Raw genomic sequence first — 57,671 nt, 5'->3', positions numbered from 1 at the left:
TCGCAAGTTTAAGCAATGTCTCCTCAGGAATATCTTCCCCATTATACTGAAACCGATTAGTGAATTTCGTAATGTAAGGAGATGTAAAGGTACCTACAGAATAACCACTCTGTAAAAGAACCTCTGTCAAAAAAGCACACGTCGATCCTTTGCCATTCGTTCCTGCCACATGAATGAATTTCAGTCTTCTTTCAGGATTGCCAAGTTGCTCAAGCATTCCTTCGATGCGCTCCAAACCTGGCCGTATGCCAAATGGAATCAGCCCGTTAATCCACTCAACCGCTTCATCGTAGCTTTGTAGAGGGGCCAGCTCGACAGCAGCCCCATGTTGGTTCCCCATGCTTCTCACCTTCAGGTCAATATTTAGTTACCGTTCCCCTTAGCTTCTTAACTCTTCAATCCGAGCGATTACTTTATTCCGCTTCTCGGAGTAATCTGCCTGTTTCGCACGCTCTTCCTCAATTACTTTTGCCGGCGCTTTGGAAACGAAGCCTTGATTGCTCAACTTCTTCTCCACACGTTCTACCTCGCTGGTTAAGTGCTGAACTTCTTTTTCTAGACGAGCAATCTCTTGTTCAATATCGATCAGACCAGCCAGTGGGAGATAAAGTTCAACTCCTGTAACGATAGCTGTCATTGCTTTTTCAGGCGCCTCAAGGCTAAGACCTGCTTGGTACTCTGAAGTGTTACAGAAACGACGGATATAATCTGCATTACGTTCAATTATACCCAGCACACTTGCATCCGCTGCACTGAGCATCAGCTCTATCTTTTTACTCATCGGCACATTCACTTCAGCACGAATATTACGAACGGCACGAATAACGTCCATCAGCAGATCCATCTCTGCGACAGCTTCTTTGTTTTCCAAGGAAGCGTCATATGTCGGCCAAGAGGAGAGCATAACCGTATCACCTTCATGCGGCAAATGCTGCCATATTTCTTCCGAAATAAATGGCATGAACGGATGAATAAGACGCATCGTACGGTCGAGAACATAGGCAAGTACAGACTGAGTCTTTTTCTTTGCAGCTTGATCTTCGCCATAAAGTGACAGTTTTGCAAACTCAATGTACCAATCACACAAGTCATCCCAGATGAAATTATAGAGCAGTCGACCTGTTTCGCCAAATTCATAGGCATCAATTAGACGCGTAATATCTCGTGAAGTTTCGTTCAATCGGTGAAGTATCCAGCGATCTGCTGTTCCAAGATCTCCACTAATGTCGATATCGCTATGTTTAAAGCCTTCCAGATTCATCAAAGCAAAGCGAGAAGCGTTCCAAATTTTGTTAGCGAAATTCCGTGCTTGCTCCACTCGTTCCCAGCGGAAACGAAGGTCTTGCCCCGGTGTACTGCTTGTCGAAATCATATAACGCATTGCATCGGTACCGTATTTCTCGATAACATCGAGCGGGTCCACCCCGTTGCCAAGTGACTTCGACATCTTTTTACCATCCGCATCACGAACCAGTCCGTGCATAAGAACATCTTTAAAAGGCTTCTCATCCGTAAACTCAAGTGCCGTAAAGATCATACGAGCAACCCAGAAATAGATGATGTCATATCCAGTAACCAGAACATTTGTCGGATAATAACGCTTCAGATCCTCAGTATTTTCCGGCCAGCCCAAAGTCGAGAACGGCCAAAGCGCAGAACTGAACCAAGTATCAAGTACGTCCTCATCCTGTTTCATATTTGTACTTCCGCATTTCGCGCAGGCTGCAACTTCCTCATGAGCAACATGTAGTTCTCCGCACTCCTCGCAATACCATGCTGGGATTCGGTGTCCCCACCACAGCTGACGAGAAATACACCAATCACGTACATTCTCAATCCAGTGGAGGTACGTCTTCTCAAAGCGCTCAGGTACAAAATTAACGCCTTCACCGGATTTTTGAGCTTCGATTGCTCTTTCAGCAAGCGGCTGCATCTTAACAAACCACTGTGTTGACAAATATGGTTCTACAACCGCACCGCTACGCTCACTATGGCCTACTTGATGAACGTGATCTTCGATTTTAATGAGTACACCGGACTCTTTCAGATCAGCTACAATCTGCTTCCGGCACTCACTGCGGTCTAAGCCTTCATATTTTCCTGCGTTACTGTTCATCGTACCGGATTCATCCATTACCGTAATTTGCGGCAAGTCATGACGAAGACCCATCTCAAAGTCATTAGGATCATGAGCAGGTGTGATTTTTACAGCACCACTACCAAATTCCTTCTCAACATATTCATCCGCAATAACCGGAATTTCACGTCCGATAATCGGCAGAATCAATGTTTTACCGATCATATCCTTGTATCTTTCATCCTCAGGATGAACCGCTACGGCCGTATCACCAAGCATCGTTTCTGGACGGGTAGTAGCAACCGTAATGCTGCCGCTGCCATCTTTGAGCGGATAAGTCAGATGATACAAATGTCCCTGAACTTCCTTATATTCAACCTCGATATCAGACAACGCTGTGCGTGCTGCAGGATCCCAGTTAATAATTCGCTTACCGCGGTAGATGAGCCCTTTCTCGTAGAACTTCACAAACACTTCGCGGACAGCCTTGGACAAGCCTTCATCCAGTGTGAAACGTTCTCTAGAGTAGTCGAGAGAAAGCCCCATCTTAGCCCATTGATCACGAATCGTATTCGCATATTGTTCTTTCCAATCCCATACTTGTTCAAGGAATTTCTCACGGCCCAGATCATAGCGGCTAATACCTTGCTCGCGCAGCTTTTGCTCAACCTTTGTTTGTGTAGCAATCCCCGCATGGTCAGAGCCTGGGAGCCATAATGCATCATAACCCTGCATACGCTTAACACGTATCAGGATATCCTGCAATGTGAAATCCAGCGCATGACCAATATGAAGCATACCGGTAACATTGGGTGGCGGGATTACAATGGTAAAAGGCTCTGCGTCTGGACGCTTACCAGCATTGAAATAACCGCCTTCCTTCCAATATTGATACCATTTTTGTTCTGCTGCCTTTGGATCGTAAGTGGTCGGCATTTGTGCCGAGGTTTGATTTTCATTTTGTTCCATAATCTCGTACCTCCGTTACTTAGTCAGCATTGCCTTACATCATAATTTTAGCCATTTGCACTACTAGGAACTTTTCATTAGAAACAAAAAAAGCCCTTCGTCCTCAAAGGACGAAAGACTGTTGTTCTCTCGCGGTACCACCTTTGTTTCGCAGCGTTGGTTATAGACTGCCATAATATGGCAATTCCAAGCGTTGCGACACTTTACACAGGTAACGGCTGCAGCCGGCATGCTCTAACTTTCGCTATGAATAACAAGCGTAAGTTCAAGCAAGCAACTCCGGGGCGACTTTCGCAAGTTGGTTCCTGCGGAATCTCTCAGCGCTGCAATTCCGCTCTCTGAAGGCCATTTCTTCCTACTATTCCCGTTCACAGTTGTTTGTAATTTGCAAATGCTATATACAGTATTTCCATATTGTATTCCAATATGTCTGAGTTGACTATAGACAACTATAACTTAGCTTGTGGTGTATAGTCAATATTTCACGCTACTGAAGCTGAAAAGTGATCTGATATCCATGAAACTAGAAAGGCCGCCGGAGGATTCATCCTCCGGCGGCCTTTCTTAGCTATTACTGAAAGTTATCCTAGGGGATATACAAAACCTGGCCTTCCTCTACACTTTGCTCTGACAGACGATTGTAAAGCAGCAGCTCTCGAGGGCTTAATTGATATCTTTCTGCAATCGCTTCGATAGTCTCCTCACGCTGAACGATACATAATCGAACCTTTCGGAAAGGAGTCTCTTCCTGCCGGCTCCCAAGGAACAATGATTTCCACTGAACATCTTCTGCGGCAAGCTGCTCAGCCTCATCCTGAACAGGTTCTTCTGGTTCGCGCGCTATAACTTCCTGTTCTTGTAACGTACGGCTTGATTGCAACAGAGAAGATAAACCGACTCCGGCTTTGTTATCAACCGTACTATTCTTCGTACTAAATGCAACTTTCAGCTCCGGCTTTGAAGGTGGTTCCTCATGAACTGAAGAATCATCTGAATTTAGTGAAGTCTCTTGAGCAGCTGTAATATCCTCCTGCTCTTCAGTTGAGGCTTCCACCTCATCATAAGCTGTCTGTAGTTCAGAAATCGCGTTTTCCTGTCTCTCTTGCAAAAGACCAGGATATCCAGCAGAAGGATTTTCAGCACTACTTTGGGCTTTTTCAACACGTTCAAAGTTCCATACATTCGGGTTTGTCTCCGCTACTCTTTGCACCTCTTGTAATATTTCAGGATTGGGAGCAGGTTGTTCAGTAGTTTGAACTAAAGCAGATTCCGGTGTTGCCTGCTCTCTATGTAACTCCTGTTCTAGGGCACCTTGAACAAAACTGGCGGGTCCACCATTGCCATCGTATCCAGATGGATCATCGGAGGCAAAGCTATTTTGAGTTTGGAGAAATGGATCCGCTGGGGCGGTTGAGGCCGAATAGCCCGCCTGCTGCTGGCGCACCAATTCATCATAACCATAAGCTTGCTCAGGAGTTGCCTCAGGAGCATGTACTACCATAATTTCTTCATCGTTCCAAGCCCCGGCATTCGGTCCCTGAACGGCAGCCTGAATTCCTTTCAGTGAGAGAACCCCGGTAATGTTAAGACTGCGAGAAGACAATACGTCCACATCGAAATTCTCAATCTCTACCGCGATTTCTTCAAGTGAAGACACTCTGTTCAAAGGAACGGTAATTTCTACTGGAATCCAATGTTCCAACGGTTCGGACTCTCCCGCTTCGTTATCACCTTTGTACAGCCCTGCTAAAAGCAAATGGCCGCGAAGTGTTGCCTGCTCCTCCTGACTGATTACCTGAATATGAGGAATTAACTCAACCTCTTCAAGATCTCCAATTCCCGGCAGATCTTCCGATAAAATAATGCGTTCGTAAATATCAAACCGCAATCCGTAGGACTGGTCGAACACGGGAATGTCCTCCTTTCGGCATATACTATCCGCGGTCTATACGCGGCATGAGCCCATTTTTGTTACTCAACTTATCTATATGCCGAAAATGGGGGAGCATGACTTTTTTACGGTTACCTGACTTAAATCCTTGATGAGAAGTTTTAGCTAAAGAAAAAAGACCGTTAAAAACGGCCTTTATCTACGAAAAGGTTTACTCGATTTTTCTTCCTTCAACTGTAGAAGATCTTCTGGCCATGGAGCATCAACCTCTATCTCTTCTCCAGTGAAAGGGTGAGCAAAGATCAGCTTGGCCCCATGCAGTGCCTGACGACCAAAGCTTACCGAATACCCTCCATACAGCGAATCTCCCAGTATAGCATGTCCCATATGGCTTAAATGAACACGAATCTGATGCGTTCTTCCGGTCTCCAAACTCAAGTACAGCAGACTGGCTTCTCTATATACCTCTGCTTCTAACACATGTGTAATGGCCGTTTGACCAGTTAAAGATACTCTACGGCGCTGTGCATGGTGACGGTCTTTGCCTATTGGCAGATCAATTACCTTTAGATCAGGAGAGACACGACCTTGCACAATCGCCGCATATATTCGGACGATTTTCTTCTGCCTCATCGCTTCATCAAGCTTGAGCTGAGCATACTCATTTTTGGCGTATAACACAGGTCCTGTTGTATCCTTATCGAGTCGATGGATATGTCTTACAGCGGTTTCCACTCCTGAAGCTTCGAAATAAGCTGCAACCGCATGGTTAAGCGTGACGTCGGTGCCACGGTCATCCGGATGAACAGCCATTCCCGCAGGCTTGTTCACGACCAAGCAGAAATCATCCTCATAAAGGACTTCAAGTTCACTCCATATCGCCTCAATCCCGGCCTCTCTTACCGGAAATAAAGCAAGACGTAACCGATCCCCCCGCCATTGTATGCCATTACTATGCTGCAACTTCCGCAAAAGCTTCTCTGGCATCTCAACCGTTTCAAGTAGCCACTTAGCCGTAGCTTCTTCACGATCTGCTTGACTTGTTAAAACCTTACCTGGCGTCAACTCAAGCCATTCGCCACGACGTACCCAGTTACCTTGATAGCTCATAGATTTTTGAAGGCATTGTAATTAGCTTCAATTGTCATATCAATGTCTTCCTCCGTATGTGCAGCCGATATGAACATTCCTTCGAATTGGGATGGAGGAACGCTTACGCCCTCTTGAACCATCGCCGCAAAATAACGACGGAATAACTCCAAATCACTCGACTTCGCTGTTTCAAAATTGATTACTTTCTGGTCTGTAAAGAATGGACAAACCATCGATCCAACCCGGTTTATAGAGAGTGGAATACCGAATTCACGTGCATTCCGTTCTAAGCCCGCTTGAAGCTGAGCTCCCCTCTGTTCTAATTGATCATATACAGCAGGTGTCAACAGCTTAAGCGTTGTATAACCAGCTGCCATGGCGAGTGGATTACCGCTCAGTGTACCTGCTTGATAAATAGGGCCCGCTGGTGCAATCTGATTCATAATCTCACGTTTTCCGCCATAAGCACCGACTGGTAAACCACCACCGATGACTTTTCCTAGACAAGTTAAATCCGGTGTAACGCCAAAACGTCCTTGCGCCGAATGAATATCCACGCGGAAACCTGTCATGACTTCATCAAAAATAAGCAAGCTCCCAAAATCCTCCGTTACTTTACGTAAACCTTCCAGAAATCCTTCACGCGGAGGCACTACCCCCATATTTCCAGCTACAGGTTCAACGATAACGGCTGCAATTTCGTTGCCGAAACGTTCAAATGCAAGTTGCACAGACTCCAAATCATTGTATGGAACTGCAATTGTATTCGTCGCTACAGCTTCAGGAACGCCCGGACTATCTGGCAGACCTAGAGTAGCAATACCGGATCCTGCTTTAATAAGCAAGCTATCGGCATGACCATGGTAAGATCCTTCGAATTTAATAATTTTACTCCGTCCGGTATAACCACGCGCTAGACGAATTGCACTCATCGTCGCTTCCGTTCCGGAGTTCACCATCCGAACAATTTCGATGGATGGAACGCGTTCACATACCAGCTTCGCCATCTCTGTCTCGAGTAGTGTGGGTGCTCCAAAACTTGTTCCTTTGGTAGCTGTTTCACGTAGTGCTTCAACTACTTCAGGATGTGCATGACCCATAATAAGCGGTCCCCATGATCCGACATAATCGATGAAGCTATTGCCGTCAATATCATACACACGGCTTCCTTCTCCGCGCTCCATATAAATCGGTGTTAACCCCACCGATTTGAATGCCCGTACCGGACTATTGACACCACCAGGAATATATTGTTTTGCCTCTTCAAAGGCGACACGTGACGCTTCTTCTTTTCTTAAACCTTGGCTCATTGTTGACACTCCAATCTGTCCCGAAGACAAAACTATTTTTTAACGGTTCCGAATCCAGCGAGCGGAATCTTTGGAGAAATAGGTAATGATAATATCGGCGCCAGCTCGCTTCATGCTGGTAAGCATCTCCATCACGATAGCCTGTTCATTAATCCAACCTTGTTGAGCTGCTGCTTTTACCATCGAGTATTCTCCGCTTACGTTATACGCTACCAGGGGCAGATCAAATTGATCCCGAAGCAATCTCACGATGTCTAAATAAGCGAGCGCTGGTTTGACCATAAGCATATCAGCACCTTCAAGCACATCACTTTCGGCTTCGCGCAGCGCTTCCCGCACATTGGCAGGGTCCATCTGATAAGTCTTGCGGTCTCCAAATTGAGGAGCGGAATCTGCCGCTTCACGAAATGGGCCATAAAATGCAGAGGCATACTTAACTGAATAAGACATGATCGGGATATGCTGGAATCCAGCTTCGTCCAGTGCTGAACGGATCGCTTGTACAAAACCATCCATCATGTTAGAAGGAGCGATAATATCTGCACCTGCTTTAGCCTGAGAAACCGCAGTGCGTGCAAGCAGTTCCAACGATTCATCATTCATTACGTCCCCATGTATATGTCCATCACGCTCGTAGGTATGCACCATACCGCAATGTCCATGATCTGTAAATTCACAAAGACAAGTATCCGCGATAACCAGAAGATCAGGATACCATTCCTTAATAAGCCGTGTTGCTTCCTGAACGATTCCATTATCCGCAAATCCAGAGGAACCCACACTATCCTTCGTTTCCGGAATACCGAAAAGAAGTACCGCTGGTATTCCAAGCGCAGCAATCTCGTCCACTTCCACTTTTAATGTATCTAATGAAAAATGATACACACCGGGCATAGATGAAATTTCATTTTTCACACCGGTACCATAAGCTACAAATATCGGTTGTACCAGATCTTCAACATTTAGTACGGTCTCCCTTACCATGCTGCGAATACCAGCACTCTGCCGTAAACGACGGTGACGTACAATAGGAAAACTCATGTTAATCCCTCCAGGTAAACAATATCTAGTTAGAATTGCTATATCACTAAATCAACTATTATCTGTGTCGACGCGGTTCATCTTTATTCCATTCGCATAAAGCCTCTACCAAACTTTCTATCGTCGCTTCCTCAGCCATTAACGATACGTTCAGTCCAGCTTCTCTTGCCGTTTCTGCCGTTAACGGACCGATACAAGCAATCGTACAATTACGAAGCATTTCAAGCGGTGTACCTCCGCCCATCTTCTCAAGCGCACGGATCAGATTCGTAACTGTCGAAGAGCTGGTAAACGTAACAGCATGGATACCGCCTTCTTCAAACAATTTAAGCAACTCATCGTCTTCCTCGTTGCATAGAATAGTCTCATACGTCTTGATATCCGTAACATGAAGCCCCATCCGGGTCAGTTCCTCCGGCAGCCAGTTCCGCCCCAAATCTCCACGTGGAAGTAATACTTGTTGACCCGATATCAGTTCTGAGCCGAACGTTTCTACGAGACCTTCTGCTTGATAACGTTCCTTCAGCACTTCAGAAGCAATACCCCGCTCACGCAAAGCATTTGCTGTTGCCGGTCCAACCGCTGCAATTCTGGCTCCAGCTAATCCCCTTATATCTTTGCCAGATTCCTTCAAATGTCTGAAGAAAAATTCGACACCATTAACGCTCGTGAAAAATACCCAATCAAACTGATGCAGTTTCTCAAGCGCTTGATGAATCTCCGTTATCGCCTGTTCAGAGGTTGGCATAATCGTCTCAATGACCGGATATTCATAAGGCTCACCACCTAAATCTTCAATCCGAGTGACTAAGTCACTTGCTTGGCTCCTTGCGCGTGTAACCAAGATCCTCTTTCCGAATAACGGAAGTTGTTCAGCCCATTTAAGATGCTCACGCTGCAAGACAACTTCGCCAACAACAATGACCGCAGGAGGCTTAAAATTAGCTGCCTTTACGATTTCTTCAATATCGGCAAGCGTCCCGGTAATGGTATCCTGCTCAGCACGCGTTCCCCAGCGTACAAGAGCCACTGGCGTTTCTGGCGGCCTCCCATGCAAAATTAACTGACGGCTTATGTACCCTATTTTTGCTACACCCATCATAAAGATCAAAGTACCCGTTGCATTCGTAACCTTATCCCACTGAATCATATGGTCCAGCTTATCTGGACTTTCATGTCCTGTAATGATCGATAACGAAGAGGCAAGATCTCGATGCGTTACGGGGATACCCGCATAAGCAGGAACACTGATAGACGAAGTTATCCCTGGCACAATTTCAAATGCAATACCATTCCGATACAAAAGCTCAGCTTCTTCCCCTACTCTTCCAAAAATCGTAGGGTCTCCACCCTTCAATCTAACAACCGTCTTTCCCTCTAAAGCCAGATCAACAAGCAGTTGATTGATTTCTTCCTGCTTCATGGTGTGCCTGTCCGGAAGCTTACCGACATACACTTTCCCGGCCCCCGGCTTCATCCATCTAAGTAAACGAGGAGATGCAAGACGGTCGTACACGACGACGTCCGCCTTTTCAATGCATTCCTTCCCCTTAATCGTAATTAGCCTCGCATCTCCAGGTCCCGCTCCAACTAAATAAACTTTGCCTGCCATCCGTTCATCCCCTAACTTGTGCCAGAATTTGCTCCGCTCCCATGGCTTTCAGCTTATCGGAAACCTCTACGCCCAAAGCCTCGGGATCTGTTCCTTGAGCACTTTCTTTCAATACAATTTCTCCTTCTGGTGACCCGACCATACCAGTTAATTGTATAATGCGCTTGTCCTTCTGGGAATGATTATCAGCACTCTCTTGAATCACTGCGTACGCACCAATAGGAACCTGGCAGCCACCATTCAGTTCATTGAGATATTTTCGTTCAGCAGCTACTGTGATGGCCGTTTCTTCATCATTATAAAGAGATAGCAGTTTTAAGAGTTCCGCATCATCTTCACGGCATTCTATGCCTAGAGCCCCCTGTCCAACCGCAGGCAAACAAGTTTCGATCGATAAATAGGATGTTATCCGGTCCTCCCAGCCCATTCGCTGAAGCCCTGCAGCTGCCAAAATGATCGCCTGATACTCACCATTCTCGAGTTTACGGAGTCTCGAATCTATATTTCCACGAATCCACTCAAGCTGTAAATCCGGGCGATATGCCTTCAATTGGCTTGAACGACGCAAACTGCTTGTTCCGACTTTAGCTCCATGAGGAAGTTGGTCCAAACTGTCAGCTTCTAATGAAATAAGACAGTCCCTTGGATCTTTTCTTCTAGGTACAGCTCCCGTCGTTAATCCCTCAGGCAAAACAGACGGCATATCCTTCATGCTATGAACCGCCATATCAATTTCACCGTCGATCATCGCTTGCTCTATTTCCTTGACGAACAATCCCTTACCGCCAACCTTGGACAACGTTACATCCAAAATTCGATCGCCCTTGGTTACAATCTTTTTAACCTCAAAATCAAACTCCATACCATGTTCACGAGCAAGGCGTTTCAAATCATCTATAACCTGGCCAGTCTGGGTAAGCGCAAGTGCACTCTGTCTGCTGCCAACCACAATTGTACGCATATTCATTCCTCCTGATTGTGAATAATCCAATGTTCGATCTGTTCCGGGCTCCAGGGGATATAGCTTCCCCGCTGTATGTCCTGTAGTATATCGATTTCATGTATTTTTCGCAAAATCTTCCGCCTCATAGAAGGAGACTCAATTTGTTCCTTTACAGCACTTCGCATCCTATATAAAAACTCAAGGTAAGTCTCAACCTCTTCGCCGAGTTGCTCTTCCAGGCGGCCGCATATCTCTTTAGCGGCAAGAGGGCCGGCCCCAGACGTGGAAACGGCAAGCGTCAGCCTTCCTCGTCTGATCACAGCTGGATTAATAAATGATCCGGACTCGCCTCTGCTTGCCACATTAACCATCACTCCAAGCCTATCGGCTTCCAGAGCTATCGCTTCATTCACTTGTACGTCATTCGTAGCTGCATGAACCAGAAATGCATCCTTCAAATCGCCATCAGCGTATTCTCTACGGGTCCATCGGATACGCTCTGACTCAGCTAGCTGAAGAAGTCTTTCAGTTAGAATTGGACTTATAATATGTAGGGAAGCACCGGCAGCAAGAAGCGACTCCACCTTGCGCTCTGCTACCTGGCCTCCGCCAATAATTAAACAGTTCCTTCCCTCACAGTTGAGCATCACTGGAACATAATAAGCCATATTTAGCAATCACACTCCTGACCAGCTGTGGAACTCAGACCAAGCGTTAAGTAAGAAGTTTACAATAATAAACACAAAGCCGATCAAAGCCCATACTGCTGTTTCCAAACCGGATCGATGTTGGATTCTACGCCGAACAAAATAATAAACATAAACACCGAGCGCTAATGTCGTGGATAGTACCTTCAGATCAGCTAAAAGTGTAAACCGTCCTTCGGAGGCAATAGATATCACAGCAACGACCAATGATAGAATCAGCACAGGTGTACCTATTAACAAAGCCATATAAGAGTATTTATCCAGTATTTCTAAGCTCGGAAGTCTGCGAATGATATCGTTCCATTTCTTATGTTTCAGCTTTCGATGCAGAAACATATACATACCTGCAAACACCGCTCCAATCGTTAATGCTGTAAAGCTGATACTAGCGAGGGTGATGTGAAGAATGAGCATACCATGAACGGTCTGCCAGCTTTCCAATGTATTGTATCCGGTACTAACCCAGAATCGATTGAGAAACATGACGCAAAAACCTATGATGTTCATAAGCAATGGAGCAAATTCTGCACGCTTCATAATAACGACTGCAATAGATGTTACCGTAACACCTAGTGAACTTAGCAATAAAAAGTCAAACGAACTAAACACGGGAATCGTACCTGTTTCCACTACTCGCATTCCAATGGCAGTCGCTTGGAGCAATGCGACAACAACAAGAAGCCCTGTGCCTATCCGCTTCGCTGCCCGATTGCGGGAAACGCAATCCGAGATAAAAAACAGTAGGCTCAGGGCATAGATACAAATGCCAATATCATAAATTAGGTTTAACGACATGAAATAACTTCACCCACCTTAAAGAACTGCAGGGGCCAGTGAGATCCGGGCCTGTTTTTGCTCGTCAGGTTGATCCTTCAGTTTGCCCAAAGACTCAACCATGGCTGGGTTTTCGTTATTCAGAGCTTTACGGTCAGCTCTTAGCTCGTTCTCTTCTATCAAACTTTCTAATGCGAAGATTTGTGTGAAATAATCAAGCGCTTCTGCGCCGTGCTTTCCACCTGTCATTTCTTTAATCCGATTAATTGGATCATGCATCATCTGATTCACAATACTCTTGGTCAGACGACGAATAACTTTGCGCTGGTGTTCATCCAATTCAGGGAGCTTGTTAAATAAGCTTTCTAACGTATCCTCATGAATCATATTGGATTTATCCTGCAATGCTTTGATAGCAGGTCTGACACCTAACGTCTTCAACCACTTATAGAAAGCAGCGATTTCTTCATCAATCATCACTTCGATTTTGGCTGCTTCCGCACGCCGCATTTCCATATTGCTCTCCACAATGCCTTCTAAATCATCAATATCATAGAGGAACACATTGGATACATCCCCTACAGCAGGATCAATGTCCCGCGGCACAGCAATATCAATCATAAACAATGGACGAGAAGGGCGTTTCTTCATGCTTTCCTTTACCTGTACCGGATTCAGCACGTATTCATTCGCACCTGTGGAACTGATTATAATATCCACCTCATGCAAGCGTTCTAGCGCCTCCAACATACCACTTGGTATTCCTTTGAACTTACGGGCAAGCTCTTCGGCACGAGAAATTGTTCGGTTAGCAACAATAACCTCAGCTGCACCATTCGCATAAAGATGCTTGACGGTGAGTTCACTCATTTTTCCGGCTCCGAGGATTAAAACTCTTTTATCACTAAATGTTCCGAATATTCGTTTCCCTAGCTCAACAGCTGCATAACTGACAGAAACCGCACTTTCTCCGATTGATGTCTCAGAATGCGCTCGCTTACCAAGTGTAACGGCTTGCTTAAACAACATATTAAACCAAGTACCTGTCGCTTTTTCCTTTTGAGACTCTAAAAAAGCATCTCGCATCTGTCCTAAGATTTGTGTCTCCCCAATTACCATGGAGTCTAGTCCGCAGGTGACTTTAAACAAATGAGAAATTGCCTGCTCATCTTCATATATATATAGATGCTGAGTAAATTCTTCACGGTTGATGTTAAACCACTGCTCCATAAAACTACGAATGAAATAGCCACACATATGGAGTCGATCGACAACAACATAGATCTCAGTACGGTTGCAGGTAGCGACAATGACGCCTTCCAATACGCTCTTGGTCGATTTCAGCAGTTTCAACGCTTCTGGTAAGTCTTTTTCCGCAAATGTAAAACGTTCTCTGACCTCCACAGGCGCCGTGCGATAATTCAATCCAACAACGACGATGTGCATTGCATATTCACCTGCCTAATGGTTTTAAAAGCTATATAGATCATTGTTTTATTACAATGCAAACGACAATTTCGACAATGATAATTATATCACACTATGTCGAAAACCCTTGTCTATTTTATGAAATGTTTATGAAATCAACATGTTCCTTATCAACATGATCTTTACTATTGTGTTAAGTTTCAGCTAGAGATATACGGTATACTTCTACTTGTTATTCCAGTCTATAAAATAAATAACCATGGAAGAATCCATGGTTATCAGTATACAAATTTGGGAGGGCTTATTACACCAATTCCGCCTGTTTCATATCGGGCGTTTCGACGCTCATTTCGCCCAAACCGCGCACTAGCTTTTTCGCATAACATTTTTCAGGTTTTAGTACGGACACCAGGTAATCAATAGCCAGTTGTGGATCTACCGTTTCTCCGCAGGTATAACAGTCTATCGCAGCAAATCCTCTCTCAGGATAAGTATGAATTGAGAGGTGGCTTTCCGACAGCAGTACAAGTACCGTTGCCCCTTGTGGTTCAAATTGCTTGGACTGGACGGACATTACCGTTGCTCCACAGGCTTCAGCGGCTTCCACCAACTGAGCTTGCAAGTATTCAGCACTGTTCAGTAGTTCAAAATCGACTCCCCAAGTATCAACAGCAACGTGTCTTCCGAAAGTTGAGTATTCCATCTTCCGGTTTCCCCCTTCCTAGGAATAAAATGTTTGAAAAATTTCATCCGCTAGGACCTACGTCATTCACTTCCCGAGGGAATAATCTCTCGCAACATTACATGTCCTGAGTGAATCCTGGTTCCTATATTCTTTTCAACGAGATTAAAAATAACATCTATACGGCGTAATTGCAATACTTTTTGACAAAATGATTTTATTTATTTTACAGATCAGCATATGAAGGCAAATATGGCTTTGTTCATCGTACTCGAGTTTTATTTTTTGGTTGTTTAGTGATTTTCATTAACTTAGAATTCAACAAAAAAAGCCCCCGATTTAAAATCGGGTAGCTTTGGTATTCAGTATGATTTCTTAAGCCTCAAGCACAAATAGTCGTTGGTTGTACTGACGAAGTTGTTCATCAATACGCTCAATAATCGAAGGCGTAACCGCTGCTATACGTTGATCCAGAAGATCGTTAATATTGCGTTGAATTGATTCGATCTCCCTCTCTGTTTCATTGCTGTTAAACAGCCGCTGCAGTTCTCCCATCGTATTCTTATATTCATATACGAGACTGCAAGCGTCCTCCGCCAATTGTACGATACGCTTGACTGTTCCTTCATGATAATCGTAGCTCATAACGAATCCACGATAAATTCGATTTACCTTACCCGAGCCTTTAAAAGCCGAAAACAGCTTACGTACAGCATTGGTCAGTTTCGGGTTTACCAATCGGCAGGACAGCTCACAGACATAAAAGCCATCTTCGCGTTCAAAGGGCAAATGAACTTCTTCCCCGCTTTCGTCTTCGAGCACAATCTCTTGCCCTCCGCCGTCCGTCACTTTAACCCGAAAATTAATCTGGGAAATTACGGTACTCTGCAGAAATTGATTCATTTGAACGTCCGTCATTTGCATGGTGGCATTAACATATTCTGTGGCTAACCTATGAGCCATAAAAATCTCCTCAATTCTTTTAACAATCCTTATATCCATTATACAGCAGTCCATAAGGATTTTTCTTGTCAACGAATTGAGATTATTCAGCAAATATCATAAAAAAACGGATTAAGACCGAATTTACCCAACAATTTCAACGGGATTCTCACTTTCACACAGAGAATACACCGTATCTCTATGATATATGATGAAAAGTGAATATCACACAAACAAGACGGCAAGTACTTAATCCTACTCTTGATCTCCTAGTAAGGACTCACTTTCTTCTCCAGCATAAGTCTCATTCGCTTCTGATCCAAGATCAGTATAGGACTCAATAATACCCCACAATTCATCTTTACCCATTCCTGTTTCGGATGAAAACATAACCATGGAATGATGCTGCTTAAAGCCTAGTGTTTCCTTTACCACCTTGATATGTTTAGGCCAGCGGCTGCGAGGAATTTTGTCTGCTTTAGTAGCTACTACACAGACATTACGGTTGTAGTATTGCAACCATTCATACATGCTAATATCGTCTTTTGAAGGTGGATGACGCAGATCCACGACGAGAAGAACAAGCTTAAGCTCATCTCGGCTCAAGAGATACCTTTCAATCATTTCACCAAATGCAGCACGCTGTGTCTTGGAAACTTTAGCGTAACCGTATCCGGGAAAATCCACTAAATATAAATCATCATTCGCCCGGTAATAGTTAAGTTGCTGTGTTTTACCTGGGGTCGCGCTTGTCCGAGCCAAGTTCTTACGAGCTAGCATCCTGTTGATGAGCGAAGATTTACCCACATTGGAACGCCCTGCCAGAGCAACTTCTGGCAAGGCGTCCACAGGATATTGATCGGGGTGTACAGCGCTGATGACAAATTCTGATTTTGTAACTTTCATTTCTAGTAATTCCTCTCTAGTGCACTCCCGCTTGCTCCACCAGTGCGTGTTCCAGCACCTGATCCATATGAGAAACAGGAACAAATTCAACATCGTTCTTTACGCTGTCTGGTATATCGCGCAAATCCCGTTCGTTGTCTTTCGGGAGTAGAATTTTTTTGTATCCCGCTCGGTGGGCAGCAAGGGATTTCTCCTTCAACCCACCGATCGGCAGTACCCGTCCGCGCAAAGTAATTTCACCTGTCATCGCCACATCACGTGCTACGTGACGTTTCGTCAATGATGATATGAGCGCAGTAGCAATTGTAATCCCTGCTGAAGGCCCGTCTTTTGGAATTGCTCCCTCAGGAATATGGATGTGTACATCCAGTTTCTCGTGGAAATCCGGCTCAATCCCGAGTTCAATCGCTTTGGACCGCGTGTAACTAAATGCAGCTTGAGCAGACTCTTTCATGACATCGCCAAGCTTTCCTGTAAGGGTCAATTTTCCGGATCCCGGAACGACTGTAACTTCGATAGTCAACGTCTCGCCCCCAACTTCTGTCCAGGCTAGACCCGTAACACTTCCTACTTGGTCTTCTAACTCAGCCATACCATAGCGGAATTTTGGTGCTCCAAGATAATCCTTAATATCTTCCTCACTGATAATGACTTCTTCGGAATCGTCGGTTACAATTCTTTTTGCTGTCTTACGGCACAATGCCGCAATTTGCTGTTCCAGATTACGTACACCCGACTCACGTGTATACTCCCGGATCACTTTCAGCAGTGCATCTTCATTCAACTGTAAATGCTCAGCTTCCAATCCGTGTTCACTCTTCTGCTTCGGAAGCAGATAGCGGGAAGCAATCTGTTGCTTCTCGAGTTCTGTGTATCCTGGAATGTTCAGAATCTCCATACGATCCAATAATGGACGAGGAATGTTATGCAGTGTATTTGCTGTCGTCACAAACATAACCTGAGACAGATCAAACGGAATTTCAATAAAATGATCGCTGAAAGTATTGTTCTGCTCTGGATCAAGCACCTCAAGCAAAGCAGATGAAGGGTCTCCTCGGAAATCAGAAGCCATCTTATCAATTTCATCAAGCAAGAATACAGGGTTCTTCGAACCAGCAGTTTTCATGCCTTGGATAATTCGACCTGGCATGGCACCGACATAGGTTCGGCGGTGGCCGCGAATCTCCGCTTCATCTCGAACGCCGCCGAGTGATATGCGGACAAATTTGCGTTCAAGAGAACGTGCAATAGATCTGGCCAAGGAAGTTTTACCTACCCCAGGTGGGCCAACAAGACAAAGAATTGGACCTTTCAGCTTCTTCACGAGTTTTTGAACCGCAAGGTACTCAAGAACACGTTCTTTCGGCTTCTCCAGACCGTAGTGGTCTTCATCCAAGATCTGTTCTGCCTTCACAATATCCAGGTCATCTTCCGTCTGTGTTGTCCAAGGCAGCGCAAGGAGCCAATCCACGTAGTTCCGGATGACCCCGCCTTCCGCTGAGCTGGATGGCATTCTTTCAAGACGATCAATTTCTTTCTCAACCTTCTCGTGTACACGTTCCGGGAGTTCAAGCTCTTTCAATTGGTTACGAAGTTCTTCAACTTCTCCCATTCGTCCTTCTTTTTCGCCTAGTTCTTTCTGGATCGCTTTCATTTGCTCACGCAGATAGTATTCTTTCTGTGTCTTCTCCATCTGCTTCTTAACACGCTGATTGATCTTGCGCTCAAGCTCGAGCACTTCACGCTCATTGTTCAAGATATCAAGCAGCTTTTCCAGACGCTTCTGAACATCGATCGTCTCTAAAATCTCTTGCTTATCCTTAATCTTCAGGGACAAATGACTCGTAATCACGTCCGCAAGGCGGCCCGGCTCTTCGATATCGGATACCGCAGCCAGTGTCTCGGGCGTTACTTTTTTGGACAGATTAATATAATTCTCGAATTGCCCTAGAACCGTTCTCATCAGAGCCGCTACTTCGGAATCGCTATTCTCCTCTTCAGGAAGTTCACGCGCGAGAACTTCATAATAGTCCTCGTTATCCGTATATTGAATAATTTCCGCCCGTTCCATACCTTCCACAAGCACACGTATGGTACCGTTCGGAAGTTTAAGCATTTGCCTCACATTCGCTACTGTACCAATTCGAAAAATATCCTCTTGCGTCGGTTCTTCAATGTTCACTTCCGATTGAGAACATAGGAGAATCAAATTGTCTTCAACCATCGCCTTTTCTAATGCCTTAACCGATTTTTCCCGCCCGACGTCCAGATGCAGTACCATACTAGGATAGACGAGAAGTCCTCTTAAAGGCAGCAAAGGAAAACGACGACCTTTCGATTTATTGGGTCCCATCGCTTTCACACCTCCAATGGCTCTCAATGTTGACACTGTTCCTATTTTATCAAATCTTCATATAAAAACCAACAAAGTGGGTGTTAACAGCTGCCGGCATCCGTAATATTCCCATTACGGGGCGGAGTAGCTTGTAACAAAGATGTAGAAGCAGCAGGGAATGTCTCTGTTTGAGGCATTTGCACCACTCCCGGAGTAACAGCTCCCCCGTACACATGAGCAAATACTTCTTCAACGGATTCAACCGGAATCACTCGTAGACCATTCAGATCTTGGAACAAACTCTGCCAGTTATCCTTGGGGATGATAACCGTTGTCGCACCAGCTTGGAATGCGGCTTCTACCTTAGCTATAACACCACCAATCGGCTTCACTTTACCGTGAATGCTAATCTCTCCGGTCATAGCAATCTTGTTGTCTACTTTTACGCCACTAATAGCTGAAACAATAGCTGTTGCCATCGCAATACCCGCAGAAGGCCCATCAATCGGTGTACCGCCTGGAAAATTAATGTGCAGATCAAAGTCTTTGGGTTTGAATCCCATTGCTCCTAACACAGTAAGTACATTTTCAATTGAACCTTTGGCCATACTTTTCCGCCGAAGCTTCCTTGAACCGCCACCTAGCTCTTCTTCATCCACTACGCCTGTAATATTGTATGTTCCTTTTCCTTTTTCCACAGGAACACCAGACACCTCAATCTCCAGCAGTGCACCCATATTGGGTCCGTAAACCGCTAAGCCGTTCACGAGCCCCACTTGAGGTTTCTCTGGTATCTTGCGGTCTGGTCTTGGCTGTAGTTGACTGCTGCTCGCCACCCATTCAACATCGGCCGCCCGAAGTGTATCACGCTTCTCTGTAAGCGCAAGGCCCGCTGCGAGCTGAATCATGTTCACTGCTTCTCGCCCGTTCGTTGAGTAACGCTTGACGACCTCCACCGCTTCAGGACATGGCATGAGTCCAATTTTTTGAATCGCGTCTTCAGCTATTTGTCCAATCTCCTCAGGAAGCAATGGGCGAAAGAAAATTTCCATACAGCGCGATCTCAACGCAGGAGTAATCTCATCCGGAGATCTTGTGGTTGCACCTACTAGTCGAAAATCAGCTGGCAACCCATTTTGAAAAATATCATGAATATACGCTGGTGTATTCGTATCTTCTGAGTTGTAATAGGCGCTTTCGAGCAGAACCTTCCGGTCCTCTAGTACTTTTAACAGCTTATTCATCTGAATCGGATGCAATTCACCGATTTCATCGACAAATAAAATTCCGCCATGAGCTTTGGTTACAGCACCCGGTTTCGGTTGCGGGATTCCCGCTACCCCCATTGCGCCTGCCCCTTGATAAATAGGATCATGAACAGAACCAATCAATGGATCAGCAATCCCACGTTCGTCAAAACGTGCGGTCGTTGCATCAATCTCTGTAAATTTCGCATCAAATTTAAAAGGAGATTGCGGATTCTTCTTGGCCTCTTCCATGACAACACGCGCCGCCGCTGTCTTACCGACTCCCGGTGGACCATACACGATAACATGCTGAGGATTGCCGCTGCAAAGAGCAGCCTTTAATGCTCGAAGTCCATCTTTCTGTCCTACAATATCATCCATCGTCTGAGGACGAGTCTTCTCTGCCAAAGGTTTAGTTAACGTTATAGAACGCAGCTTCCGAAGTTTATCGAGTTCCTTGCGAGACTCACGGTCCACTGCCGTTTTGCTCGTTTTTTGTCCTCGTAGCAAATTCCAAAAATAAACGCCGATAATCACTGCAAAAAACAGTTGAACCAGCATAATCACAACAGTCATATTCATAAGTCATTCCTCCTGTTTCTCCATTAAGTCTATATCAACACTCTTACTCCGTAGTATTGCCTGTTAATCGGATGGTAAAACGGAACTTTGAAAGGAAAATGTACAGAATATGAAAATTATGATTACATAACAAAACAGGCCACCCGAGGATAAATCCTTAGATGACCTGTATTCATTAAAACATGTATGTTGACTTCAGCTTTAGATGAATGCTTACACACCCGTCTTATGCTTACGACCAGGAATTTCGCCGGTCTCTTCGTACACTTTTACGATGTGATCAATCTCTTTTTTCAATTCCTCAACCATTATTTCTTCAGGTACTTTACGTATCATTTCACCGTAGCGGAACAACAACCCTTCCCCACGCGCTCCGGCAATGCCAATATCTGCTTCCCTAGCTTCACCAGGGCCATTAACTGCACAGCCAAGAACCGATACCTTAATCGGTACCTTAATGTTAGCGATGTACTCTTCCACCTCATTTGCGATAGAGAACAAATCGATATCAAGTCTACCGCATGTCGGACAGGATACAAGCGTTGCTGCATCAGAAATTAAGCCGAATGTTTTCAGCAGCTCACGGCCCACCTTGATCTCCTCAACCGGATCCGCACTGAGTGAAATACGCATGGTGTTACCAATACCCGCTGCCAAAAGAACACCCAGACCTGCGGCACTCTTAACCGTTCCAGAGAATAACGTTCCTGCCTCGGTAATACCAAGGTGTAGTGGATATGGAATCACTTCCGCAGCTTTTGTGTAGGCAGCTATAGCCATAGGCACATCAGAAGCTTTCAGTGAAACGATAATGTCGTGGAAATCTAGCTCTTCTAAAATACCTATATGGTACAGGGCACTTTCGACCATGGCTTCCGGAGTCGGGTAACCATACTTTTCGAGCAAGTGATTTTCCAGCGAACCCGCATTTACGCCAATACGAATCGGAATGCCCTTTTCTTTACAAGCTTTTACTACAGCTTCGACTTTTTCACGCTTACCGATATTCCCCGGATTAATACGGACTTTATCGATACCATTTTCGATCGCTGCAAGTGCGAGCTTGTAGTTGAAATGAATATCGGCTACTAAAGGAATGTGAATCCGTTTCTTAATTTCCTTAATAGCTGCAGCAGCCTCTTCATTATTAACCGTAACCCGTACGATCTGACATCCCGCTTCTTCCAAACGCAGAATTTCAGCAACTGTCGCTTCTACATCTGCCGTTTTTGTCGTGCACATGCTTTGAATAATGACTTCATTGCTTCCGCCGATTGTGAGATTCCCCACTTTTACGGGCCTTGTGTCTTGTCTCAAAAACATGGTTTATCTCTCCCATATAACGCCAAAGCTCCACCTCTACCCTTCATAAAAAGAGGGTTGAGGTGGAGAATTGGCATTGATTTATTTCAAACGCAATCGAACTTAGGCGCTTTCTTCCTGTTTCTTGTCATCATTTCCATTAGCTTGAAGTTCAGGAATAACTTTATCCTGTACTACTTTCTCGGTAATTACGCAATCTGTAATATCATCACGGGAAGGTACCTCGTACATCACGTCAAGCATAATACCTTCAATGATGGAACGAAGACCACGCGCACCGGTATTACGCTTAATTGCTTCGCGAGCAATAGCTTCCAGCGCTTCCGCTTCAAACTTCAGATTGACGTTATCCAGCTCAAGCAGCTTCTGATATTGCTTTGTGAGAGCATTCTTCGGTTCAGAAAGAATCCGAACAAGCGTCTTCTCATCAAGCGGTTCTAGTGTAGAGATCACTGGAAGACGTCCCACAAATTCCGGGATCAAACCGAATTTCAGAAGGTCTTCTGGTAATACCATTGTGAGGTATTCACCCGGTTTAAGGTCTTTTTGGCCTTCGCCCGAAGCGTTAAAACCAATTACCTTCTTGCCGATCCGGCGTTTAATATATTGCTCCAGACCGTCAAATGCTCCTCCACAAATGAACAGAATGTTCGTTGTGTCGATCTGAATAAATTCTTGATGAGGATGCTTACGTCCACCTTGAGGCGGAACAGAAGCTACAGTCCCCTCCAAAATTTTCAGCAAGGCCTGCTGAACACCCTCTCCGGAAACGTCACGTGTAATAGACGGATTCTCGGATTTACGAGCCACTTTATCAATTTCATCAATGTAGATAATACCGCGTTCTGCTTTCTCGACATCGAAATCTGCTGCTTGAATCAGCTTAAGCAGAATGTTCTCAACGTCTTCACCCACATATCCAGCTTCCGTAAGGGAAGTTGCATCTGCAATAGCAAAAGGAACGTTAAGAATTTTCGCCATGGTTTGTGCAAGCAACGTTTTACCAGATCCTGTTGGACCGAGCAGCAAAATGTTACTCTTTTGCAATTCAACATCTTCAACTTTGTTTTGCGTATTAATACGCTTGTAGTGGTTGTATACAGCAACAGCGAGAGACTTCTTAGCCTGATCCTGGCCGATAACGTACTGATCCAAAATATCACGGATTTCCCGTGGTTTTGGAATATCTTTCAGATCCACTTCTTCCTCGTGGCCTAGTTCCTCTTCCACGATTTCTGAGCACAAATCAATGCACTCGTCACATATATAAACGCCGGGTCCAGCAACTAGCTTGCGGACCTGCTCCTGCGACTTACCGCAGAAAGAGCATTTCAGCTGCCCTTTGTCGTCGTTAAATTTAAACATTCGATTACCACCTCTTAAGATTTGATCGGTGAAGACAGGACCTCGTCAATAATCCGGTAAGCTTTCGCTTCCTCCGCGCTCAAGAAATAGTCGCGGTCCGTATCGCGTTCAATTTTTTCAAGGGTTTGACCCGTGTGTTCCACATAGATACGGTTAAGTTTCTGTCTCGTCTTGATGATCCAATCTGCGTGGATTTGAATATCAGAGGCCTGGCCTTGAACCCCACCGAGCGGCTGATGAATCATCACTTCGCTGTTCTCCAGGGCAAAGCGTTTTCCCGGCGCTCCGGCAGTTAACAACAGTGATCCCATACTTGCGGCCATGCCTACGCAAATGGTGGATACATCAGGCTTGATGAACTGCATCGTATCATATATACCCATCCCAGCTGTTACAGAACCACCAGGAGAATTGATGTATAAACTGATGTCTTTTTCCGGATCCTCCGCAGCTAGAAACAATAGCTGGGCGATAACAAGATTGGCAACATCGTCATCGATCGCACTGCTGAGGAAGATGATGCGATCTTTCAGTAATCGGGAGTAGATATCATAGGATCTTTCTCCTCGATTTGTTTGTTCTACAACCATAGGTACAAGACTCATGCGACCAACCTCTTTTCCTTGAATATACTTGAGCGTTACAAAAGTTATTCTAACATGTTCAAAGCGCCATGTCATTTTTTAACCATGGTTACATTCTATGAACATCTAAAAAAATATATCCTGCCAACTTGTCTCATTATGTATTTTATCGATTTTCCCCATTTAATGTTAGAAATAGTAATAAAATGGGTGTTATTAGTTAAAAATAAGGCACGTAATTAAAGTACGTGCCTTATCTAATGTAACGGCAGCTTATGCAGCAGCCTTATTTTCTATTATTCTTCTGTTGCTGTTTCTTCTTTAGCAACCGGTGCACCCTCTACGCTGTTCTCCAGCAAGAAGTCGATTGTTTTACGAAGAACGAGCTCTTCACGAAGACTGTCGAGGGAACCGTTAGAAGCCAAAATGTTACGAATTTCATCAACAGGGCGCTTGTAAGTTTCAGCCATGTTGTTCAATTCTTCATTGATTTCTTCTTCAGTTGCTTCGAGTTTTTCTTCTTTTGCGATTTGCTCAAGAACTAGGTTGTTACGAACACGTTTTGTAGCATCGTCCTTCATTTGACCTTCCAAGTCTGCACTTGTTTGGCCGGAGAAGCTAAGGAACATTTCAAGGTTCATACCTTGTTGGCGAAGACGGTTGTCGAAATCGCGCATCATGTTTTGAACTTCGGATTGTACCATTGCTTCAGGAATTTCGATTTCAGCGTTTGCTGCTGCTTTTTCAACAACTTCGTTTTCACGAACGCCTTGAGCTTCTTGCTCTTTACGCTTCAAAAGTTGTTTTTTCAGATCTTCTTTATACTCATCAAGAGTGTCGAATTCACTAACATCTTTAGCAAACTCGTCATCCAGCTCAGGAAGCTGTTTACGCTTGATTTCATGTACTTTTACTTTGAAGACTGCTTTCTTGTTAGCAAGCTCTTCAGCGTGATAAGTCTCAGGGAATGTTACTTCAACGTCTTTGAAGTCACCAGTACCCATTCCGATTACTTGGTCTTCAAAACCTGGAATGAATGTGTTGCTTCCAAGCTCTAGAGAATAACGCTCAGCTTGTCCACCTTCGAAAGGTACGCCGTCAACGGAACCGTCAAAGTCGATCACCGCGATGTCGCCAGAAGCTGCTGTACCTTCATCGATTACAGCAAGTTCAGCATGACGCTCTTGCAGACGAGTAAGTTCTTGACTCAACTCTTCTTCAGTTACTTCAGCTGTAACAGGCGCTACTTCAAGACCTTTGTAGTCTCCAAGTTTCACTTCAGGTTTAACAGTTACTTTCGCTTTAAACTTGAATACTTCGCCTTTACCGAATTGCTCGATATCGATCTCTGGACGATCTACAGGGAAGATGTCTGCTTGTTCAACAGCTTCTCCGTATACTTCAGGAAGCAGAATGTCGATAGCGTCTTGATAGAGGCTTTCTACACCAAAACGTGCTTCAAAAATCGAACGAGGTACCTTACCTTTACGGAAACCAGGTACATTCGCTTTTTTAACTACTTTATTAAAAGCCTTATCGAGGGCAGCCGCTACGCGGTCCGCTTCAACCTCAACTTCAAGAACGCCAAGGTTCTTCTCTATTTTTTCCCAAGTTGCTTTCATTTATGCTTTCCCCTCCAAAATAATTCACGTGGTCGGCGCAGATAATATATCACGTACCGAATAACCACTATAGTATAAACAACATTAAATCCTTTTTCAAGGGCGAACCCTTACGGCATCATACCGAAAGCGTTTCCCCTACTTTGCTAGTCCTCAACACCAGCTGAGACAAATTGCTTGAGAGAGCGATATGCCTGCTCATATCTGAATCGCATCGTATCGGTAATTCCATAGTAAGAACGAATTTCTTCTTCGTCACTGCTGCCTTTTAAACTTTCAGAGACGATATCGTGTAAGGCCGCGGCCCAAATATCCAGTGTAGATTCCTCATCTTCCAGTAAAGACCGATAGTCTTTTGTTCCATAAATGGCCATTACAAACTGCGTCCACAGCTCTTGAGCAAAATAAAACAAGGTTGGCTCATGCACTTCCGTTTTTTCAGCCACGCGATCCAATATTTGAAGTACTGCTTCTGGAAATTCGCTATGGCTCAAAGGAACTTTATCAACGTCAATCTCTACCGTTTCCGTTCCTCTAGGAAGTGTTATCACGCCGCTCATCTCCCGGCGGCGAAGTGTCTGCAGGACACGGAACTGCAACAGAGGATGAAGAGGCTTCTCTTTAAGCCATCCTGCAAGAGCCGAATCGATCTCCGGCCTATCGAGATAAGCTAATTGTTCCAGCGCAAGTACCGTTTGTTCTGTCAAAGGACCGTTCATCACGGTGTCCAGCAGTTTATCAGCGTATCCCGCGTCCTGAGAAAGCTTGTCTTGGGCCATGCGGCGCTTCATCTCCGCTTCGTCCTCGTCACTCTCTCCATCAGCTTCTTGCTCACCGGAAGGACTGGATATAGATGATGGAAAAGCTGCTTCCAGCCACTCTAGCAGTGCCTGCCATTCTTCATAACTCCGTTCATTCTGGCCTTGGCACTGAAGCAGAAACCGGAGGAGCTCCATGGCCTCCCCGTAACGTTCGTTTTCGAGCATGACGGTAAGTTGTATCTGGTAGTAATCCAATGTCTTCGGAAACAGGATGATGTTCTTGTCTTCTTGATCAGGGGAGTTGGAGTCCTTTATAAGGACACCTCCTTTCTATTCTTTTTCATATTTGTTTGTAGATTATAGCATATCCTCTGCGAAGTTAAAAAAACACAAATTGCAAGAGATCTAAACTATATAAACACGTTTACAGCTAGCTTTATCCTGAACACAAATTAAAATAATTCGAATTAATGGGTTGATTTTTTTCTCATGACATGGTACGATATTTCCTGCTTGAAAAAATCATGTCCCAGTAGCTCAGCTGGATAGAGCAACGGCCTTCTAAGCCGTCGGTCAGGGGTTCGAATCCCTTCTGGGACGTATAAAGCAAACCGCCTTTTTGGCGGTTTTTTTTTCGTATTCCAGAAGGTGAGAACCCCTGATAGGGGTTCGTCGGAGCATTCTCATCGTTAGCATCTGCTTCGCAGTCGGCCTGCTATGGCCGTACCCCGGTCTGGGACGTATAAAGCAAACCGCCTTTTTGGCGGTTTTTTTCGTATTCCAGAAGTTGAGAACACCAGATAGGGGTTCGTCGGAGCATTCTCATCGTTAGCATCAGCTTCGCAGTCGGCCTGCTATGGCCGTACCCCGGTCTGGGACGTATAAAGCAAACCGCCTTTATGGCGGTTTTTTTTCGTATTCCAGAAGGTGAGGACCCCTGATAGGGGTTCGTCGGAGCATTCTCATCGTTAGCATCTGCTTCGCAGTCGGCCTGCTATGGCCGTACCCCGGTCTGGGACGTATAAAGCAAACCGCCTTTTTGGCGGTTTTTTTTCGTATTCCAGAAGGGTGTTGTGCTCTTATTTTATTTTCGCGGACTGACGTTCCGTTATTTGAGTCATTTTTACTATTTGAGCCTATTAGCGGACCCAGAGGACGTTATTACCTTAAGAACGAGTAAATATAGGTGCTTTTTGAGTAAATAAGTACATCTGTGTCCACTAAGGTTGGAATAAACCTTCCGAAGTAACAAATAATGTCTTCTCTGTCCGTTAAGATAGCCTCCTATAACCTAAACATACCGCTACTGGGAATTTGTAACTAGTAACTAGTAATTAATTATTTATTTTAGGATTACTTATAATGTTCTATACTACTAAGAGAAAATATTACCTAAATCCCTGTGCATAAGGAGGATCCGGCATGCCTTTATGGCTTACCTATGCCCTGCTCTCAGCCGTAACGGCCGCTCTCGTGGCCATCTTCGGAAAAATTGGGCTTCAAAACATTGACGCAAACTCTGCAACAGCCATCCGCGCTGTGATCATGGCACTATTTTTACTTGGTGTCGTAGCCGTTCAGGGCAAGTTTACGCAGCTCGGTGAAATTTTACTTCAGAAAAAAGCACTTAGCTTCATTGTACTCAGCGGAGTAGCCGGAGCCTTATCGTGGCTTTTTTATTTTTTGGCACTGAAATACGGAAAGGTATCACAAGTCGGACCTATTGATAAACTCAGTGTCGTTATTGCGGTTATACTGGCTTTTGTGTTTCTCGGCGAGAAAATCTCATGGATCAATGCGGCTGGGGTTGCTATGATTGCTGTTGGAGCTTTGTTAGTAGCTGTAAAATAACCTACATACTCTCACAAAAAGACCGTCTACAGACGGTCTTTTTTCTATCTATCTGTTATGCCCAGATATAGGTAATGGCTATAAGCTCCATAATAACTATGTATTTCATTTTATAACTCCATCTGTGCCACAATTAGAGCAACCAAATTTAAGGAGTGGTATTATGAGCTCATCCCAAGTGTGGAAGCCAAAAGATTATGATCAGCAGTTATCTTTTGTATCATCATACGGAAAAGGATTACTCGAGCTATTAGCCCCTCATCAAGGTGAACGGATTCTCGATCTTGGGTGCGGCACCGGCGATCTGGCAAGCGAGATTGCAGCCTCTGGAGCGATCGTTGTTGGGATGGATTTCTCCGAAGAGATGATTAGCACAGCAAAGGAAAAATATCCTGAAATCACTTTTCTCACAGGAAATGGAGAAAACTTTACAACAGATACCGTTTTCGATGCTGTGTTCTCCAATGCTGCACTCCACTGGATGACAAATGCCGCTGAAGTTGCATCATCTGTATATCGTGCACTAAAACCAGGCGGGCGTTTCATAGCTGAATTTGGCGGAAGAGGTAATATCGAAACGATCGTAGAGGCAATCTATAAAGTTCTTTCTTCCCACTACAGTCAGGATGTAAGTAAGTACAATCCTTGGTATTTTCCGAGTATAGGTGAATATGCTTCTTTATTGGAAAAGAGCGGATTTCATGTGACTTTAGCTCAGCATTATGAACGTCCAACCCGGCTTAATGATGGGGAAAATGGGATCAAGAACTGGCTTGCTCATATGGGAGATAGCTTTTTCATCGGACTTACACCTGAAGAAAAAAGCGAAGCGGTTGAACATATAAGCCGGCTAACGGAAGAAACTCTGTGGAATGGCGATGCGTTTTATGCAGATTACAAGAGGCTTCGAATTGTCGCTTACAAATGACCATTGATTTTGCAAACAGATTGGGTATAATATAAAAAACTCAAAACAACACAGTTCAATGATTGGGAGAGTAATGAGCGGTATCTATGTCCAAGCGAGCCGGGATGGTGGGAACCGGTACAGATGCGTTCACGAAACGGACCCATGAGATGGTCTTCTGAAATATATAGTAGGAAGCCCCGGCTTACACCGTTAAAGTAATCAAGTGGCTAGACCTATATGTCTAGCAACGAGAGTGGTACCGCGAGCTATAGTCCTCGTCTCTTATGAGATGAGGGCTTTTTTTATTTTCTAAGGGGGATTAAACATGCTAAGTCAGTTCATCATTTCTAACATTGAACAAGCTGTGCAGAAAATTGCTTCATCTACTATTCCAGAAACGCAGTTACCGAATAATGTTCAGGTACAAGTAGAGCAGCCAGCCAACATAGACCATGGGGACTACTCTACGAACATTGCGATGCAGCTTGCCAAAGCTCTTCGCAAGGCGCCTTTGCAAATCGCTGAACAAATCAAAGCTCAGCTTGAACAGAATGAACCATTTACCACACTGATTCGGAATATTCAGGTTGTTCCGCCTGGCTTCATTAACTTCCATCTGAATTGGGCTAGTTGGGCTCAAATGAAGTTCGAGTTGCCACAATCGTCTTCACACAAGGTCGTTATTGAACATACCTCGATCAATCCGAATAAATCTGCACATATCGGGCATTTGAGAAATTCATGTATCGGAGATACACTCGTGCGCCTAATGAGAAAAATCGGACACGATGTAGAGGTGCACAACTACATTGATGATCTGGGCAACCAATTGGCGGATACGGTTGTTGGCATTCAGAATGTTTCGTTATCCAAAGACCATCAACGTTTCGGCGATTACTGTTGGGATATTTATTCTGCCATCAACAAGGCTTATCAAGAAGATCCAGAGCTAGTCAAGCAAAGAACCGAAGTTCTTCATGCACTGGAAGAAGGCAATCAGAATATGTCATGGATCGGACTGCTCGTAGCTGAGCGAATCGTGAGAGAACACATCGAGGAAATGAAACAATTTGGTATTGAATATGACCTTCTCGTCTGGGAAAGCAATATCGTTAGAGAAGGTTTTTGGGATTCCGCGTTCGAACTTCTTAAGCAGACTTCCCTGTTTCATCAAGAAACTGAAGGCAAGCTCGCTGGCTGCTGGGTATTGAAGCAATCAACGCAAGAGACAGATGCCGAGGATAATGAGGCAGAACATAGTATTGATAAAGTGTTAGTTCGTTCTAACGGCATTCTGACCTATACTGCAAAAGATATAGCTTATCATTTATGGAAGTACGGCTTGCTCCAAAATGATTTTGTATACAAAAAATTCACAGGAGATGTTTGGACAACCAGCTCTCACGGCGAACATCAATCATTCGGCAAAGCGGATATGGTTATCAATGTCATTGATTATAGACAGCAATACCCGCAGCTAATGGTTAAGCAAGCACTTGAAGGATTAGGTTTTACTAACGAAGCTGAGAAACTACGCCATGTTAGCTATGGAGTCGTATCCTTAAGCCCGTCTGCTGCAGCGGATCTCGGTATCGATACATCCGATGGCAAAACTTCTTATGCTATGTCCGGACGCCAAGGAATTGGCATCAAAATAACAGAGCTCATTAACCTGATGGAAAATGTCATCGAGGATTCCCGTTCGGACAAAAACGGGGTCTCCAGCCGAGAAATTGCCATCGCGTCCATCCGTTACTATTTACTGCGCTTTGCTCTGCAGACAGAAGTCGTGTTCGATCTGAAACAAGCTACCGAAATTTCCGGGAATACAGGTGTCTATCTACTCTACTCCTACGCACGTGCTCTTAGTGTCTTGAACAAGGCTAAAGATAAAGACGTGATACCTGTTGTTCCAGAACAATTCCCTGATCTTGAAAAAGCAGAGCACGCTCTGCTCAGACATATCAGCACTTGGCATGATTCGCTGTATGCTGCGGGCAAAGAGCTTACACCAAGCTCTCTGTGCAATTACGCATATGAATTGGCTTCGTTATTCAACAATTTCTATGCAGCATGCCCGATCCTCAAGGCAGAAGCAGAAGTGCTAAGCTTCCGTGTATGGCTAACCTCTATTTTCAAAGATACACTTGGTGAAGCGTTAGATGTTCTTGGACTGCCTAAACCAAGCCGTATGTAAGACATTCTTACAAAAAGCCCCCATTCTCGTTTTATACGAAAAAGAGGGCTTCTTTTTTCTTTCCTTCTATTATGACTGTAATCCACGTAACGTCAGTTTAATGTTATAACCTTGCCCATTCGGTGTGGTTTCTGCAATCGTCCAGTTAACGGCTAAAGTCCGCTTTAGCTTCTCTAACTGTTCTTCCTGTACAGGGAGATTCTCGATAATTCCCTCACCGACAATAAAATCAGATTCCGAATTTAAATGAAAGGCTTCTTCAAGCCATACTTTCAAACCATTCCTCGTATTAAATGTAATCCGGTACCCTTCAAGCACCGCCTTCTCCAAATCCTCGCCATGCTCTTTCGCATAACTGTAAAATTCTGAATAATCAAAATTACTGCTTTGTGCGGTCTTGAATGCTTCAGTCTCGCCTGAACGTATAGCGTGCAAGAGTTCATTTTCTTGGACTCCGCTTTTTCGTGCATGCTCTATAAGAATCGCAGAACGTTGAGATATTTTGGTTTCTGACACTGGTGATCGCTCTCCTTTATGTATGTTAATTATCAATTATACGCGAAAAACGCCAGAATGGTATTTTCTTTATACCTATCTGGGGTTCTCACCTTCTGGAATACGAAAAAAAAACGCCATAATGGCGGTTTGCTTTATACGTCCCAGACCGGGGTACGGCCTTTTAAGGCCGACTGCGATGCAGATGCTTACGATGTGAATGCTCCGACGAACCCCTATCTGGGGTTCTCACCTTCTGGAATACGAAAAAAACCGCCATAAAGGCGGTTTTACTTGGACGTCCCAGACCGGGGTACGGCCTTTTAAGGCCGACTGCGATGCAGATGCTTACGATGTGAATGCTCCGACGAACCCCTATTTGGGGTTCTCACCTTCTGGTATACGAAAAAAACCGCCATAAAGGCGGTTTTACTTGGACGTCCCAGAAGGGATTCGAACCCCTGACCGACGGCTTAGAAGGCCGTTGCTCTATCCAGCTGAGCTACTGGGACATGATATGTAAAACGAAACGAAAAACAGTAACGAAATATATTATATCGCATATTCAGCATTTATCAAACAAAAATTTTGACGATAAAATAACTTTTGAATCAGCATGCCGCTAACAGGGTAATATGAATACAAGTTACAGAATTCGAAAGGGGCATCTCCATGAGGCAATTACTCTCTTCACTATCGTACTTCAGCATCTTCTTTGCACCGTTTATACTACCGATCATTGTATGGATCGCCTCTAATGACATCTATGTCGAAAAACACGCGAAACGAGCACTAATTTCTCACTTGTTTCCGGTTGTCGCCGGCATCATATTAATTATCATGGCGATTGGATCCGGCTCATTCGGCGCAGTTCTCGGTTATGTCGTGCTGTTCGGCGCCATTTACTTCGGTGCCTTTGTATACAACGTAGTCAAAGGAATACAAGTGCTGCAAGAATACGCCTAAATTCAGCTATGAATTACCTGACGAAAGCACACACTTTCGAAATAGCAACATAATGTTCAGTATGCATTCGTGCTTTACCATATATAATGGGGGCGTCTTAAGGTTGAATAACCTGTATGACGCCCCCATTTCTCTTTTACTTCGTCGTAATCAATACCATCTGTTCGTTCTTATCCCACTTAACCTCGCTGCCGAGAGCGTCAGCTACAAAACGAAGCGGCACCATCGTCGTCCCTCTCACCGAGCGTGGTGCGATGTCAAGAGTTACCGTTTTGCCATTGACTACCGCTTGCTTAGAACCCATCTTCAACTTTATATTGGTCGATCCCTTAGTAGAAGTGACCGTCTGTGTTTTCTGATCCCATTTGACAGGAGCTTGCAGTGACTCAAAAATCGGGCGCATCGGAACAAGGATATTGCCATTTACCATAACTGGCGCTTGGGCGTAGGACTGCAATTGACCGTTTATTTTAATACGAATTGGTTCTGCACCAATCTCTTTTCCAGCTTCATCATAATATTTCAATTTCACACTGCTTACACGGCTGTCATAATCGATTCGCAGCGTTGTTGTCTCATTAGCAAGCATATACACCTTATCCGTATCCGATCCAAGGGAGCGTCCTTTCGCATCATATGCAGTGGATTTCACAGTGATCCGCTGACTCTTAACGCCGTTCTCTATCCCAATGGTAACAACTAGCTTGTTGTTGATCCGGGTTCTCCCCTCAGCAATAATCTTAGGTGTCTGACTGCTCCCCGTTAAAAATACCTTCACGCCGCTAATAGCTTTTCCAGACTCAAGTTTAGCCTCAAAGTTGGCAATTTCATTGCCTATCAAATAACCTGTGGTCGTATTAACTTCAAGCACTTTCCCACTTGAGTTACTGCCCACTATAATGACTCCCACTCTGCCGCCTTCGTTGCGATTATGAATGGTTCCTGTAATAATTAGTTTTCCATTCTCCACTCGGCTTCCTGTTTGGAGAAGCTTTACAGCATCCTCTTTCGAATCAATAACTGTTACCTTGACACTTTTAATCTGGTTTACAGCTTTCAACTGTATCTCATATGTAGCAACCTCGCCACCTATTTGATAACTGCTTGCTGATTTAACTTCTATAGCCTTACCATTAGCATCATAACCTACGGCAAGCATCCCCACCTGTCTGCCCTCAGTTGCATTCTGAACAGCACCAGATACCAGGATACCGTCCTTCTCTGTGCGGGTACCCGATTCTAAAAGCACCGCTTGGCTGCCTGCAGCTGCTGCTGGAAGTACCTTTACCTCTTTGATCTTACTCCCGCTTTCTAAAGCTACTTCGAAGGTTTCTATCTCATTACTCATGAGATATGCGGAGTCCCCTATTACTTCAATTGCTTTGCCATTCTCATCGTAACCTACCACCACAAATCCAGCTTGTGTGCCGCTTCCACCGTTACGAACATCAAAACTAACGGTCATTTTTCCATTGACCAATTCCTGTGTTGATTCGATTACGGTAATAGCGTTAACTTCCTCAGCACTAGCGGATGGCTGTATAGATCCAAAAGCCAAAACCACCGCCAGCATACCTGCCCCGATTGTTTGAATAAAGCGCTTGTTCAAATCTCATCTCTCCTCAAGAAGTATTGGTTAATATACTATTGCACTAATCCATCATTATAGGGATACGAGATCGTCAAGCATATAGAGGCGAAGTCCCATTTCCAAAACATTCACATAAAAGTACATAACTGGTACGTGACACCTAATTTTGTATATAAAAGAGCAACTGAAGTTCCTATCTTTCCTTATCGATTTGCAGATAAATGTAATCAAAAACTGATATCATGTGACAGAAATCAACAAAAAAGAGACCATGCCTATTTTAGGTCTGGTCTCCTCATGAATCCATGCTATATCTCCACTTAACTTTAAAAGCGCTCATTCAATTGTTGAGTTAGTGTACCGGTGGATAATAGTTGCTGTTTAAACTGCTCACGTTCCTCTTCCGCGGTGCCTATTGCATTGTTTACAAAAGCGATATCTGTAGCATCCTCATAAGCATTATGCATACTGTTATCGAACCAGTCCTGCTCTAAGGAGGCATCACTTCGGACAACCTTAACCAGTTCATAACCTCCCAGCCGTGCCGATGGTGCCAGATAGGCTAGAACCACCTTGTCTGTTCCAGAAGAGGGGTATACCTCAACCTCTGCACAAGGTGTGCCATTCACCTCCGTCATGCGGCGGATCTTAGCATCCTTAATAGAGTACATTTTTCAATTCTCCTCTCAATGATCTGTGAAATGGGAAAGTAGCCGCAGCTGCTGCATTTGAGATTTGGTTTCTGGTGTTCCCAAACGATAAATCGTCATATACACATGATCCAATGCATCCTGAAATAACGCATTCGTACTCTGCTCTGGCGTATCAGGCCATGGAAAAACGTAACCAGGGAAGGCTTCCTCTTCTTTTTCCTGCATTAAATCCAGTTCAATACGTACCTGATCCGCTTCCTCTGGTGTCGCCTCAATCTCCCATTCATATGAGCTTGCTCCCTGCTCTGTTAAAACCGAGCGGCTCTGGACGGAGACGTAATACGTCGACTTGTCCATGTCGCTCTCACCCCTTCGCTTTGGATTCGTCCTCCTTCATAGTTTTCGTTAAAGGACAGACATTTTATGCCTTGCTTCGGCATATATCTTTATGACTTTGGCGATTAGAAACAAAAAGTAGGTCATCGTATGACAAAGACAAAAGAGAGGATGATCCGTCATGTGCGGAATAACCGGTTTTATACAGTGGAGTGGCGACTTAACCCAGGACTCACAGCTGCTGGTTCGAATGACTGAGAGCATTGCACACCGCGGTCCTGACGGCTCAGGTACATGGATCTCCAATCCGTGTGCATTTGGACATCGGCGGCTCAGTGTTATCGACCCTGAGAATGGTGCCCAACCCATGATTGTTCACAAGGAAGAAGATATTTACGCAATTGTATATAATGGGGAGTTATATAATGCCGCTGAACTGAAAGACGAACTGGTTCAAAGAGGACACCGTTTCAAAACAAAATGCGATACTGAAGTTCTGCTCGTCTCCTATATCGAATGGGGACCCGATTGCTTGGATCGATTAAATGGAATATTTGCGTTTGCCATTTGGGATAGTGTCAGAGAACAAGTATTTTTAGCCAGAGACAGAGTCGGGGTTAAACCTCTGTTCTACAGTTACATCGACGGAACACTTATCTTTGGATCTGAACCGAAAGCGCTGCTCCAACATCCTAAAGTAGAACCTGTGGTTGGACCGGAAGGTTTAGCAGAAGTGTTTATCTTAGGTCCTGCAAGAACACCTGGACACGGTGTGTATCGAGATATATCTGAGTTAAAGCCTGGTCATGCCATGATATTTAATCGGGGAGGACTTCGATCTTATACGTATTGGAAACTAACAAGTAGGCCGCATGAAGATGATGTAGAGCAAACAGCAGCTCATCTTCGAGAGCTGCTATTTGATACCGTCGAAAGACAGCTGGTATCCGATGTTCCAGTCTGCTCCCTGCTATCCGGAGGACTGGATTCAAGCGCCTTATCTGCCATTGCTGTTGATTATTACAAACAGACTGGCCAAGGGCAGATTCATACGTATTCTGTAGATTATGTAGATAATAACAGGCATTTTCAGTCCCATTCCTTCCAGCCTGGATCTGATGCACCTTGGATTAAACGAATGTATGAAGAACTAGGAACGGAACATCACTGGATTGAATTCGATACACCTGAGCTGATTGAGGCTCTTGAATTATCCACCCAAAAACGAGATCTTCCGGGAATGGCCGATGTCGATGCTTCCTTGCTCCTGTTTTGTCAGGAGATTAAAAAAGGGGCGACTGTGGCCATATCTGGTGAAGCCGCGGATGAAATATTCGGCGGATATCCTTGGTTTCACAGAGAGGATATGCTGAATTCAGGAACCTTCCCTTGGTCTGTTGCTCCGGATATGCGCGCAGGACTGCTCTCTGCTGAAATAAAAGAGTGGATTTCTCCTCTCGAATATTTGGGAGACCGATATAGTGATGCAGTTGCAGAGGTTCCGCTATTGAGAGAAGAAACCGGTCAGCAAGCAAAAATGCGAATCATGTCCTATCTGAATATCACCCGTTTCATGCCAACGCTGTTAGATCGTAAGGACCGTATGAGCATGGGCGTTGGGTTGGAAGTACGCGTTCCTTATACAGATCACCGCCTGATTGACTATGTGTGGAATATTCCATGGAGTATCAAATCAACAGGAGACCGCGAAAAAGGTATTCTTCGTAAAGCACTTGAAGGAGTCCTTCCGAATGATGTACTTTATCGTAAAAAGAGCCCTTATCCAAAAACACATAATCCCAACTACCTGGCAGCCGTGAAACAGCAGGTGCTTTCGATTCTGGATGAGCCTTCATCTCCACTCTTACCGCTTGTGGATACCAAAAGAATCCGGGAACTTGCCTCTTCTCCCGAGGCATCCTCTAACCTGCCTTGGTTCGGCCAGCTGATGTCAGGGCCACAGCTCTTTGCGTATTTATCTCAGGTGAATTACTGGCTGAAAGAATATAATGTAGCTATCCGGTGAACAATGATTTCTTATAATCAATCAAAAAAATTGCCGTATCCATGTGCTCCATGGATACGGCATTTATATTTAGAGCCAGCTCATTTTTTATAACCACTCCAGAAATTCAAGACGATTTCCAAATGGATCCTTTAAATAGAAGCGTTTCACTCCTTCATCCTTTCGTACATCGTCATTAATGACCGGGACATCATGGATCAGCAAGTAATCTCTCAATTCATCGAGATGAACAACGTGAAACGCCGGATGAGCCTTCGTAGCAGGCGTAAAGTCCTGTTGTACTCCAATATGAACCTGATGTGTACCACACTCAAACCAGACACCGCCGCGTTTTTTCAGGGGTTCGGGCTTATCGATTTCTGGCCAGCCTAACAATCCTGTAAAAAAGTGCCTTGCTTCCTCTTCACATCCTGCAGGAGCTGCTAATTGAATATGATCAATCCCAGTAAATGAATAACTCATCTTAAAACCTCCCCTCTCTTCGTATTTCACACAATGAAACTACGTTTCATTATAATTATATTATAAATACCAAAAATAACCACGTCATTTTAACTGAATTTTGTAAATAAAAAAAACAGAACATCTCCCGTTCTCATCAAAAAATCGGGAAACATCCTGTTTCTTCTATGTACGGAATGCGGGCTTCAACCCGATCCGTTGGATTCATTTCGTTGATATTACTATTGCTGAAGTTTCTCTGCAAGTTGACGAAGTGCATGACCACGGTGACTGATCGCCTGTTTCTCATCCATAGTCAGATCCGCCATAGTCTTCTCTAAATGTGGAAGATAAAAGAGCGGATCATAACCAAAGCCTTTATTTCCAGAAGGCTGTGAAGTTATCCATCCATCAACCGTCCCTCTGGCTTCAATATGTTGCCCCGTTACCGGGTCATACAACACCAATACACAAACGAACTGCGCTGGACTCAGAAGCGGCTGCTCTGTATCTTCACCAAGCCGCTGCTTCTCAAGCTCAGCCAGAAGCTTCAGATTATTATCCTGGTCCGCACCATGCTCACCGGCATACCGGGCAGAATATACGCCAGGCTGTCCATTTAATGCCTCTACACATAGACCAGAATCGTCAGCAAGAACAGGTAAGCCGATTGCGTCTCCAATGGTCTTTGCTTTTTTAAACGCATTCTCGAAAAAGGTCTCACCGTCTTCAATCACATCCGGGAGATCCGGATAATCAAACATACTTACTACCTTTTTGCCAAATGGCTCAAAGGCATGAGAGAATTCCATCACTTTTCCTTTATTACGTGTTGCAACGATGATGATATCTTTTTCCAGCTTCATGAACTACACTCCACTTCTCGTGCTGACTGTGCCGATTTTGGCTGCAATCGGACCAAGAGCCTCTTGCTGACGGAGTATCAGCTCACGGATTCCTTGTTCACCGAGTTCCAGAATCTGATCCAGTTCTTCGCGCGAAAACGGACTGTCTTCACCAGTACCCTGAACTTCAACAAATTTACCGCTGCCCGTCATCACTAAGTTCATATCCACTTTAGCCTTGGAATCTTCTTCATAGTTTAAGTCGAGAAGTACCTGCCCACCAGCTACTCCCACACTTGTAGATGCCAAATAATCGGTAATCGGAAATACAGCCAGCTTATGCTGTTCTGCAATTTTATTTACTGCAATGGCCATTGCCACAAATGCACCAGTGATTGAGGTTGTTCGGGTCCCGCCGTCCGCTTGAATGACATCACAATCGAGCGTGATCGTACGTTCACCCAACGCATGCAGATTCACAACAGACCTAAGCGCTCTACCAATCAGCCGTTGAATTTCCATCGTCCGGCCGCTGAGTTTTCCTCGGTTCGCTTCCCGCTGATTACGGGATTGTGTTGCCCGCGGCAGCATGGAATACTCCGCTGTTACCCAGCCCTTTCCTTGTCCTTTCAGAAATGGGGGAACTTTCTCGTCCACAGTAGCTGTAATCAGCACCTTGGTTTCTCCCATTTCGATGTACACGGAGCCTTCCGCATATTTATTCACATGGGTCGATAAATTCATCGGGCGAAGCTCATCGCTCTTACGTCCGTTAGATCTCATGTTTTCTGCCTCCTACTTCTTATCGCGTCCTAATTAGCAACCCCTATTCTACCAAAGTACAGGCATAAAAGCACTCTTTCAGCTCGCCCGACTCTTATATAGGAATCTCATTAATATGCTCTGGCCTGCTGACAGGTTCACTGTAATTCTGCCCGTCATCTCCCTTAACTTCCGTAAGATCATTCATGTGTATCTTTACCTTGACGTTATCCGAATTTTCAGCAACCGTAAGTACAACAGCTTGCAGCATTTCAGAAGGAATCTCATCCCCTTGCTCAAACATACTTTCATTTAAAGAAACTGTAAGCGATCCGTCTTCATTCTTATCAACCGAAGCAACCGACGTTTCACTTGTCATGACCTGTTCAAGTCCGTCTCCATGCTGCGGACCGCGAATGAGCTCATTCAGTGCTGCCTTAACCGAATCCTGACCCGAAGCGACAAGACGTGTTACCGGCACATAGTACTGAATACCAGATGGAGATAAACCTGAGAAATAAACCGTTACAGATGAAGACTGTGAATACTGTGTATCATCCGCTTTTTGGAGATTGATCCCCATGGTCCGTGCTAGCGGACGATCTAGAGGCGTTTGGTTAACAGGCATTTCGTTCAACAACGCGCCTTCCATCCACAACTGCACTTTGTCTATCCCCTCGTATCCCGTTAACGTCCAAGTCAGAGCCTCCAAAATTTTGCGTTCATCCTGAGCTTTATATTCGCCAAAGGATTTGTTGAACTCCACCACAGCAAGTTTATTTTCTTTATCGACCGTTAGCTTAACCTGTGTTCCCGCAGGAAGCACGCCTCTAAATCCTGCAGGAATATACCCGGAATAAGATCCGCCCTCAACCAATGCTTCCAATGCACCGTAAATAGGGTCTTTTCCTTCTACTTTGGGTATACCAAGAGTAACAGGAGCGAGCATTCCATTCTGATCAGCTAGATATACGGTTGTCTGTACACCTAGCTGTCCTTGTAACGAAATGCCTGTGGCGGTATTCAGCATTTGAGACTCCACTTGGGCTGGCGGCGGATCAATGGACTCCGATTCTTTACCGCCAAATGGGCCGCAGCCGGACAGCATGATCGGAACAGCAAGAAGTCCGGCTGCTGAGAGCCCTCGAATATAACGTTTACTTGGCATGTATTGTTCCTCCCTACATTTTGTACAGGTTGTACTCTTATGTATACGAGCCCTTTTCCAAAACATGCCCCTTCATTTTCCGGTTTCTGGACAAAGAGGGCGGCAAAAAAGTACAATCTTGATGTATGGACCCATTACTACCACTAATTAGACGAGGTGAGATTATGGCCGACGCAAAAATACCTTACAGCCTTAACAGCAAAAAGGTCGCAGAAGCGACTAAAAGTCTGCTTCACGAACGAGGAGTTACCATTCCAGAGATTGCAGAATTGGTCATGGTGCTCCAGAAGAAATATTATCCGAACCTGACCATGGAAGAGTGTATTGAAAATGCCGAGGCAGTACTCAGCAAACGGGAAGTTCAAAACGCCGTGCTGACAGGCATTCAGTTAGATATATTGGCGGAAGAAGGAAAGCTCCTCTCTCCTCTTCAGGACATGTTAGCCAATGACGAAGGATTATACGGCGTAGATGAAATCCTTGCCTTCTCCATCGTCAACGTTTATGGAAGCATCGGTTTTACGAATTATGGATATATCGATAAACTTAAGCCGGGGATCCTAGAGCGGTTGAATGACAAATCGAGTGGAAATATCCATACTTTCCTGGATGACATTGTAGGAGCTGTCGCAGCAGCGGCGAGCAGCAGAATAGCTCACCGCAAACAAGCAGAGCGTGAAATTGAAGTGACCGGAACAACAGTGGAGGAAAATAACCTCTGAGAAATTAAAAAGGAGCTGTCCCATAAGTAGATTTTTTCTACTAAGGGACAGCTCCTTATTCTATTTCCACAGCAAATTTTGGATGGAAAGCCCGGCGAGGTGAGAAAGATAATTTTCCGGGATATATTCTTGGCGGTTTCTTTGTGTTCTTAAATGTGTCAGCACGAAGCAGTGGAGGGGACAAAGCGTTTCCGTACAAGCGGCAGCGGTCGCCTAAAAGCTTTCCAAAGGAAAGCTCACTTCGGAAGCAGATGCCTTTGTGCTCTAATTTCACCATTAACAAAACTTGTTCAAGAAATTAGAGCACAAGAGCGATGGGAGGAATGATTTGTACCCGTAGCGTCTCTCAACCTCATTCACATTTTTCCCTTGTAGGCGGAGACGGACTCACGATGAATGATCGAAGCTGGTATATAAACGGTCTCTTTCGGAAAATCAGAATGCTTTATACTGTGAAGCATAAGTTGTACCGCTCTCCTACCAATGATCTCTTTTTCTACATTTACAGTAGTCAAGCCAGGGGTCGTATGATACGCGTCTTCGATATTATCAAAACCAGTCACCGAGATATCGCCAGGAACTTCAAGCTTCAAATCCGACAACGCTCTCATGGCACTAATAGCAATTGAATCATTTGCACATACAAGTGCTGTAGGCAGCTCACTATTATTGCAGCACTCCTGCAAAATCATCCTAATCTCTTCAGTAAACTCTGCCCGGTCGTCCCCTTTCAAATGACAAAGCGGATCTTGTCGATCAACAGGCAGGCCATGTTCTTCCATCGCATCTTTATAACCTGTCCATCTGCTCATGAAGCTCTGCGAATAATTCACGTTACCCACAAACCGAATCTTTCGATGATTCAATGACAGCAGATGTTGACTCAGTTGGTATACACATTCTTTATTGTTAGAAAACAACCGAATGGCCTCAATAAGTGGATTTCCAGAGTCGACCAGCACAATCGGAACTCGCAGCCTGCTGATCTCTTCAATAACTTGAGACGAAACTTCTCCTACCCCAATAAAGCCTTGAATTGTATCCCGGTTTACAATGGACAAAAAACTGTCTGCCGTCTGATCTGTAACAACGACTCCCTTCAAGTCAAGCGACTCGAGTTCTTGGGTAATCCCGTCAACAATCCGACCCCAGTAGAGTGAGTCCTTAAATTGATAACTGATATTCGGAAGCAGAACTACGATCGTCTGAACAAGACCTGTTGCTCCGTCAGATTCGTCTTCACCAACCTTTACTACACGAGGATTGAACCGGTATCCCATCTTAATCGCTGCTTGCCGAACTCTTTCCCTCGTAGCCGCGTTTACCCCTTCTTTACCCGATAACGATTTGGAGACGACATATTTAGAAACACCTACCGCATCAGCGATATGTTGCATCGTAACTTTATGGCTCATAATTTTCTTCATCCGTTCATTAGCTAATTGTTATTTAAAAGTTATTATAACACTTTCCTACTCTTTTTATAATATCCACATTAGGGGGTAAAGCAAAGATTCACAGCTAGCTTGAAATCAGAACATACAAAAAACCGGCAGCCCTGAAGGGCTACCGATGAACCAATCTTATTCCTAAACATAAAGGGTGGGATGAACTGGCCTTATATCCCAAATGTCTGCCGCATAACGATTAATGGTGCAATCACTGGAGAAATACCCAGCATGAGCGATATTCACAATGGATTTCGATGCCCAATTCTGCGGGTTCATATAAGCCTGATCAATAGCTGCATGCGCTTCTGCGTAGCTTCCAAAATCCCGAAGCACAAAAAATTCGTCATTATGCTCCAAAATAGACTGATAGATCAAATTTAGCTCCCGTTCGTTGCTGCAAAACGGTCCGGGGGACACCAATTGATCCATCACACGTTTAATTCGCGGATCTTGCTCGTATACTTCTCTTGCCACATATCCTCCGCTTCTGTAATAATCAAGTACCTCTTCGGATCTTAATCCGAAAAGGAACATGTTATCATCCCCTAACATCTCATACATCTCTACATTCGCTCCGTCAAGCGTTCCGATCGTAAGCGCTCCGTTCAGCATAAATTTCATGTTTCCGGTACCTGAAGCTTCCTTACTGGCCGTGGAAATCTGCTCACTCACATCGGCAGCCGGAATAATCTTCTCTGCTAAAGAGACCGAATAGTTCTCAAGAAACAGCACTTTCAACTTGCTGCTTACCTGGGGATCTTTGTTCACTACGTCTGCGACCACATTAATCAGTTTTATGATGCTCTTCGCCAGATAGTAACCAGGCGCCGCTTTTGCACCAAATATGAACGTCCGTGGTACTCGGTCAGCTGATGGGTTATCCTTGATCTCATTGTATAAGTGCATTACATGCAAAATGTTCATCAACTGTCGCTTGTATCCATGTAGTCGTTTCACCTGAACATCGAAAATCGAATCTGGATCCACCCTTACCCCTTGTTTCTGTTCAATATAGGCGGCAAGACGCAGCTTGTTAGCACGTTTAATACTCATGATTTTATCACGAAGTGCCGAATCATCTTTGAATGACTCCAGCCTAAGCAGTTGATGCGGGCGTTTAATCCATATGGTTCCAATCGTCTCACTAATTACATTGCTAAGCTCGGGATTGGCATGCATCAACCAGCGGCGATGGGTAATACCATTCGTCTTATTATTAAAACGTTCAGGAAAAAGATCATAAAATGGCTTCATCACATTGGTCTTCAGCAACTCAGTATGCAATGCAGCGACACCGTTTACACTGTAGCTGCCGACGATCGCCAGATGAGCCATCTTCACCTGATCACTCTCGATGATAGCCACTTGAGAAACGAGGCCCTGCTGACCTGGAAAGCGTTCGAGCAGCATTCCACAAAAACGTTTATTGATCTCTTCGATGATCATGTACACTCTTGGCAACAGCTCACGAACCATTTTGCTAGGCCACTTCTCCAATGCCTCGCTGAGCAGCGTATGGTTGGTATAAGATACTGTCCGTGTTGTTAGATCCCACGCTTCATCCCACCCAAATCCTTTATCATCAATCAATAATCTCATCAGCTCAGGGATGACGAGGGTTGGATGTGTATCATTAATATGGACAGCTACCTTCTCCGGCAACTCGCTATAAGGAAGTTCTAATTTATCGAACGTTCGAAGTACACTTTGCAGTCCCGCCGAACATAAGAAATACTGTTGTTTCAGGCGAAGAAGCTTACCTTCATATCCGGAGTCATCCGGGTACAGAAATTCAGAGATCGATTCTACCGAACGATTATACTCTAAAAATTTATAATAGCTGTTCTGACCTTGAAGCCTCATCTGAGACGGATCATTCGCCGACTCCGCACTCCACAGACGAAGGGTATTCACATGAGGATCACCATATCCGATCACTGGAACGTCATAGGGTACAGCCCAAACTTTTTCGTAATTGACCGTGTTAAACTGAGTTCGGCCATTTTCTTCCCCAACTTCAATCTGACCCCAAAAACGAACCTCAACCTTTTTATCTGCCCGGCGTTCCTCCCAAACATTGCTCTTCTGAAGCCAATCATCCGGCAGCTCTACCTGATGGCCATCGATGATCTTTTGCTCGAACAGACCGTATTTATAACGGATTCCACAACCATGTCCTGCATAACCTAGAGAAGCCAAGGAGTCTAGGAAACATGCAGCAAGCCGTCCTAACCCGCCGTTACCAAGACCGGCATCTGGCTCCTGCTCCTCAATCTCCTCCAGATTCCACCCTAACTCCTGCAAGCCACCACGAACAGTTTCGAGCATGCCCAAGTTCAATAAATTGTTTCCCAGCAATCGGCCGATCAGAAACTCCATCGAGAAGTAATAAACCTGTTTCTCCTGTTGTTCCATGTACGATTGATTCGTTTCTGCCCATTCCCGCCCGATAAACTCACGAATGAGGGTACCTAGAATTTTGTAAATATCACCTGCCGTAGCTTCTTCTATCGTTTTCCCTAAACGACTAACCAACTGTTCTTTAAACGTAGATTTGAAAATTTCCTTGTTGTTAAACACAAGATGTCCTCCTGACACAATAAGTTTTAGATCGCCGTATCTTTAGCAACTACAAAAGGCTTTCTCACATCACCCTGAAGCTTGCGGCCTTTAGATATGATGACGTCTTTGTCCAGAATTACATTCTCTAACACAACATCTTCTTCAATAACGCATTTTTGCATAATAATCGAATTATGAATCCTTGCGCCTTCTTTCACCTGCACTCCACGGAACAATATGCTGTTCTCCACAGAACCGCCAATCTGACATCCATTCGCTACTAACGAATTGTTCACATCTGCTGATTCAAGGTACTTCGCTGGAACCTCATATTTAATCTTTGTGTGCACCTGCTGTTCTTTAAATAAAGAATTGTATTTTTCCGGATTAAGCAAATCCAGACTGTTTCGATAGTAGCTCTCAAGTGAATTGATTACTGAATGATATCCCCTGTACTCATAACCTGCGATTGTAAGGTTTCCTCGGTTTTTCTGAATCGCATCTCGAAAAAAATGACTCTCTCCATGCGCAATGCACTGGTTAACCATCTGGAGAAAACGCGCTTTCTCCATAATGAACATTTCCATATAAATGTTAGTATGCCCTCGATCATGATGGATATCGGTCACACGTCCACTGTCATCCACATCGAGCCGAGTGCATGGGTGATGTTCTGGCTGAAGCTGATCCACCTTCGTATAAATGAGGGTAACATCGGCACCCTGTTCTAAGTGGTATTCATACGCCTTTCCAAAATCAACGCTGCTTAGATGTTGACTCCCGGAATATACGATGTATTTAGCCGATCCTCGCTCAAAAAAATCCAGATTATTATGAATATGCTGAAGTTCTCCAGTCGAAACATCCGACGGATCGTTCCAGTCCGGAGGTAGGATGAACAACCCTCCTCTTTTACGATCCAAGTCCCATGGTCGTCCCTCACCGAGGTGATCCATCAATGATCGATATTTACGCCGAACGAATAGAGCAATATCCAGCACCCCGGCGTGCATCATATTAGACATCACAAAGTCAATAAGTCGATACCTTCCGGCAAAAGGAACCGCCGCTCCGCACCTAAAATATGTCAGTTCATTCAATACATCAAGCTCATGATCTAAATTTATAACTCCCATAAGTTGCTGCATGACACACCGTCCTCTTTTATTAGGTAATAGGGGTTGGAGCTGATATATTGTATTTTGGTGCAGTATCAAAGCCGTTTGTGATCAATAATATTTCGCTGTCATCTACCTCTTCTTCGCCAATGACCGCACCGTCTTCAATGACCATATTCTCGGTAATAATGGCACGGTGAATGCGTACATTACGACCGATCTTTACTTGCGGCATAATAACAGAATCTTTCACCACACTGCCCTCTCCTACTTCCACACCGTAAAAAAGAACCGAATGATTAACCTCACCATAAACGGAGCAGCCCTCATTGATCATGCAATTTTGCACCTTCGCACCAGGTGCTATGTATTCAGCAGGTTGATTGGGATTTCGGGTATAAATCCGCCAGGATGGATCATTCAAATCCAGTTTTGGATGCTCCGCTAAAAGGTCCATATTCGCTTCCCATAGACTGTTAATCGTACCGACATCCTTCCAATAACCTTGAAAAGGATAAGCGTACAATGTCTTTTCCTCACCCAGCATAAGAGGAATGATATCTTTACCGAAGTCGTGGCTTGAATCTGGATTCTCGACATTTTGAAGCAAGTATTTTTTAAGCGTATCCCATTTGAACAGGTATACCCCCATGGAAGCTAAGGTACTCTTCGGCTCTGCAGGCTTCTCCTCAAATTCATAGATACGCAGATCATCATCTGTGTTGAGAATTCCGAAACGCGTTGCCTCCTCCCGGGTCACATTGATAACCGAAATCGTACAATCCGCATTTTTATCCTTGTGGTAACTTAGCATCTGATCGTAATCCATTTTATAAATATGATCACCTGACAATATCAGCACATGTTCCGGATCATACTGTTCTATAAACATTAGATTTCGATAAATAGCATCTGCTGTTCCTCGATACCAGCTCGTTCCATCTTCGCGCTCATATGGCGGCAGCACATATACGCCTCCACTTCGCCGGTCCATATCCCAGTCACTCCCAACACCTATATATGAATGAAGCACGAGCGGCTCATATTGAGTTAACACGCCAACTGTATCAATTCCTGAATTTGAGCAGTTGCTAAGCGGAAAATCAATGATTCGGTATGTACCTCCAAAATAAACCGCAGGCTTCGCGAGTGTCTTCGTTAGTTCCTTAAGGCGTTTTCCTTGACCTCCAGCAAGCAGCATGGCCACCACTTCTTTTCTCTTCATGGCGTAATCTCCTTTACTCCTATTAAGGATATTTGTGGATAAACCTGAGAGCAGGATAAATAGAACAAGGTTAATCTGCTGATAGAACACGGATGGATTTCCATAAACATACAAATGATGGTCTTACGTTTAAATTAAACATGAAACTTACTTAGTAATCCTAAATGGAAAAAAGAGGAAGTATATATCATGGTGAGGAAGGGCGTATAACGATGATGAGTGGGTGTTCCTGCTTCACAAGCCCGGCCATTTCAAGACGAGGCTTGTGGAACAAGAATATGTGAGTAGAAGAGTTTTCATTCATTTCTAAAAAGAAGCTTCTGTGAACAACAGAATGTCAGAAGTTATATCTACGCGGGTTTAAAGCAAAACATTCCCGCTTCCGTCTCGCTTAGCTCTGCGCGGTTCTGACGGACTAGCTCGGCGAGATGAGCCAGCGCTTCGCACATGGCGAAGCGCATTTGGTGAATGCCGAGTTTGTCGCCGAAGAGGGCTACGCAGACCTCGAAGCCGGTAAGGCAACCGGCTGCGGACAGCATGCCGGCGATATTCGTTAAGCGCTCCTCATGATGGAGGAGGAGCGCTTCAATCCGTTCACGGAAATGCGTGAACGGGTGTCGGTGTCCGGGATACGCAGTCCGGACATTTAGTTCTTGGAGGCGGCGAAGCCCCTCAAGGAACAGGTGCAGCGGCTCGGCGTCGCTGTCGGGAACGAGACTAATATTAGGCGAAATCTGTGGCAGAACGGCATCGCCGCATAGGATTACACCGCTATCCGGATGATAAAAGGATATATGCCCCGGAGCATGGCCAGCGGTCTGAACTGGAACCCAGAGTCGTCCGCCCATGCTGATATGCGTTTCTTCATTTATGTACGTAACTTTAGGCTGGGGAGAAACTTGTTGTATGAAGCTGTCCAGATGCTCCGGAATCTGACTGAGCCAGAACTCCGGCATTCCATGAGCAGCAAAAAATGCAGGCAGTTGTTTATTCATCCCAGCATCGTGGGGTTTCTCTCCCCACATCAACTGGGCTTCCTGATGAGCACGCTCCGACATCCATACTTTTGCCCCGCTCTGCTCCTGAAACCATCCTGCTATTCCATAATGGTCAGGGTGGTGATGCGTTAAAACTACGGAAGTTATATCCTCCACGTTCAACTGAAGTGCTGCTAGAGCTTGTGCCCATTCCTGCTCAGAGGACATCGTTCGAGGTCCTGGGTCGATCAGGGTAATCCCCTGTTCATCTTGCAATATATAGCTATTTACCCACCGAAGCGGTGAATCAAGTGTAATTTTGACTTGTATAAGCTGATCCTCATTTAAGTGTGAAATTGCCGGCATATGCCCGATCGTCTCCTGTCCCATCATTAATGCTCCCTAGGACGCCGACCGACAAATATCATCCGCGGTGATACTTCCGGTTCATATCGATCCTCATCATAGCTTCCGTGAACTTGATCAATACAGAGGCCAGCTTCTTCTACCATCAACTTAAATGCATCTAGGGTATAGAGCTTCACACGTTCATGATAATGTCGCGTCTCTCCCCCATATAAACTGGTGATCGTTATTTCTTTTTTAACATAGCCATTCTCGATCTCTCGTCTTTCTTTGATTCGCTGTCCTTCGGATTCCCGGGAAGATTCCGGTACCAGGTTCTGCTGTACATAGTCAGGATTCAGAAAATCTATAATAAATCGTCCATTCGGCTTCAACACTCGATAAATCTCCTGCAGCACTTTGATATGTTCCTCATCCTTCGTGAAATAACCAAACGAAGTAAACAGATTCAGTACAGCATCATACTCGCGGTCTTTCACTGGCAAGCGGCGCATATCGGATAGAATCCAAGAAACCGCCTTATCCTGATCTAATTCTTTAGCCTCATCAAGCAGCACATCTGACAAATCAACCCCGGTTACATGGTAACCCTCTTCAGACAAAGCGAGAGAATGTCGGCCCATACCACAGCACAGATCAAGAACTTTTGCATTTCTGGGCAGATGAAGCCATGATGCCATCTTTTGTACTTCATGGACAGCTCCCTGAACATCCCTATGTTTATAAACGAGCAAATAATCCTCTCCGAAACTTTTCTCATACCATTCCGTCATCTGTCTGATCCTCCTGCCTGTCCAATTTATTCTCAATTGGTATATGTTTGAAATTATCGATTACAGCTAATTGTAACGACTTTATTGCATTTCGCAAGGCAAACGACATTAGTTTCTACCTATCGAGGATAACCTTACCAGACTGCTCCACGATCCGATATACAACGATCAAATCCTACATATTTCAAACGGATAACATATAACCTTGTTCCACCGAATTAACCAGGGCAAGACGATCTCAAACGCGAAAGTCGTGAATAGTTTTGCTTTCAGAATTAATTACTATGTAAAAAAAGCACCGGTAAGGCTTACGCCTAAAAACCGATGCTTGTACCGTTTTACAGTTATGCTTACATTACCTGACTTGCAGCAGCCGAAATGCGATCCATTGCCTCTGCTGCGGTTAAGGTCAGTTTAAGGCTGTCTGGACCCATGAACTCCACCTCACCAACAGATGCTCCTCTCCCAACGATAATCCGTAGTGGTGCGCCTACAAGATCAGCATCTTTAAACTTCACCCCTGCTCGTTCATCCCGATCATCCATCAGTACCTCTAAACGCATACTTGTTAGCTTACGGTACAATTCTTCAGCTAACCCCATTTGAACGTCGTCCTTTACGGAAACGGGAATGATATGCACCTGAAAAGGAGCAACAGACATTGGCCAAACTAACCGTTCGCCAGAAATGCTCTGCTCTGCGATCGCCGCCATAACGCGGGATACTCCGATGCCGTAACAGCCCATAATAACCGGTTTCTCTCTCCCATCAGCATCCACATACGTTGCTCCGAGAGTATCGCTATACTTGGTTCCAAGCTTAAATACATGTCCGAGTTCGATACCGCGATGAAATAGCAGTGGCTCACCACAGCGAGGACAGCAATCCCCTTCAACAGCATTACGAAAATCCCCAGTGAACTGTAGCGAAAAGTCGATACCAGGACGCACATGCAAAAGATGGGTATCTGCTTCATTTCCGCCCGTTATCCCCTCGGTCATGAAGGCTACTTCATTATCCACCAGCAGCTGCAGTGAGAGTCCAACCGGCCCGGCAAAGCCGACCGGAGCTCCAGTTGAAAGCTGCACCTCCCCGGCGTCTGCCAATACAGCAGTCTCTGCTTGCATATAAGACTTCACTTTAATTTCATTTACATCGCGATCTCCGCGTACCAATACAGCAATCAGCTTATCATCTACCTTGTACAAAAGCGTTTTAATCAGTTTAGTAGCATCAACTTGCAAAAACTCTTCCAGTTCCGGAATACTCTTCACATTAGGCGTATCGATTTTTTCAATCTCTGACAATTCTGCACCAGCAGGTATGCCCACATCCGAGTTATCCCCATTAATCGACACCGCCTGCGCCTGCTCCAGATTTGCTGCATACTGACATGAACTGCACGATACAATAGTGTCTTCTCCGATATCAGCCAAGGCCATAAATTCATGTGTCTCTCCTTGCCCACCGATCGCACCTGCGTCTGCTTCAACCGCCCGGAATCTTAAACCGAACCGTTTAAAGATGGATTCATATGCACTGTACATTTTGCGGTAGGACACATCCAACCCTTCCCAATCGGCGTCAAAGGAATAGGCATCCTTCATTAAAAACTCACGTCCACGAAGAAGTCCAAATCGTGGACGTCTTTCATCTCGATACTTCGTCTGAATCTGATATAGATTAACAGGCAATTTACGGTATGATGAAATCTCTTGCCGCACAATTGAAGTAATCACTTCTTCGTGTGTAGGTCCGAGAACAAATTCCCGATCATGCCGATCATGAAGACGAATAAGTTCAGGTCCGTATACTTCATATCTACCGGATTCCTTCCATAGCTCAGCTGGCTGAATCGCCGGCATGTGAAGCTCCTGTGCACCGGCTGCATTCATTTCATCACGAATGATGCCTTCGATTTTACGAAGAACCTTCCAGCCAAGCGGCAAAAAGGTATATATACCTGAAGCCGTCTGACGGATATAACCTCCTCGTAGCAGTTGTTGATGACTAAGCACCTCAGCTTCAGATGGAACTTCACGCAGTGTTGACATAAATAAATGACTTTGTCTCATTCTTTTCATCCTCCTTGTACTTGTGCGAGAAAATAAAAAAAGCACATTCGTCATAAGGGACGAATGTGCTCGTGGTACCACCCTGTTTCAATCTTTCACTGCCTTGTGTGCAGGAAAGATTCTCAAAGAGGCGGTAACGGGCCGTACCGGCCCCGCTACATTAGTAGCGGAGCAACTACAAGGTAGGAAGAACGCAGTCGTACATAGAAGCCTTCCAGCCAAGGGACTTCCTCTCTGTTATGACGTATCTGCGAACTTATATCCTTGATCTTTGTTGATCACGAAATTCATTTTTCAATACGTTACAACCGGAAGATCGAAATGTCAACCTGCCACCTGCTAAATAGATTAATTTTAGTGAAAAAGTTAGCTCAGTGGTTGACATAATTTCATAAGGAGCATATTATAACCATAAAGTTGCTTTAGGGAAACATTATGAGCTCGGACCAATTTATTAGGAAGAGGTTAAACTTTATGGGCGAGACAAAGATTGTTCAAAATTTACATCAGGCTGCTCTTGGAGAGCACTTCCTGGTGAAAAAAGTGGCGATCCAGGGTGAATTGAAACGTCGTTTACTGGATCTTGGCTTCGTTCAGGATTCTGTAGTTGAAGTGCTCAAGGCGAGCCCGCTCGGTGATCCCATCTCATATAGAGTCGCAGGTACAGTAATTGCACTAAGGAAAGAAGAAAGCCAGTTAATATACGGAGAGGTGATATCATCATGAGGTCATTTACAATCGCTCTCGCGGGAAATCCGAACACTGGAAAAAGCACGCTTTTCAACGCATTGACAGGACTTAAGCAACATACGGGCAACTGGTCCGGTAAAACGGTAAGTCTCGCAAGCGGATTTTATGAATATAAGGATGCTAGTTTTAAATTCGTAGACCTGCCTGGAACGTACTCCTTATTCTCCAACTCCGCAGATGAGGAGGTTGCACGTGATTTCATCGTGTTTGAAAAGCCAGATGTGACACTGCTTGTTCTGGACTCTACAGCACTGGAAAGAAGCCTTAATCTTGCTCTGCAAGTGTTAGAGATGACAGATCGGGTCATCGTTTGTTTGAATCTGATGGATGAAGCGAAGAAAAAAGGAATTAAGATCCATACCGGCAAGCTCTCGAAAAAGCTCGGTGTTCCTGTCATTCCTATCTCTGCCAGAAATAACGAGGGTTTGGATGTTCTCTCGGATCAATTGCTGCGCATGTGCTTGGGTGAAATCACAACGACTCCATATCGTATGAAATATAACGAGCAACTGGAAGAGAATATTGCTAATCTCGAATCAGAAATCGTAAGTATTGTAGGTGACGAATATCCTGCCCGCTGGCTTGCGATCCGATTCCTAGACGGTGATAAGAAACTGATTGCTACGCTTCAAGACAAAATCTCCTCTCGAGCAAAAGGAGGTGTAGGCATTGAACCCACAGCTAAAGCGTTTAGAAGCTCTAACAGCCACCATACCGGATGATCAAATTGATGGCGTTCGGGAGAGGATCGTTGGAGATCTATTCAAAAAATCCAGAGAACTCTGTAATGAAGCTGTTACCGTAACTGACAAAGACCGCCTGTATCGTTCAGAGCGTCTGGACAACATTTTCACCTCGAAAATATGGGGATTCCCTATTATGCTTGGGCTCCTCGGTATCTTGTTCTACCTGACTATCGCAGGTGCTAACGTACCTTCCTCCATGCTTGCCAGCTTTTTTGGATGGATAGAAGGGTACTTAACACTTGGATTTGAAGCTATAAATGCCCCTGCTTGGCTCCATGGTGTACTTATTCTGGGGCTGTTCAGAGGCACAGCCTGGGTGATAAGTGTCATGCTGCCCCCCATGGCGATCTTCTTTCCCGCGTTTGCCCTCCTTGAAAACTACGGGTATTTGCCGAGGGTTGCGTTTAACTTAGATCGTCTATTTAAGAAAACCGGTGCTCACGGGAAACAGTCCTTGACCATGGCAATGGGTTTTGGCTGTAACGCAGCAGCCATCATGTCTACAAGAATTATTGAATCCCCAAGAGAACGGATGCTAGCAATCCTGACGAACAACTTCGTACCTTGCAACGGACGCTGGCCGACACTGATTCTGCTAGCCTCCCTGTTCATGGCCGCAGGTTTCACTGGCGGTGCGCAGACACTCGTTACTGCTTCCGTAGTTATCGGTATGGTTCTGATCGGTGTTGTTGTAACACTAAGCGTTTCATGGGTGCTATCCAAGACAGCATTAAAGGGTGTGCCTTCGCATTACACATTGGAGCTTCCGCCTTACCGCAAACCTAAAATTTTGAACACGATTCTGCGATCGACACTGGACAAAACAGTGTATGTTCTTCGCAGAGCTGTCATCGTAGCTGCGCCAGCAGGCGTATTAACCTGGATCTTGGCAAATATCTATATTGGGGACACTAGTATCTTGCTGCATTTTGTCGGTTTCCTTGATCCATTTGCACAGGCTCTCGGACTCGATGGATTCATCCTGATGGCTTTCATTATCGGTCTTCCTGCCAACGAGATTGTACTTCCGATTCTGCTTATGGGTTATCTGGCAACAGGATCTTTAACTGAGGTCGAGGATATGTTTGCTCTGAAACAAATTTTTCTGGATCAAGGCTGGACGTGGCTGACGGCACTGAACATGATGCTGTTCTCGCTTCTGCACTATCCATGTGGAACAACGCTTGTTAATATCTACAAGGAAACCAAGAGCAAGAAATGGACCTTTCTATCCTTTGCCATTCCGACTGCTATTGCCATTGGTGTAACCTTCATAGTGGCTCAGGTCGTTCGGGCTTTGGGCTGGGTATAACAGTCTGGGTTTATCAAAAAAAGCAACCAGGTTATCCGTTTAGGGATATCTGGTTGCTTTTTCTATACAGGATAAAGTTCTTCGTGCTTTTCAATCTCCTCAGCGCATTCTTTACATAATCCTCTGACCATTCCTGCATCATTAGCATAGAACGTAAGAGGATGCCTCTTTTTGCACCTGCTGCATACCTGGCCTGCGCCTTTCTCTGTCCCTCTCCTCTTATGTAATGAGATCACATTGCTCTTCTGCTTCTTTTTAGAAAACCATAAGAATAATAAAATTATCGATATCCGCAAGTCTGATCCCATCCCTTCATTTTAATTGAAATATCTTTAGGAAATTTGTTATGCACCAATTGATATTGTATAATTCAGGAAATTGGATCGAGGTGATATTATGAGCAAATTTACACGTTTGGATAAAATCATCATTTCAATTCTCTTGGGGACAGCAGTGCTGTTTATCGTTTCTTTCTTTGTCCTTCGATATATCTTTATGAATCATTCGTTTGCTCCCTAAATCCTGAAAACTCTTCTCAACCATGATATTATATACTTAAATGAATCCCAAGCAGGTGATTATTCATGCTTCATATTATAATTCCGTTTACCATCATGCTCTGCCCGTAGAAGAGAGTTTATGATACCCTTGGTTTCTCCTGCGGGCTGAGCCTTTTGCCCAAGGGAGCGTGATGAGTAAATGAAGCCTTATCAGAAAAACCGTAATCAAGCGTATGTCAGACATCAGAGGAAGCGGGTCATTCAGCGTAAGAAACGCCTTGCCAAACAATGGGGATGGGTTGTTAAATACGATGGTGTATACGCCAAAGGAAAAATCCATTGTTCGTGCTTGATGTGCTGCGAAAAGTCGAAAATTCATGGATATCCAAAATCAGTATTGATCCGATTGGAAAGCTTGCAAGAACAGCTTCTCGATTTTGATCATTAAATAAGTACCTTCACTCAACAGGGTAGTCCCAAAAGGTCAATTGATCTGGGACTACCTTTGTCTTTCTTTTAAATGATACGTGGACGAATCCTACCGAGCAATGATTATACGCCTTTTGACTACATTATGGGGCAAACGACTGCGACGATAAGGATAAAAATATATTATATCCGCGCCGATCTACATTCCCTCCTTAACCCCATATTAAATACCACACACAAAAAAGCCTTCTGTCCCCGCGTCCGCGGTGGAAGAAGGCTTTCGTCGTGCAGTATTCAATTTTCACTCAATAAAAGAAATCTTTTCAATATGTATAAAGTTAAATTTTAGTCCAATTATTTGAACCACCATTGTGATGATTCCAGCTATATTTCCAATAACCATGCTTTCCATTACTATTTTTCACCCCTATATGATATGTACTTGATAATGCACCAACAGTTCCAGTGGCACCAACAGTCCATGTAGCTCTACCAACGGCATATCCTGTTCCATCAAGGTATTTTTCAGAAGACTGTGGAGTAATCCACAAAGCAGGGTTGTAATTTTTGTGACCTATAACTACATCATTTGCTGAGGTAGCTTTAGTACCATTATGAGTGTAATAAAGTTCAACGGTTAGAGTTGTTGTGTCAATACCAAACACAGCGATTTTTCTTGTTTTTGTAACCATAGCAGATGATGCTGCAAATGTAGAAAAACTAGGTGGTGATGATACTTCCTCATCGAGAGATAATTTTACCGGAACATCGAAATTTTTCTCGTCCCAGATAAATTCATTAGACCCCGTCAAATACTTGATATACCTTGCTACGAACTAATCCCAAATAAATAAATCAGCGTTAGAACGCACAATATTAACAAGATTACAAGCAATGTTTTATTCATAATATAGCCTCCTTAAAACAACTTCTCACAACTCACAAAAGGTATCTAATTCTTCTTTGATTCTATTGTCCTTGATAGAGAAAGTATTGTTATTATATTTGATAGAATTTAACAATCAAAGTGGTTAATACTGGGTTTGAAAGTAATCTTGTTATTATTCAAGCGAAGACTGATTCAGGAATGATTTCGTTTAATTCGGATGGATCAATACTTCTGGCAAGCATAGCTTTCTGCCATAATTGGTATGAACGACTATCCCACGCACAAAAAAGCCTTCTGTCCCCGCACCCGCGGTGGAAGAAGGCTTTCGTCGTGCAGTATTCAATTGTAAGGACGGTCAGATCTGTAGTTCTCCCAATTTGATCAATTCTACAACGGCTTGCGAACGGCCCTTGACGTTCAACTTTTGCATGACGTTGGAGATGTGGTTTCGAACCGTTTTTTCGCTAATGAACAACTGCCCGGCGATATCGCGAGTGGTTTTATCCTGAACCAGCAATTCAAACACTTCGCGCTCACGGTGGGTTAGCAAAAACTTGCTGTTATGGTCATTCCCCTTCAATGGTGTCACCCCTCCTTGCCCGGGTATGTGTGGTCTAACAAGGTTAAGGGATACAGTCAACTCATAGTATGTCAGGAAAGGGGTTTAGGTGCGGAGTGTCTGAAAGATTGGGCAAAATAATGGATAAGTGGTTTTTATCCTTGATTCCTCTAATACCTTCCACTATGATGAGGATATAAAAATAATTTTCTTTTTTAGTGGAATAATAACAAAATAATTTTCAATACAGGTTCTTCCATGTTTAGTTGTTCGATTCCACTATTTAAAGGAGGTCTGTGATGGCACCTATCTTGCATATTATCGCCGTGGAGAAGGATCGCCTGCCCCGGCAGGAGCGGCGGCTAGCCGAGTTTATTCTGGACAGCCCTTCAGAAATCGTTCATATGGGCATCAAAGAACTAGCAGACCAATGCGATGTGAGTGCCGCAACCGTAACACGATTTTGCAAACATTTCGATTGTAAAGGGTATCCAGATTTCAAGGTCAAATTGGCTGCTGAAATGGCTCATGCCGAAATGACATCGCGATCTGGAAACACAAGGTACCAGGATATCGTTGCCGGAAATCCTCTGGCAGACATTGTACACGCGATTGAAGCGAATCATTTAACTTCCATTCGGGATACAACATCCCTGCTGGATCTAGGTCAGCTTGAACGTGCTGTCGATGTATTGTGCCGAGCTAAAAGGATTGACCTGTATGGCATTGCCACATCGTCTATCGTGGCTCAAGACTTTTACCAGAAGCTGATTCGAATCGGTA

General features: G+C 44.5%; 49 protein-coding genes, 2 tRNA genes and 2 other annotated features (2 of these 53 only partly in view). Of the genes, 12 read left to right on the top strand and 39 right to left on the bottom strand.

The window, feature by feature from the left end; genetic code table 11:
* From ACFQV5_RS03985 to ACFQV5_RS03885, 21 genes are all read right to left on the bottom strand, one after another.
* On the bottom strand, nt 1–340 hold the 5' end (the start) of the coding sequence (locus ACFQV5_RS03985; protein WP_379243888.1) for a bifunctional folylpolyglutamate synthase/dihydrofolate synthase. The gene continues 1,040 nt to the left of window position 1, outside the view; the window shows 340 of its 1,380 coding nt (coding positions 1–340); the start codon lies at nt 338–340; its stop codon lies beyond the left edge, outside the window.
* A 39-nt stretch (nt 341–379) separates the two neighbouring features.
* Nucleotides 380–3,046 (bottom strand): valine--tRNA ligase, encoded by a 2,667-nt coding sequence (locus ACFQV5_RS03980; RefSeq protein WP_379243886.1) that lies wholly within the window; start codon nt 3,044–3,046, stop codon nt 380–382.
* A gap of 103 nt (nt 3,047–3,149) precedes the next feature.
* Nucleotides 3,150–3,427 (bottom strand) — a binding site (T-box leader).
* Between the two features lie 205 nt (nt 3,428–3,632).
* A complete protein-coding gene (locus ACFQV5_RS03975; RefSeq protein ID WP_379243884.1) occupies nt 3,633–4,955 on the bottom strand; it encodes a LysM peptidoglycan-binding domain-containing protein in 1,323 nt (440 codons plus the stop codon).
* Between the two features lie 177 nt (nt 4,956–5,132).
* Complete coding sequence (locus ACFQV5_RS03970) at nt 5,133–6,047, bottom strand: RluA family pseudouridine synthase (RefSeq protein WP_379243882.1); 915 nt, start codon at nt 6,045–6,047, stop codon at nt 5,133–5,135.
* Entirely contained in the window at nt 6,044–7,339 is a 1,296-nt protein-coding gene (gene hemL, locus ACFQV5_RS03965) for a glutamate-1-semialdehyde 2,1-aminomutase (protein ID WP_379243880.1), read from the bottom strand. Before hemL ends, ACFQV5_RS03970 begins: the two co-directional genes overlap by 4 nt.
* A gap of 39 nt (nt 7,340–7,378) precedes the next feature.
* Complete coding sequence (gene hemB, locus ACFQV5_RS03960) at nt 7,379–8,380, bottom strand: porphobilinogen synthase (protein ID WP_379243878.1); 1,002 nt, start codon at nt 8,378–8,380, stop codon at nt 7,379–7,381.
* Between the two features lie 58 nt (nt 8,381–8,438).
* On the bottom strand, nt 8,439–9,992 hold the full coding sequence (gene cobA / locus ACFQV5_RS03955; protein WP_379243876.1) for a uroporphyrinogen-III C-methyltransferase: 1,554 nt from the start codon (nt 9,990–9,992) through the stop codon (nt 8,439–8,441).
* A gap of 4 nt (nt 9,993–9,996) precedes the next feature.
* Nucleotides 9,997–10,953, bottom strand: a complete 957-nt coding sequence (gene hemC / locus ACFQV5_RS03950) for a hydroxymethylbilane synthase (protein ID WP_379243874.1) — start codon at nt 10,951–10,953, stop codon at nt 9,997–9,999.
* A 2-nt stretch (nt 10,954–10,955) separates the two neighbouring features.
* On the bottom strand, nt 10,956–11,603 hold the full coding sequence (locus ACFQV5_RS03945; protein ID WP_379243872.1) for a precorrin-2 dehydrogenase/sirohydrochlorin ferrochelatase family protein: 648 nt from the start codon (nt 11,601–11,603) through the stop codon (nt 10,956–10,958).
* Between the two features lie 9 nt (nt 11,604–11,612).
* Complete coding sequence (gene ccsA / locus ACFQV5_RS03940) at nt 11,613–12,437, bottom strand: cytochrome c biogenesis protein CcsA (protein WP_379243870.1); 825 nt, start codon at nt 12,435–12,437, stop codon at nt 11,613–11,615.
* A gap of 18 nt (nt 12,438–12,455) precedes the next feature.
* Entirely contained in the window at nt 12,456–13,862 is a 1,407-nt protein-coding gene (hemA, locus tag ACFQV5_RS03935) for a glutamyl-tRNA reductase (RefSeq protein WP_379243868.1), read from the bottom strand.
* A 286-nt stretch (nt 13,863–14,148) separates the two neighbouring features.
* Nucleotides 14,149–14,547, bottom strand: a complete 399-nt coding sequence (gene speD / locus ACFQV5_RS03930) for an adenosylmethionine decarboxylase (protein ID WP_379243866.1) — start codon at nt 14,545–14,547, stop codon at nt 14,149–14,151.
* 354 nt (nt 14,548–14,901) lie between these two features.
* Nucleotides 14,902–15,489 (bottom strand): non-ribosomal peptide synthetase module, encoded by a 588-nt coding sequence (locus ACFQV5_RS03925; RefSeq protein ID WP_379243864.1) that lies wholly within the window; start codon nt 15,487–15,489, stop codon nt 14,902–14,904.
* 234 nt (nt 15,490–15,723) lie between these two features.
* A complete protein-coding gene (gene yihA, locus ACFQV5_RS03920) occupies nt 15,724–16,374 on the bottom strand; it encodes a ribosome biogenesis GTP-binding protein YihA/YsxC (RefSeq protein ID WP_379243862.1) in 651 nt (216 codons plus the stop codon).
* 16 nt (nt 16,375–16,390) lie between these two features.
* The gene (lon, locus tag ACFQV5_RS03915) at nt 16,391–18,727 is read right to left on the bottom strand and encodes an endopeptidase La (RefSeq protein WP_379243860.1); all 2,337 of its coding nucleotides are present in this window, start codon (nt 18,725–18,727) and stop codon (nt 16,391–16,393) included.
* 83 nt (nt 18,728–18,810) lie between these two features.
* Nucleotides 18,811–20,538, bottom strand: a complete 1,728-nt coding sequence (gene lonB / locus ACFQV5_RS03910; protein ID WP_379243858.1) for an ATP-dependent protease LonB — start codon at nt 20,536–20,538, stop codon at nt 18,811–18,813.
* Nucleotides 20,539–20,751: 213 nt separating this feature from the next.
* Nucleotides 20,752–21,861, bottom strand: a complete 1,110-nt coding sequence (ispG, locus tag ACFQV5_RS03905) for a flavodoxin-dependent (E)-4-hydroxy-3-methylbut-2-enyl-diphosphate synthase (RefSeq protein ID WP_379243856.1) — start codon at nt 21,859–21,861, stop codon at nt 20,752–20,754.
* A gap of 102 nt (nt 21,862–21,963) precedes the next feature.
* A complete protein-coding gene (gene clpX, locus ACFQV5_RS03900; RefSeq protein WP_379243854.1) occupies nt 21,964–23,226 on the bottom strand; it encodes an ATP-dependent protease ATP-binding subunit ClpX in 1,263 nt (420 codons plus the stop codon).
* A 14-nt stretch (nt 23,227–23,240) separates the two neighbouring features.
* Entirely contained in the window at nt 23,241–23,831 is a 591-nt protein-coding gene (clpP, locus tag ACFQV5_RS03895) for an ATP-dependent Clp endopeptidase proteolytic subunit ClpP (protein ID WP_379243852.1), read from the bottom strand.
* A 275-nt stretch (nt 23,832–24,106) separates the two neighbouring features.
* Nucleotides 24,107–25,432 carry a trigger factor gene (gene tig, locus ACFQV5_RS03890; RefSeq protein ID WP_379243850.1) on the bottom strand — a complete coding sequence of 442 codons (1,326 nt, stop codon included), beginning with the start codon at nt 25,430–25,432 and terminating at the stop codon, nt 24,107–24,109.
* Nucleotides 25,433–25,578: 146 nt separating this feature from the next.
* On the bottom strand, nt 25,579–26,418 hold the full coding sequence (locus ACFQV5_RS03885) for a hypothetical protein (RefSeq protein ID WP_379243964.1): 840 nt from the start codon (nt 26,416–26,418) through the stop codon (nt 25,579–25,581).
* A 301-nt stretch (nt 26,419–26,719) separates the two neighbouring features.
* On the opposite strand from ACFQV5_RS03885, the gene ACFQV5_RS03880 reads away from it, so the two are divergent.
* The 4 genes from ACFQV5_RS03880 to ACFQV5_RS03865 all read left to right on the top strand — a co-directional run bounded on the left by ACFQV5_RS03880 (nt 26,720) and on the right by ACFQV5_RS03865 (nt 31,151).
* Nucleotides 26,720–26,793, top strand: a tRNA-Arg gene (locus ACFQV5_RS03880).
* Between the two features lie 822 nt (nt 26,794–27,615).
* Complete coding sequence (locus ACFQV5_RS03875) at nt 27,616–28,044, top strand: EamA family transporter (protein ID WP_379243848.1); 429 nt, start codon at nt 27,616–27,618, stop codon at nt 28,042–28,044.
* Between the two features lie 163 nt (nt 28,045–28,207).
* Nucleotides 28,208–28,972 carry a class I SAM-dependent methyltransferase gene (locus ACFQV5_RS03870; protein WP_379243846.1) on the top strand — a complete coding sequence of 255 codons (765 nt, stop codon included), beginning with the start codon at nt 28,208–28,210 and terminating at the stop codon, nt 28,970–28,972.
* A gap of 49 nt (nt 28,973–29,021) precedes the next feature.
* Nucleotides 29,022–29,240: a binding site (T-box leader), on the top strand.
* 39 nt (nt 29,241–29,279) lie between these two features.
* Nucleotides 29,280–31,151, top strand: a complete 1,872-nt coding sequence (locus ACFQV5_RS03865) for an arginine--tRNA ligase (RefSeq protein ID WP_379243844.1) — start codon at nt 29,280–29,282, stop codon at nt 31,149–31,151.
* 69 nt (nt 31,152–31,220) lie between these two features.
* Here ACFQV5_RS03865 and ACFQV5_RS03860 read toward each other — a convergent pair whose 3' ends face one another.
* The gene (locus tag ACFQV5_RS03860) at nt 31,221–31,667 is read right to left on the bottom strand and encodes a hypothetical protein (protein ID WP_379243842.1); all 447 of its coding nucleotides are present in this window, start codon (nt 31,665–31,667) and stop codon (nt 31,221–31,223) included.
* Nucleotides 31,668–32,084: 417 nt separating this feature from the next.
* Nucleotides 32,085–32,158, bottom strand: a tRNA-Arg gene (locus ACFQV5_RS03855).
* Nucleotides 32,159–32,318: 160 nt separating this feature from the next.
* Between ACFQV5_RS03855 and ACFQV5_RS03850 the strand changes: the two genes are divergently transcribed.
* Nucleotides 32,319–32,612: a magnetosome magnetite crystal formation protein family gene (locus tag ACFQV5_RS03850; RefSeq protein ID WP_379243839.1), complete on the top strand. Its 294-nt coding sequence runs from the start codon at nt 32,319–32,321 to the stop codon at nt 32,610–32,612.
* A gap of 136 nt (nt 32,613–32,748) precedes the next feature.
* On the opposite strand, the gene ACFQV5_RS03845 is transcribed toward ACFQV5_RS03850, so the two are convergent.
* From ACFQV5_RS03845 to ACFQV5_RS03835, 3 genes are all read right to left on the bottom strand, one after another.
* On the bottom strand, nt 32,749–34,221 hold the full coding sequence (locus ACFQV5_RS03845; protein ID WP_379243837.1) for a copper amine oxidase N-terminal domain-containing protein: 1,473 nt from the start codon (nt 34,219–34,221) through the stop codon (nt 32,749–32,751).
* Between the two features lie 308 nt (nt 34,222–34,529).
* On the bottom strand, nt 34,530–34,874 hold the full coding sequence (locus ACFQV5_RS03840; RefSeq protein WP_379243835.1) for a hypothetical protein: 345 nt from the start codon (nt 34,872–34,874) through the stop codon (nt 34,530–34,532).
* Between the two features lie 15 nt (nt 34,875–34,889).
* On the bottom strand, nt 34,890–35,213 hold the full coding sequence (locus tag ACFQV5_RS03835) for a hypothetical protein (protein ID WP_379243833.1): 324 nt from the start codon (nt 35,211–35,213) through the stop codon (nt 34,890–34,892).
* Nucleotides 35,214–35,373: 160 nt separating this feature from the next.
* Here ACFQV5_RS03835 and asnB point away from each other — a divergent pair, with 160 nt between their 5' ends.
* Nucleotides 35,374–37,218, top strand: a complete 1,845-nt coding sequence (gene asnB / locus ACFQV5_RS03830; RefSeq protein WP_379243831.1) for an asparagine synthase (glutamine-hydrolyzing) — start codon at nt 35,374–35,376, stop codon at nt 37,216–37,218.
* A gap of 87 nt (nt 37,219–37,305) precedes the next feature.
* Here asnB and ACFQV5_RS03825 read toward each other — a convergent pair whose 3' ends face one another.
* From ACFQV5_RS03825 to ACFQV5_RS03810, 4 genes are all read right to left on the bottom strand, one after another.
* A complete protein-coding gene (locus ACFQV5_RS03825; protein WP_379243829.1) occupies nt 37,306–37,680 on the bottom strand; it encodes a VOC family protein in 375 nt (124 codons plus the stop codon).
* A 221-nt stretch (nt 37,681–37,901) separates the two neighbouring features.
* A complete protein-coding gene (locus ACFQV5_RS03820; RefSeq protein ID WP_379243827.1) occupies nt 37,902–38,525 on the bottom strand; it encodes an XTP/dITP diphosphatase in 624 nt (207 codons plus the stop codon).
* A 3-nt stretch (nt 38,526–38,528) separates the two neighbouring features.
* On the bottom strand, nt 38,529–39,287 hold the full coding sequence (gene rph, locus ACFQV5_RS03815) for a ribonuclease PH (RefSeq protein WP_379243825.1): 759 nt from the start codon (nt 39,285–39,287) through the stop codon (nt 38,529–38,531).
* A gap of 94 nt (nt 39,288–39,381) precedes the next feature.
* Nucleotides 39,382–40,434 (bottom strand): GerMN domain-containing protein, encoded by a 1,053-nt coding sequence (locus tag ACFQV5_RS03810; RefSeq protein WP_379243823.1) that lies wholly within the window; start codon nt 40,432–40,434, stop codon nt 39,382–39,384.
* 164 nt (nt 40,435–40,598) lie between these two features.
* Here ACFQV5_RS03810 and ACFQV5_RS03805 point away from each other — a divergent pair, with 164 nt between their 5' ends.
* Nucleotides 40,599–41,156, top strand: coding sequence for a phosphatidylglycerophosphatase A family protein (locus ACFQV5_RS03805; RefSeq protein WP_379243821.1), 558 nt, complete (start codon nt 40,599–40,601; stop codon nt 41,154–41,156).
* A 356-nt stretch (nt 41,157–41,512) separates the two neighbouring features.
* Here ACFQV5_RS03805 and ACFQV5_RS03800 read toward each other — a convergent pair whose 3' ends face one another.
* The 7 genes from ACFQV5_RS03800 to ACFQV5_RS03770 form a co-directional block, all read right to left on the bottom strand.
* The gene (locus ACFQV5_RS03800; protein ID WP_379243818.1) at nt 41,513–42,571 is read right to left on the bottom strand and encodes a LacI family DNA-binding transcriptional regulator; all 1,059 of its coding nucleotides are present in this window, start codon (nt 42,569–42,571) and stop codon (nt 41,513–41,515) included.
* 174 nt (nt 42,572–42,745) lie between these two features.
* Nucleotides 42,746–45,187: a glycogen/starch/alpha-glucan phosphorylase gene (locus tag ACFQV5_RS03795; protein WP_379243816.1), complete on the bottom strand. Its 2,442-nt coding sequence runs from the start codon at nt 45,185–45,187 to the stop codon at nt 42,746–42,748.
* A 26-nt stretch (nt 45,188–45,213) separates the two neighbouring features.
* Nucleotides 45,214–46,317 carry a glucose-1-phosphate adenylyltransferase subunit GlgD gene (gene glgD, locus ACFQV5_RS03790; protein ID WP_379243814.1) on the bottom strand — a complete coding sequence of 368 codons (1,104 nt, stop codon included), beginning with the start codon at nt 46,315–46,317 and terminating at the stop codon, nt 45,214–45,216.
* Between the two features lie 19 nt (nt 46,318–46,336).
* Nucleotides 46,337–47,512, bottom strand: a complete 1,176-nt coding sequence (locus ACFQV5_RS03785) for a glucose-1-phosphate adenylyltransferase (RefSeq protein ID WP_379243812.1) — start codon at nt 47,510–47,512, stop codon at nt 46,337–46,339.
* A 350-nt stretch (nt 47,513–47,862) separates the two neighbouring features.
* Nucleotides 47,863–48,879, bottom strand: a complete 1,017-nt coding sequence (locus tag ACFQV5_RS03780) for an MBL fold metallo-hydrolase (RefSeq protein WP_379243962.1) — start codon at nt 48,877–48,879, stop codon at nt 47,863–47,865.
* Nucleotides 48,880–48,881: 2 nt separating this feature from the next.
* Nucleotides 48,882–49,628, bottom strand: coding sequence for a class I SAM-dependent methyltransferase (locus ACFQV5_RS03775; protein WP_379243810.1), 747 nt, complete (start codon nt 49,626–49,628; stop codon nt 48,882–48,884).
* A gap of 350 nt (nt 49,629–49,978) precedes the next feature.
* Entirely contained in the window at nt 49,979–51,703 is a 1,725-nt protein-coding gene (locus ACFQV5_RS03770) for a proline--tRNA ligase (protein WP_379243807.1), read from the bottom strand.
* A gap of 474 nt (nt 51,704–52,177) precedes the next feature.
* Between ACFQV5_RS03770 and ACFQV5_RS03765 the strand changes: the two genes are divergently transcribed.
* The 4 genes from ACFQV5_RS03765 to ACFQV5_RS03750 all read left to right on the top strand — a co-directional run bounded on the left by ACFQV5_RS03765 (nt 52,178) and on the right by ACFQV5_RS03750 (nt 55,459).
* Nucleotides 52,178–52,429 (top strand): FeoA family protein, encoded by a 252-nt coding sequence (locus ACFQV5_RS03765; RefSeq protein WP_379243805.1) that lies wholly within the window; start codon nt 52,178–52,180, stop codon nt 52,427–52,429.
* Nucleotides 52,426–53,175, top strand: a complete 750-nt coding sequence (locus ACFQV5_RS03760) for a FeoB small GTPase domain-containing protein (RefSeq protein ID WP_379243803.1) — start codon at nt 52,426–52,428, stop codon at nt 53,173–53,175. The genes ACFQV5_RS03765 and ACFQV5_RS03760 overlap by 4 nt, the downstream gene beginning before the upstream one ends.
* A complete protein-coding gene (locus tag ACFQV5_RS03755; RefSeq protein ID WP_379243960.1) occupies nt 53,165–54,511 on the top strand; it encodes a nucleoside recognition domain-containing protein in 1,347 nt (448 codons plus the stop codon). The genes ACFQV5_RS03760 and ACFQV5_RS03755 overlap by 11 nt, the downstream gene beginning before the upstream one ends.
* Before the next feature lie 699 nt (nt 54,512–55,210).
* Entirely contained in the window at nt 55,211–55,459 is a 249-nt protein-coding gene (locus tag ACFQV5_RS03750; protein WP_379243801.1) for a hypothetical protein, read from the top strand.
* Nucleotides 55,460–55,778: 319 nt separating this feature from the next.
* Here ACFQV5_RS03750 and ACFQV5_RS03745 read toward each other — a convergent pair whose 3' ends face one another.
* Nucleotides 55,779–56,252 carry a hypothetical protein gene (locus tag ACFQV5_RS03745; RefSeq protein ID WP_379243799.1) on the bottom strand — a complete coding sequence of 158 codons (474 nt, stop codon included), beginning with the start codon at nt 56,250–56,252 and terminating at the stop codon, nt 55,779–55,781.
* A gap of 432 nt (nt 56,253–56,684) precedes the next feature.
* Nucleotides 56,685–56,909, bottom strand: a complete 225-nt coding sequence (locus ACFQV5_RS03740; RefSeq protein WP_379243797.1) for a helix-turn-helix domain-containing protein — start codon at nt 56,907–56,909, stop codon at nt 56,685–56,687.
* A gap of 278 nt (nt 56,910–57,187) precedes the next feature.
* Here ACFQV5_RS03740 and ACFQV5_RS03735 point away from each other — a divergent pair, with 278 nt between their 5' ends.
* Nucleotides 57,188–57,671 carry the 5' portion of a MurR/RpiR family transcriptional regulator gene (locus ACFQV5_RS03735; protein ID WP_379243795.1) on the top strand. The gene runs 392 nt beyond the window's last position, so only the first 484 of its 876 coding nucleotides appear in the window; it begins with the start codon at nt 57,188–57,190; its stop codon lies beyond the right edge, outside the window.

The sequence above is a fragment of the Paenibacillus sp. GCM10028914 genome, from assembly GCF_042666275.1.
Classification (GTDB): Bacteria; Bacillota; Bacilli; order Paenibacillales; family Paenibacillaceae; genus Paenibacillus_AQ.
Note: the sequence above shows the minus strand (reverse complement) of the source record. Positions and strands in the feature narration are given on the sequence as shown.

Coding starts and splice junctions, on each gene's coding strand:
- ACFQV5_RS03980 (WP_379243886.1), bottom strand. CDS start 3,046: ATGGAACAAAATGAAAATCAAACCTCGGCACAAATGCCGACCACTTAC.
- ACFQV5_RS03970 (WP_379243882.1), bottom strand. CDS start 6,047: ATGAGCTATCAAGGTAACTGGGTACGTCGTGGCGAATGGCTTGAGTTG.
- hemL (WP_379243880.1), bottom strand. CDS start 7,339: ATGAGCCAAGGTTTAAGAAAAGAAGAAGCGTCACGTGTCGCCTTTGAA.
- hemB (WP_379243878.1), bottom strand. CDS start 8,380: ATGAGTTTTCCTATTGTACGTCACCGTCGTTTACGGCAGAGTGCTGGT.
- cobA (WP_379243876.1), bottom strand. CDS start 9,992: ATGGCAGGCAAAGTTTATTTAGTTGGAGCGGGACCTGGAGATGCGAGG.
- hemC (WP_379243874.1), bottom strand. CDS start 10,953: ATGCGTACAATTGTGGTTGGCAGCAGACAGAGTGCACTTGCGCTTACC.
- ACFQV5_RS03945 (WP_379243872.1), bottom strand. CDS start 11,603: ATGGCTTATTATGTTCCAGTGATGCTCAACTGTGAGGGAAGGAACTGT.
- ccsA (WP_379243870.1), bottom strand. CDS start 12,437: ATGTCGTTAAACCTAATTTATGATATTGGCATTTGTATCTATGCCCTG.
- hemA (WP_379243868.1), bottom strand. CDS start 13,862: ATGCACATCGTCGTTGTTGGATTGAATTATCGCACGGCGCCTGTGGAG.
- speD (WP_379243866.1), bottom strand. CDS start 14,547: ATGGAATACTCAACTTTCGGAAGACACGTTGCTGTTGATACTTGGGGA.
- ACFQV5_RS03925 (WP_379243864.1), bottom strand. CDS start 15,489: ATGGCTCATAGGTTAGCCACAGAATATGTTAATGCCACCATGCAAATG.
- yihA (WP_379243862.1), bottom strand. CDS start 16,374: ATGAAAGTTACAAAATCAGAATTTGTCATCAGCGCTGTACACCCCGAT.
- lon (WP_379243860.1), bottom strand. CDS start 18,727: ATGGGACCCAATAAATCGAAAGGTCGTCGTTTTCCTTTGCTGCCTTTA.
- lonB (WP_379243858.1), bottom strand. CDS start 20,538: ATGAATATGACTGTTGTGATTATGCTGGTTCAACTGTTTTTTGCAGTG.
- ispG (WP_379243856.1), bottom strand. CDS start 21,861: ATGTTTTTGAGACAAGACACAAGGCCCGTAAAAGTGGGGAATCTCACA.
- clpX (WP_379243854.1), bottom strand. CDS start 23,226: ATGTTTAAATTTAACGACGACAAAGGGCAGCTGAAATGCTCTTTCTGC.
- clpP (WP_379243852.1), bottom strand. CDS start 23,831: ATGAGTCTTGTACCTATGGTTGTAGAACAAACAAATCGAGGAGAAAGA.
- tig (WP_379243850.1), bottom strand. CDS start 25,432: ATGAAAGCAACTTGGGAAAAAATAGAGAAGAACCTTGGCGTTCTTGAA.
- ACFQV5_RS03885 (WP_379243964.1), bottom strand. CDS start 26,418: ATGCTCGAAAACGAACGTTACGGGGAGGCCATGGAGCTCCTCCGGTTT.
- ACFQV5_RS03875 (WP_379243848.1), top strand. CDS start 27,616: ATGCCTTTATGGCTTACCTATGCCCTGCTCTCAGCCGTAACGGCCGCT.
- ACFQV5_RS03870 (WP_379243846.1), top strand. CDS start 28,208: ATGAGCTCATCCCAAGTGTGGAAGCCAAAAGATTATGATCAGCAGTTA.
- ACFQV5_RS03865 (WP_379243844.1), top strand. CDS start 29,280: ATGCTAAGTCAGTTCATCATTTCTAACATTGAACAAGCTGTGCAGAAA.
- ACFQV5_RS03850 (WP_379243839.1), top strand. CDS start 32,319: ATGAGGCAATTACTCTCTTCACTATCGTACTTCAGCATCTTCTTTGCA.
- ACFQV5_RS03840 (WP_379243835.1), bottom strand. CDS start 34,874: ATGTACTCTATTAAGGATGCTAAGATCCGCCGCATGACGGAGGTGAAT.
- ACFQV5_RS03835 (WP_379243833.1), bottom strand. CDS start 35,213: ATGGACAAGTCGACGTATTACGTCTCCGTCCAGAGCCGCTCGGTTTTA.
- asnB (WP_379243831.1), top strand. CDS start 35,374: ATGTGCGGAATAACCGGTTTTATACAGTGGAGTGGCGACTTAACCCAG.
- ACFQV5_RS03825 (WP_379243829.1), bottom strand. CDS start 37,680: ATGAGTTATTCATTTACTGGGATTGATCATATTCAATTAGCAGCTCCT.
- ACFQV5_RS03820 (WP_379243827.1), bottom strand. CDS start 38,525: ATGAAGCTGGAAAAAGATATCATCATCGTTGCAACACGTAATAAAGGA.
- rph (WP_379243825.1), bottom strand. CDS start 39,287: ATGAGATCTAACGGACGTAAGAGCGATGAGCTTCGCCCGATGAATTTA.
- ACFQV5_RS03810 (WP_379243823.1), bottom strand. CDS start 40,434: ATGCCAAGTAAACGTTATATTCGAGGGCTCTCAGCAGCCGGACTTCTT.
- ACFQV5_RS03805 (WP_379243821.1), top strand. CDS start 40,599: ATGGCCGACGCAAAAATACCTTACAGCCTTAACAGCAAAAAGGTCGCA.
- ACFQV5_RS03800 (WP_379243818.1), bottom strand. CDS start 42,571: ATGAGCCATAAAGTTACGATGCAACATATCGCTGATGCGGTAGGTGTT.
- glgD (WP_379243814.1), bottom strand. CDS start 46,317: ATGCAGCAACTTATGGGAGTTATAAATTTAGATCATGAGCTTGATGTA.
- ACFQV5_RS03785 (WP_379243812.1), bottom strand. CDS start 47,512: ATGAAGAGAAAAGAAGTGGTGGCCATGCTGCTTGCTGGAGGTCAAGGA.
- ACFQV5_RS03780 (WP_379243962.1), bottom strand. CDS start 48,879: ATGGGACAGGAGACGATCGGGCATATGCCGGCAATTTCACACTTAAAT.
- ACFQV5_RS03775 (WP_379243810.1), bottom strand. CDS start 49,628: ATGACGGAATGGTATGAGAAAAGTTTCGGAGAGGATTATTTGCTCGTT.
- ACFQV5_RS03770 (WP_379243807.1), bottom strand. CDS start 51,703: ATGAGACAAAGTCATTTATTTATGTCAACACTGCGTGAAGTTCCATCT.
- ACFQV5_RS03765 (WP_379243805.1), top strand. CDS start 52,178: ATGGGCGAGACAAAGATTGTTCAAAATTTACATCAGGCTGCTCTTGGA.
- ACFQV5_RS03760 (WP_379243803.1), top strand. CDS start 52,426: ATGAGGTCATTTACAATCGCTCTCGCGGGAAATCCGAACACTGGAAAA.
- ACFQV5_RS03750 (WP_379243801.1), top strand. CDS start 55,211: ATGAAGCCTTATCAGAAAAACCGTAATCAAGCGTATGTCAGACATCAG.